This is a genomic window from Streptomyces sp. 1331.2 (assembly GCF_900199205.1).
GTDB lineage: Bacteria > Actinomycetota > Actinomycetes > Streptomycetales > Streptomycetaceae > Kitasatospora.
This window is the reverse complement of record NZ_OBMJ01000001.1, coordinates 7,115,888-7,173,558: the sequence shown is the minus strand read 5'-3', so window position 1 is coordinate 7,173,558 and position 57,671 is coordinate 7,115,888. Positions and strand designations below refer to the sequence as shown.

Here is a 57,671-nt window from a genome sequence, read left to right as displayed (position 1 = left end):
GACGCACTCGAACCGTTCGGAAGCCGCAGGGCTCCGCCTCGGACCGCCTCGATTTACCTTGTGTTCACGTGTACATGCAAATAGCGTTCACCTCGCTTGTCTAGCTTCATGCCGCCCCGCCGCCGGAGATCCACCAGGTGGGGCACCTGATTCCGACACACCTGACCCGATGTTCGAGGTACACCCCATGCACGCAGTACCCGCCCGCACCCGGTGGCTGCGCCACGGCGCCGCCCTGGCCGGCGCGGTCTCGCTGACCGCCTTCGCCGGCGCGCCCGCGGCCCTCGCCGCCGACGGCCCGCAGACCGCCACCCCGATCAAGCACCTGGTGGTGATATTCCAGGAGAACGTCTCCTTCGACCACTACTTCGGCACCTACCCGAACGCGGCCAACACCGCCGACGACAAGGTGAAGTTCACCGCCAAGCCGGGCACTCCGAAGGTCGACGGCCTCTCCGACGACCTGCTCCACCACAACCCGAACGGGACCAACCCGAAGCGGCTGAGCCCCGCCCAGGCCGTCACCTGCGACCAGGACCACACCTACAAGGACGAACAACTCGCCTTCGACGGCGGCAAGATGGACAAGTTCGTCGAGCACACGGACGTCGAGAACTGCAAGGCGCCGATGTTCACCCAGCCCGGGCTGGTGATGGACTACTACGACGGCAACACCGTCACCGCCTACTGGAACTACGCCCAGCGCTTCGCGATGAGCGACAACTTCTTCGGCACCAACTACGGCCCCTCCACCCCGGGCGCGCTCAACCTGGTCACCGGCCAGACCCACGGCGGCTACCCGGTCGACCCGAAGACCGGCCAGAAGACCACCGACGCCTACGTGGTGTCCTCCCCGGACGCCAACGGCGTCGGCACCGTCATCAACGACCCCGACCCGGGCTACGACGACTGCTCCAACCCCCAGCACAACCAGCTGGTGATGACCGGTCGCAACGTCGGCGACCTGCTCAACGACAAGGGCGTCAGCTGGGGCTGGTTCCAGGGCGGCTTCAAGCCGACCGGCGACAAGGACGGCAAGGCCGTCTGCGGGGCCGCCCACGCCAACATCGTCGGCGCCCAGCAGACCGACTACAACCCGCACCACGAGCCCTTCCAGTACTACAAGTCCACGGCCAACCCGAAGCACCTGGCTCCCAAGGACGCGGACGAGATCGGCCACGCCGGCCAGGCCAACCACCAGTACGACCTGACCGACTTCGACACCGCCCTGCAGCACGGCAACCTCCCCGCCGTCAGCTACCTCAAGGCCGCCAACTACCAGGACGGCCACGCGGGGTACTCCGACCCGCTGGACGAGCAGCACTTCGTCGTGGACACCGTGAACAAGCTGCAGAAGTCCAAGGACTGGGCCTCCACCGCCGTCGTCATCGCCTACGACGACTCCGACGGCTGGTACGACCACAAGTTCGCCGAGCCCGTCAACGGCTCCCGCGACGCCGCCAACGACAGCCTCGACGGCGCCGGCCAGTGCGGCAAGGACGCCGGCTGGGGCGGCTACGCCGACCGCTGCGGCTACGGCCCGCGACTGCCGCTGATGGTCCTCTCGCCGTACGCGAAGGCCAACTTCGTGGACCACGCCCAGACCGACCAGACCTCGCTGCTGCGCTTCGTCGAGGACAACTGGAAGACCGGCCGGATCGGCGACGCCTCCTTCGACGAGCACGCCGGCTCCATCGAGGGCATGTTCGACTTCAAGAACCCGCAGCCGGCGACCCTCGTACTCGACCCGACCACCGGCCAGCCGGCCGGCGCGGCCACCCCGACCGGTCCCGCCACCTCCTCCGGCGGCTCCTCCGCCGGTCCGGCCGGCCCGGCCGACGGCTCCGGCAGCGCCGTCGCGGCGCCCAGCAGCAGCGCGACCGGCCCGGCCCTGGCCGTGACCGGCGCGGACTCCGGCACCCTGCCGATCGCGGCCGCGGCCGTGGGGCTGCTGGCGGTCGGCGGGGGCGCGGTGTTCCTCGCCCGCCGCAGGCGCGGCCGCCGCGCCTGACAGCCCGCCCGGCGCGCACCCGACGCACCGACACACCTGACGCCACCGGCACCGCCGGGCCCTCCCCCGGGCCCGGCGGTGCTCGCCTGTCGGGGGTCGTTCGCCGGGGTCCAGCGGTGAGGGCAGCCGGCCACAACCATCCCACCGGGCCCGGCCCGGTGGCCGACCGGGAGCCGCCGCGGTTGCATGGACTGACCGAGCCCCAGCGATCCGGAGGTAGCGCCGTGTACGAGATGTGGGCCGAGCACGACCCGGCGGTGTCCCCGCCCGCCGTCGTGTGGCACGTGGTGGCGAAGGACGACTCGACGTCATCGCTGTGCGGACGGTTCCTCGAACCGTCCCAGCGGGTCATCCCGGCGGGGGACGGCGCCGACCCCGCAGGGCCGGACCGGTACTGCGACCCCTGCCTGGTCACCGTGCGCGAGGCCCTGGCGGCCAGTGCCGGCTAGCGGCGGTCCGGAACGACCTCCGGCCCGACCTCCGACGCGGTCTCCGGCACGACCTCCCCGGCGGGCCGTACCGCTCGGCAGCCGCCGTCCCCGGGCGGCACCGGGGCGAACCGGCCCCGGGCCGGCCCGGGGGCGGCGGGCGCCGTCCGCCGAACGGGTGCCCTCCGGGCTGCGGACGGCGGCCGGCTACACCTGGCGGCTGGGGCTGCTCGGCCTCGGCGCCTACCTGGTCGTCGACGTGCTCGCCCGGCTCGAAGTGCCGGTCGTCGCGCTGTTCGTGGCGCTGGTGATCACCTCGGTGCTGCGCCCGCTGGTCGACCTCTGCGCCCGGCTCACGCCCCGCTCGCTCGCCGTCGCGCTGGCCCTGCTCTGCTCCGTCGCGGTCGTCGCCGGGGTGCTGACGCTGGTCGGCACGACCGTCGCCGCGGAGTGGGGCCGGCTGAGCGACGAGCTGCGCGGCGGCCTCGGCCGGATCGACCACTGGCTCACCGGCGCCCCCTTCCACCTGCGCCCGGGCACCGTCACCGACCTGCGGGCCAAGATCGGCGCCTTCATCTCCTCCCACCGCTCGACCCTGGTCAGCACCGCGCTCAGCGGCGCCGGCCGGGTCGTCGAACTGGTCACCGGGCTGGCGCTCGCCGTGTTCTGCTCGGTGTTCTTCCTGCACTCCGGCGACCGGATGTGGACCTGGGCCCAACGGCAGCTCCCGGGCGACAGCCGTACCGTCTGGGACCGCACCGGCCGCGCGGCCTGGCGGACCTTCGCCGGCTACACCCGCGGCGTGCTGATCGTGGCGGCCAGCAACGCCGCGCTGGTCGGCATCGCGCTGGCCGTCCTGCGGGTGCCGCTGGTCCTGCCGCTGATGGTGCTGGAGTTCGTGGCGGCGCTCATCCCGCTGATCGGCTCGCCGATCGCCCTGGCCGTCGCGTCCGTGGTCGCCCTGGCCGCCCGCGGGCCGGTGACCGCGCTGCTGGTGCTCGCCCTGATCGTGATCATCGGCCAGATCGAGGGCCACCTGCTGCACCCACTGGTGCTCGGCTGGTCCGTGCGGATCCACCCGGTGGTCATCGCCCTGTCGGTGGCCGGCGGTGCCGTGCTGGCGGGCATCCTGGGCGCGGTGGTGGCCGTGCCGGTGGTCTCCGTCGCCTGGGCGGTGCTCGGCGAGCTCCGCGACCAGGACGACGGCGGTGACCAGGACCGGGGGCGGGGTGACCAGCGCCAGGGGGGTGACCAGGACCGGGGGTGACCAGGGCCGGAGCGGCCTGGCAGGATGCCGATGACCGACGTCGGAGACACGACACCCCGGACGACCGAAGGGCCCCCCACCGTGACCACTTCCGCCAGCACCGTCGTCGAGCGCGCCGACGACCGGAACCGGTACGAGATCCTCGTGGACGGCGAGCTCGCCGGCTTCACCGAGTACCGGGACCACGAGGAGCAGCGCGTCTTCTACCACACCGAGATCGACGAGGCCTTCGCCGGCCGGGGCCTCGCCTCCGTCCTCGTCCAGGAGGCGCTCACCGACGTGCGCGCCGCCGGGAAGCGGATCGTGCCGGTCTGCCCGTACGTCGCCAAGTTCCTCCTCAAGCACGAGGAGTTCGGCGACCTCACCGACCCGGTGACCTCCGAGGTCGAGGCCTGGCTGCGCACCCAGCTGTCCTGACCCAGGGCCTGTCCGGCCGTGCCCCGCCGAGCGACTGCTCGACGGGGCACGGCCCGGCCCGTCCGGGCGCCGGGTGCGGTAACGGTACCGGTGTCAGGCCCGGTTCCGGTTCCGGTGCGTCACATGTTGATCATGTGCCCGGCGAGGCCGTGGATGGCCTCCTTGACGGCCTCGCCCAGGGTCGGGTGGGCGTGCACGTTGCGGGCGACCTCGTGGACGGTCAGGTCCCACTGCTGGGCCAGCGTCAGCTCCGGCAGCAGCTCGGTGACCTCGGGGCCGATCAGGTGGGCGCCGAGCAGCTCGCCGTACTTGTTGTCGCTGATGACCTTGACGAAGCCGATCGGGTGGCCGAGGCCGTGCGCCTTGCCGTTGGCGGTGAACGGGAACTTGGCGACCTTGACGTCGTAGCCCAGCTCGCGGGCCTGCGCCTCGGTGTAGCCGAAGGAGGCGATCTGCGGCTGGCAGTAGGTGGCGCGCGGGATCATGGCGAAGTCGACCTCCATGGTCTCCGCCCCACCGATGGTCTCGGCGGCGATCACGGCCATCGTCTCGGCGGCGTGCGCGAGCATCAGCTTGGCCGTCACGTCGCCGATCGCGAAGATGTGGTCGACGCTGGTGCGGCCGCGGCCGTCCACCGCGATGGCGTTGCGGTCGGTCAGCTTGACCCCGGTGTTCTCCAGGCCGTAGCCGTTGACGCGCGGCGCGAAGCCGATCGCCTGGAGCACCTTGTCGGCCTCCAGCACCTTCTGCTCGCCGTCCTTGGTGACGGTGACGCGGACCTTGGCGTTCGGGTCGCTGTCGTCGATCGACTCGACCCGGGTGGAGGTCAGCACCTCGATGCCCAGCTTGCGGTACTGCTTGGCGAGTTCGGTGGAGACCTCGACGTCCTCCAGCGGCACCACGCGGTCCAGGAACTCGACGATGGTGACCTTCACGCCGTAGTTGTGCAGCACGTACGCGAACTCGACGCCGATCGCACCGGCGCCCGCGATGATGATGCTCTCCGGCAGCTGCTCCGTGAGGATCTGCTCCTCGTAGGTGACCACGCGGTCGCTCAGGCTGGTGCCGGGCAGCAGGCGGGTGGTGGCGCCGGCCGCGATGATGCAGTGGTCGAAGGTGACCACGTCGAAGCCGCCACCGCTGAGCGCGACCTGGAGGGTGTGGTCGTCGACGAAGGTGCCCCAGCCGTCGTACTCGGTGATGCCGTTCTTCTTCATCAGGTAGTGGACGCCCTTGACCCGGCCGTCGGCCACCGAGCGGCTACGGCGGAACGCCTCGCCGAAGTCGAAGGTCACCTGGCCCTCGACCTTGATGCCGAAGGTCTTGGCCTCCTTGGTGAAGATGTGGGCCAGCTCGGCGTTGCGCAGCAGGGCCTTGGAGGGGATGCAGCCGACGTTGAGGCAGACGCCACCCCAGTACTTGGCCTCGATGACGGCGACCTTCAGGCCCAGCTGTGCCGAGCGGACGGCGGCGGTGTAGCCGCCGGGGCCCGCGCCGAGGACGACGACGTCGTAGTGCGTGCTCATGTTGCTGACTCCTCCGAGGGTGTCACGGTCTCGTGATCTCGGTCCCATGGTGGCAGGACCGCGCTCGGCGCACCCACCGGGTCTCGGCGGAAGCGCTCCGCGCGACCGTACAGGCCCCGGGGCCGGATTGTCAGTGGTCTCCGCTACGGTGACCGCACCGGCGCCCACCAGGGGCGATGACGGAGGGGAGGGAGGAGCGGATGGCTGCACCACGTACGGCGGCAGGCAGTGCGTGTACGGCGGGCGGGTGGGCCCGCCGCCCGAGGACGGCAGCGGGCCCACCCGGGCGTCAGGCCGTCACCCCGTGGGCGTGGCCGCTCACCCCGGTCCCGGTCGGTGCCTGAGCGGCCGGTGCCGGAGCGGCCGGGCGCTGGGCCGGTACGGGCTGCTGCAGCGAGGAGAGGTCCCAGGCGTACGTGCCGACGGCGTGGGCGATCACGTCGATGTTGACGTCGAAGGCATCCATGTCGATGTTGGCCAGGTCGTCGCAGGCCTTGTGGTAGCAGGAGTCATAGGCGCTGCCCGGCGTGCCGCCGTAACGGTCCGCCTGCTCGGGGGACTTGATCTTCTCGGCGCCGGTGTCGGTGCCGCCCGCCGGGATGCCCGCGTCGATGAACGGACCGTAGTCGGAGCGGCCGTCGAAGGCGGTCGGGTCGTGCGGCAGGCCGAGGCCGTCCAGGTAGCCGGTGATGTCCCGCTCGATCTGTGCCGAGCCCGCGGGGCCGGCACCGCCGCCGGCGCTGCCGGAGCCGTTGTAGACGAACTGCGCGTAGTTGGGGGATGCGATCATGTCGAAGTTGAGGTAGAGCCGGATCTTCTTCCGATCCGCTTCGGAGAGTGAGTTCACGTACGCCTCGGAGCCCTTGAGGCCGAACTCCTCGGCGGACCACCAGGCGAATCTGACCTTGTTCTTCACCGGGTGGACGCCGAGGTTCTGCGCGACCTCAAGGATGCCGGCCGAGCCGGAGCCGTTGTCGTTGATGCCGGGGCCGGCCGGGACGGAGTCCAGGTGCGCGCCGACCATCACGGTGTTGTCCGGGTCGCCGCCGCGGGTCTCCGCGATGACGTTCCAGGTCTTGCGCGGCTCCATGAAGGTGCGGATGTCGAGGGTCACCCGGACGGGCCCGGTGGCGGCCTCGGCGGCCAGTGCCTCGCCCGCGGCCTTGGTGATCCCGCCGGTCGGGACCTTCCCGGCCGTCGGGTCCCCGAGGGTGCCGTTGAGGTCGCCGTCGGCGTTGTTGTAGATGAGCGCGCCGGTCGCGCCCGCCGCCGCGGCGGCGGCCTGCTTCTGGGCGAAGCTGCACCCGCCGCGCCGGATCAGCGCGATCCTGCCGGCGAACGCGCCCGCCGGGTAGTCGGTGGCTGCGCAGCCGGTGGTGGCGCCGACCGGGACGACGGCCAACTCGGCGGTGAGGCCCGCGTCCGGGCCGCCCACCGAGTAGGTCATGGCGATCACCGGCACCGACTCGGCCTTCGGGGACAGCACGTCGAGGCGCTGCGCACGGGCTTCGAAGAAGGTGTACTCGAACTCCTGCTTGGAGACCTTGAGTCCGGCCCGCCGGGCCTGCTCGTAGACGTACTGCGCGGACTGGTCGTGCCCCTTCGAACCGGCCACCCGGGTACCGCCGTTGCGGTCGGCGATCCGCTGCAGCGCGGCCAGGGTGTCGTGGGCGGTCTCGGCGTCGCTGGCCTCGACCAACCGGGCGGCCAACCGGGCCGCCTTGCGTGCCGGATCCGGGTCGGCGGCGGCGCTCCCCGCACCGGCCAGCAGTAACGGTGCGACCAGCGCGGCCACGGTCAGTGCGGCGCCCGCGGTGCGCCGGGTGACGGCGGTGCGCGGGCGCGGTCCGGGGGTGGGGCGGTCGAGCGGGGTGGGGCGGTCGAGCGGGGAGGTCGAGCGACGGCTGCGCAACTTCAAGGCGACTCCTTCCGACGGGCCGTGAACTCCCGATTTGACAGGACCGGAATCGCGTTGCCAAGCCCGCCGCACGCCCTGCGGGATGCGCGTCGGGGGATGCGCGGTGATATTGGAGGGGTGGGGCCGTCTCATCCGGGAGTGTGACCACATGTCCATGATGGATAAGCTCAAGAGCCTGCTGAAGGGCCATGAGGAGCAGGCCGACAAGGCCGTCGACAAGGCGGGAGACGCCGTCGACGAACGCACCCAGAGCAAGTACAGCGGCCAGGTGGACGCGACTCAGGAACAGCTGAAGAACCAGTTCCGCGACGAGCCGCCGCAGTAGCCGACCGCCGTCGGGCCGCGACCCGACCCGCTCCCCTGCCCGCTGCCCCGGTCCGGCCGTTCGGCCGGGCCGGGGTTCAGCTTTCCGGCACCGTGCGCTCGGGGGCCGTGTCCTCGCCGGCGCCGCAGTTCTCGCATTCCCCCGGCCCGGGCCACTCGCGCAGCCGCCCGCACTCCGGGCACACCCGGTCCAGCCAACAGGCCGACTCGCCGCCTTCGTCCATGCCCCGATTCTGCCCGGGCGCCCGCGGAGGAAGCGAGTAGACACTGTCTACGACCGACTGGTAGACAGTGTCCATGACCGATGACGACAGGGACCTCCGGGCCCGACTGGTGGCCGCCGGCGTCGAACTGGTGGCCACCGGCGGCGTCCAGGCGCTCGGGCTGCGCGAGATCGCCCGCCACGCCGGGGTCTCGCACGGCGCCCCCCGCCGCTACTTCCCGACCCACCGCGAACTGCTCGCCGCCATCGCCCGGCACGGCTTCGGCCGGCTCACCGACACCCTGGCCGGCGCCGACGCACTCGCCGCCGCCACCGGCGCCGACGCCCGCACCCGCATCGACGCACTCGCCCGCGCCTACCTCGGCTTCGCCGCCGCCAACCCCGGCATGTTCGAGCTGATGTTCCGCCACGACCTGCTGGAGGGCAGCGGAACGGACCTGCGCCGGACCTCGATGCCGCTGTTCCTGACCTTCGCCGGCCTCGTCTCCGAGGTCCACCCGCAGCACGACGACCCGACCGCCGCCACCGCCGCCCTCTGGTCCAACCTCCACGGCCTCGCCCAACTCCGCGCCTGGGGCAGCCTGCAGCTCATCACCGGCAGCGAGGACATCGAACCGCTGCTGCGCGCCGTCCTGGACACCCACCTCGGCATCCTGGACACCGACCTCGGCCGGGCCGCCCGGTGACGGCGCGCCGCCACCAACGGCTCACCCTGACCGCGAGCATCACCGGCGCCGTCCTGGTCGCCCTCGACGGCACGGTGCTGACCGTCGCCCGCCCCGTCCTCCAGCACGACCTGCACGCCTCCGTCGCGGCCGTCCAGTGGGCCGGCTCCGGGTACCTCGTCACCGTCGCCGCCCTGCTGGTCTTTGCCGGCCGGCTGGGCGACCGGTACGGGCACCGGCGGGTCTTCGCCCTCGGGGTGGCGGGATTCGCGGCGAGCTCCGCCGGGATCGCGTTCGCGCCCGGCATCGGCTGGGTGATCGCCCTGCGCGTGGTCCAGGGCGTGGCGGGCGCCCTGCTGCAGCCGGCCACCCTCGGCATGCTGCGCGCCGTCTGGCCCGCGGACCGCCTGTCCGGCGCGATCGCCGTGCGCACCGCCGCGATCGCGCTCGCGAGTGCGGCCGGGCCGCTGGTCGGCGGCGCGCTCACCGCGCACTTCGGCTGGCGGTCGGTCTTCGTGCTCGGCGTCCTGCCCGCCGCGGCCGCCCTCCTGTCGGCCCTCGCCGTGCCCTCCGCAGTCGCGCACCCCGGGAGCTCCGCGCGCGACGGCGGTTCGGCTCGCGACGGCGGTCTGGACCTGCCGGGCGCGGCCCTGCTCGCACTCGCCCTGGCCGGCCTCGTGCACACGCTGATCGGTCTGCCGGACACGGGCTGGTCGGCGACGACGTTCCTCGGCCTGGTGGCGGCCGGGTTCCTCGCCCTGGCGCTGGCCCGGCACGAGCGGCGCACCGCTCACCCGCTGCTGCCGCCCTCTCTGCTGCGCTCACCGACGGTCGCGGCGCCGCTCGGCGTCCTGCTGGCCGCCTCGGCGGCGCTCCAAGGCGTGCTGTTCCCGGCCACCTACTACCTGCAGGACGTCCTGGGGCTCGACGCCTTCCGGAGCGGTTTGCGGGCGGCCCCGCTCGCGGTGGCGATGATTCTCTCCGCGGTCGGGGCGGCCCGGCTGGCGAAACGTCACGGCGAGCGCGCCGTCGTGCTGTCGGGGATGGGCCTGCTCACCACGGGCGTCCTGCTCACCGCCCGGCTCGGGCCCGGTACCGGGACGTTCGCGATCGCCGTCTGCTTCCTGCTGCTCGGTACCGGCTTCGGCGCGGTGATGGCCACGGCCACCGCAGCGGTGGTGCGGGGCGCGTCCACCGCCGAGGCGGGCGTCGCGGGCGGGCTGCAGCAGACCGTGATGAACATCGGCCCGGCCGTGGGCATCGCCCTCGCCACCACCACGGCCGGACGGGCGGATCCCGGCGCGGCACTGGCGCCCGCCGCCCTGGCGATGGCCGCGGTGGCCGCAGCGGGGACGCTGCTCGCGGCACGGCTGCCGGGCCGGGACGGTGCGGGGCTGCCGGGCCGCGCCGGTGTGCCGGCGCCGGAGTCCGCCCCGCGCCGGTGATGCCGCGCCGGCCGGGACGTCCGCGCCGTACGCCGGTGGGACATCCCGGCCGGCGGACAGCCTCTGGGGCCCCGGGCGTTCGGCCTCGGCCACCTGCCGCACCGGGCCGAGCGGGGTCGCCTCGGCGTCTCCACCTGCGTCACGAAGGCGAGTTGGGGAGGGTTGCGACGCGGTACGTCATTCGACCGGCCGAAGTGCCCGTGCCGCGTCACCCTGTGCCTGTTCCTGCGCCTGTTCCTGCGCCTGTTCCTGCGCCTCTGCCTGCGAGTGCGCCGGTGGCTGCGCCTGTGCCGACGGCCGCGGGCGGCGGGTGAGGAGCGCGAGCAGCGCGAGCTGCACGGCAGCACCGGCGGCCGGTCCGAGCCAGACGCCCGAGATCCCGAGTGGCCCCGACAGGGCTGCGGAGGCGGCGAGTTGGACGCCGAGCCCGAGCAGGACGGAGAGCACCAGCGGACGGCCGGCCCCCGCCCCCTGGTGGACCCCGCCGAGGGCCACCACCAGGGCGTACGGGAGCAGGTAGAGCGCCGCCATCCGCAGGAAGCCGACGGACTGCGCGGCCACCGCCCGGTCGTCGGTGAACAGCGCGGTCAGCGGGGCGGCGAGCGCCGCGGACAGCAGTGCCGCCACCGCACCGAGGCCTGCGGCGAGGCGTCCGGTGTCGCGGCGCAGGGTCCGCAGCGCGGCGCCGTCTCCGGCGCCGGTGAGGCGGGCCGCCTCGATCGCGCCGGCCTGGCGCAGCGCGTAGAAGGCCATGGTGACGACGAGCAAGATGCGGTAGCCGACCCCGTACCCGGCGACCGCCGCGACGCCGAAGCCCGCGACGAGCCCGAGTTGGGCGGTGCCGACGGCCATCCGGGCGGTGAAGTCCAGGCCGAACGGTGCTCCCGCGCGCAGGATCCGGGCCGCGGCGCCGCCCACTCCCCCGGTTCCGAACACTCCTCTGGCGCTGCCGTCGGCCGGCTGCCACGGGCGGCGGCGCCGCAGCAGCCGCAGGGTGACGGCGAGGGCGATCGCGCGCGACAGGGCCAGGGCCAGTGCGGCGCCCGGGACGCCGAGGGCCGGCAGCGGGCCGGGGCCGAGGATGAGCAGGGGGTCGAGGGCGAGCAGCAGAGCGTTGGAGAGCAGGGCGATCCGCATCGGGGTGCGGGTGTCGCCCGTGCCCTTGAACAATTCGTCGGCGACGCGCTGTGCGAAGAACAGGGCGAAGGCCGGGAAGGCCACGGTGAAGTACTCGGCGGCGCGGGTGGCGGCCTCGCCCTCCAGGAAGGCGCCCGCCAGCCGGTCCCGCAGCAGGAAGCCGGGCACGGCGAGCGCGAGGCTGCCCGCGGCGCAGAGCCGCCAGGCTGCCCGGGTGGTGCGGGCGGCCTCGGCGGGGTCGTCTGCGCCGAGGCCGCGGGCGAGCCGGACGCTGGTCCCGGAGGCGACCACCAGGACGAGCCCGAGGAGCAGGTTCTCGACGGTGCCGGCCAGTGTGACGGCGGCGACCGCGGCCCCTCCGAGGCCGGCCACCCAGAGCGTGCCGATGACCGAGGCGACCACCCCTGAGAGCAGTTCCGCGTAGACGGGTACGGCCAGCGCCGTGAGCCGGGGCAGATGCCCGCGCATGTTTCCTCCCCTGATCCGGCTGTTCCCCCGCCTTGGGCGCGACCGTGCCCGGTCCCGAACGGCAGCCTCGAATAGAGATACCTCGCTTCGAGGCACCTCGACAAGAGGTAACATGACCCCGGCACCAGGCGCACACGACCCGGCACACGTCACCGGGCGCAGTAACGGGGCGCACGTCACCGCGCTCACCACACGGGGCGCACTCCGACGGAAGGGCTTCGACCGTGCTGACCCTCGCGATCCTCGGCTTCCTGTACGACCAGCCGCTGCACGGCTACGAGCTGAAGTCCCGGATCACCGGCCTGACCGGCCACGTCCGCCCGGTCAGCGACGGCGCGCTCTACCCCGCCATCGCCCGGCTGGAGAAGTCCGGCCTGCTGTCCCGCCGCACCGAGCCCGGCACCGGTGCCGCACCGCGCCAGACCCTGGAGCTGACCGGGGAGGGCCGGGCCGAGCTGCTGCGACGGCTGGCCGACCCGGAACAGGCCGAGATCACCGACCAGATCCGCTTCTTCACCCTCGCCGCATTCCTCCACCACCTCGCCGACCCGCCCCGGCAGGCCGCCGTCCTGCGCCGCCGACTGGCCTTCCTGACCGCGCCCAGTAGCTTCTTCTACGACGGCGACGGCCATCCGGTCACCGCGGAGCGCGAGCCGAACCCCTTCCGGCGCGGCATGCTGCTGGTCGCCCGCGCCTCCTCGACGGCCGAGCGGAGCTGGCTGACCGGAACCATCGCGGACCTGGAACGGCTCACCCTTCCCGGCGCAGCGGACTGACCCGTCCGACCCGAACGGCACGGGGGCGGGCCGTCGGAATCCGGCCCTTCCGGTCCTGGTTCCACCGGGCCCCGGCGTGGCTATGATGATCCGCCTCACGTCCTCGGCGTCCCCTCCGCGGCGTGACCCGCCACCGCGCCCCGCCGTCCCCCTGGAGGCCGCCGTGCCCGATGCCGAGACCTCAGCCGCCCGCCCCGCACCGGTGAAGCGGGACGACATCCCCGGTTGGTTCTTCAGTCTGGACCGGGCCGCGTTCGGGCACCTGCTGTCCGCCCAGAGCGCGGCCGGCGTCACCGGCGACATCCTGGAGCTCGGCAGCTACCTGGGCCGCAGCGCCGTCCTGCTCGGCGACCACCTGCAGCCGGGCGAGCGGCTGACGGTCTGCGACCTGTTCGACTCCGAGGCGGGCGACGCGGACAACGCCGCCGAGATGGCCATGTCCTACCGGAAGACCCTCACCCGCAGCGCCTTCGAGGCCAACTACCTCGCCTTCCACCGCGAGTTGCCCGAGATCGTGCAGGCGCCCACCTCGGTGCTGGCCGACGGCCGGATCCCGGCGGGCAGCTGCCGGTTCGTCCACGTCGACGCCTCCCACCTGTACGAGCACGTCGCCGGGGACATCGCCGTCGCCCGGTCCGCGCTCGCCGAGGACGGCCTGGTCGCCCTGGACGACTACCGCTCCGAACACACCCCCGGCGTCTCGGCCGCGGTCTGGGAGGCGGTCTTCATCGGCGGGCTGCGGCCGGTCCTGCTCACCCCGATGAAGTTCTACGGCACCTGGGGCGACGCCGCGGCCGTCCGGGAGGTCCTGCTGCGGCGGGACTGGCGGGCCGGGGGCTACACCGTGGACGAGGACACCATCGCCGGATCGGCCGTGGTGCGCCTCAACTACCAGGTCAAGCCGCCGGTCGAGCGCTCGACCTCGCGCCGGCTGGCGCTGGACCTGCTGCCGCCGGTCGCCACCAGGGCGACCCGCCGGATGCTCCGGACCCTGCGCGAGCGGCGCGCCGCACCGCCGGTGCCGAACGCCTGAGCCGAGCCGAGCCGAGCCGAGCCGAGCCACGGCATGCCATCGGCCCGGCCCTCAGCCCAGTGCGCGCACCGCGTCCAGTACGTCCGGGCCCAGCTCCGGGTCGGCGTCCTCGGGCAGGCTGACGGACAGCCGGGTGACCAGGCCCGCGTACCGGCGGTGGATCTCCCGGGCGGCCTCCTCGACCGGCCCGGACACCGCGAAGGTGTCGAAGACCTCGTCGTCGATCAGCGCGGCCATCTCCGCCCAGCGCCCGCGCACCGAGTGGGCGTGCAGCTCCTCCTGCAGCCCCTCCCAGCCGTGCTGCGCCAGCACCGGGCGGTAGGCCGGCGTCGAGGCGTAGAACGCGAGCCGCTCACGGGTCGCGGCCCGGTTGGCCGCCAGCTCCTCCTCGGTGCGCCCGGTCGCGGTGAGCACGTTGCCGACCACCTCGAACGGCCGCTCCGTCCACCCGGCCCCCTCCGCCTCGGCCCGCGCCCGCTCCTCGGTCAGGCCGGGCAGCACCTGCTCGGCCAGGTACGCGGTGGAGGTGAACGGGTGGCTCAGGAAGCCGTCGGCCACCGCACCGGCGGTGCGGGTCATCAGCGGTCCGACGCCCGCCAGCAGGATCCTCGGCACCCCGGACGGCACGGGGTCGGGCGAGAAGACCGGCGTCATCACCGTGTGGGTGTAGAACTCGCCCCGGAAGCGCAGCCGTTCACCGGTCTGCCAGCTGTGCCAGATCGCCCGCACCGCGTGCACGTACTCGCGCATCCGGGCGGCCGGACGGTCCCAGGGCATCCCGAAGCGCTTCTCGATGTGCGGCTTGACCTGCGAGCCCAGCCCGATGACGGCCCGTCCGCCGGAGGCCGCGTGCAGCCCCCAGGCCTGGTAGGCCAGGGTCATCGGGGTACGGGCGAAGGCCACGGCGATGCCGGTGGCCAGTTCGATCCGCGAGGTCCGGTCGGCGGCGCGGGCGAGCTGGAGGAACGGGTCGTAGGCGGTCTCGGCGACCACCAGCCGGTCCATGCCCCGGCGTTCGGCCTGCTCGGCCGCGTCCAGGATCCCCGCCGGGTGCCCGGAGGCGGTGGCGTCGAGGCGGAAGGCGGCGGGACGCGGGTCGGCGGGGCGCGGGTCGGCGGGTCGGTCCATGGCGGTGCTCCTGGTCACGGGCTGCGGTGCTACCCCGGTAGCCTGCCACGCCGCCCGCCCCGCCCTGTGCCTACCGCTACCGACCCGTGCGGCCCGCCCCCGTCAGCCGCTCCCCCCGGCCGCGAACAGCCGGTCCAGGTACCGGTCGACGGCGGTGAGCGCGGCGGCCGGCTCGACCACGTCCAGCTCCAGCAGCGTGGTGAACCCGCTGAGCGCGAGCAGCAGGTCCGTCTCCACGGCCGGGTCGCGGTCGGCCGCGATCAGCCCGTCGGCGATCGCCTGCCGGACCACCTGCTCCACCGTCGCCCGCCCCTGCAGCAGCCCGTCCCGCGCCCGCGCGTGGACCTGCTCGTCGTGCAGCGCCTCCAGGACGTAGGCGGCGCTCATCCGGCTGGTCGCGCGCGCGTCGGCGTGCAGGGGCAGCAGCTCGACCAGCATCACCCGCAGCACCTCGCGCGGGTGCGGCGGGTCCCCCAGCTCCCCCAGCGCCCGGCCGACCCGCAGCGCGGTCTGCTCGCCGGCGAAGTCCATCGCGAAGGTGAGCATCGCCGCGCGGGAGGTGAAGTAGTGCTGGAGCTGTCCGAGCGAGATGCCCGCCTCCTGGGCGACCTCGCGCATGGTCAGGTGCGTGGCGCCGCGCCGCTCCACCACCCGCCACAGCGCCCGCGCGATCGTCTCGCGGCGCTCCCGGTGGTCCACCTGCCTGGGCATCGCCTGCCACTCCTCCGAGCCTGTTCCACATCCGTCCCGGAGCAGTTTCCCATACGCTTGACATAATACAACTGACCTATAACGCTGGTGGCATTCCGAGGGAGGAGACTCCACATGCTCGTCCATCCCGTCGCCCACACCACCGAGGGAACCGTCCGCGGCCTCCTGGACCGGGGGCTCGCGGTCTTCCGCGGCATCCGCTACGCCCAGCCGCCGGTCGGACCGCTCCGCTTCGCCGCCCCCGTCCCTCCCGAGCCCTGGGACGGCGTCCGCGAGGCCTTCGAGTTCGGCCCGACCGTCCCGCAGTCCGGCCCGTTGCCCGCCGAAGCGGCCGAGGGCAGCCGGGGCACCGACTGGCTCACGCTCAACGTCTGCACCCCCCACCCCGACCGGACCGGGCTGCCGGTGCTGGTCTGGATCCACGGCGGCGGCTACATGTCCGGCACCGCCGCAGACCCGCTGTACGACCCGGTCGAGCTGGCCCGGCACGGGCTGGTCGTGGTGAGCATCAACTACCGCGTGGGCGCGGAGGGTTTCGCCCTGCTGGAGGGCGCCCCGGCCAACCGGGCGTTCCTCGACCAGATCGCCGCCCTGGAGTGGGTGCAGCGCAACATCGCCCGGTTCGGCGGCGATCCCGACCGGGTGACCATCGCCGGGCAGTCCGCCGGCGCCGGGTCGGTCGCCGCGCTGCTGACCATGGACAAGGCACGCGGGCTGTTCCGGCGGGCCATCGCCCACAGCGTCCCGGGCAACCTCTGCACCCCGGCCCTGGCCGCCGAGGTCACCGCCGAGCTCGCGAAGCTGGTCGGCACCGCCCCCACGGCCGCCGCCCTGGCCGAGGTCGCCCCCTGGACCCTGGCCGCGGCGGTCACCGACCTCGGCGCCGAACTCCCCCGGCACCTCGCGCGCTGGGGACGGCTGGCACAGGCCGGCATCGCCACTGTCCCGGTGGTCGACGGCGAGGTCCTGCCCGGCGCGCCCTGGTCCGTCCTGGCCTCCGGCCGGGTGGCGGGCGTCGACCTGCTGGTCGGTCACACCCGCGACGAGTTCCGCCTGTTCGGCGTCCTCAGCGGCCGGCACGGCACCTTCACCGACGAGGAGGCCGGCCTCGCGCTGGACCTGCTCGCCCCGGCGCCGTCCGGGCCGGACCGGTACCGCGCCGCGCACCCGGGGGCCACCGCCTCGGACCTGCTGGAGACGGTCAGCTCCGACGCCCTCTTCCGGATGCCCTCGCTCCGACTGGCCGAGGCCAACTCCGCCGCCGGCGGCACCTCGTACCTGGTCGAACTCGCCTACCCGGCCCCCGCGATGGGCGGCCTGTTCGGCGCCTGCCACGGCCTCGACGTCCCGCTGGCGTTCGGCAGCCTGGACAGCCCGATCGGCCGGCACTTCCTGGGCGAGCCGCCCGCCCCGGAGGCCGTCCGGCTCTCCCGGGAGCTGCAGCAGGGCTGGGTCCGGTTCGTCACCACCGGCGACCCGGGCTGGGCCGCCTTCGACCCGGAGCAGCAGCTCACCCGGGTCCTGGACGCCCGCTCGGAGACCGTCCGCTACCCCGAGCAGGCCTCCCGCGAGATCTGGGCCGGGCACCCGCTGACCGCCTACGACCTCGGCTGACGGCGGCACGGCGGCAGGCCCCGTCCGCGCCCGCGCGGGCTGCGCGACCGGGGACGGGGCCTGCTCCTGACCGGTCCCGGGCGGCCCCTGCCACGGCCGCCGGCGGGTGTCTCGGGTCTTTGCCGGGTCCGCGACGCGGGCACGGTGCCGTACGGCTAGATCGCCAGGTCGCGGCGGTCCAGGAACCGGAACGCCGCCAGCAGGCCGAGCAGCCCGACGCCGGTCAGGACGCCCAGCGCCGCCCACGGCACACCGCCGTGGCCGAGCACGTCGCCCGGGGCGTAGTAGTGGAACGGGCTGAGGTAGCGCAGCGGCCGGGCCGGGGACCAGGCCAGGGCCACGAAGTTGAGCGCGAAGCCGACCGCGCCGAAGACGACGGCCGCGCCGACCACGTACGCCCGCCGCCGGCTGACGGCGGACACCGCCAGCACCGGCCCGGTCAGGCAGAACGCGAGGGCGCAGCCGAGCAGTCCGGCAGTGAACACCGCGCTCTCCGGGACTGCCTCGCGCAGCTTCGGCGAGAAGGCGACGCCGAGCGCGACGGTGAGGGTGGCGGCGGCGTTGAGCGCCACCGAGGCCGCGATCAGGGCACCGGCCCGTTCGGCGAGCAGTCGGCGCCGGGAGACCGGGCGGGTCATCAGCAGCTCGATGGTGCCGGACTCGACGTCGGAGGCGACGGCGGCGGCACCGAGCGAGCCGATGACGGTGAGCTGGAGGGCGATCCAGAACGGGTGGGTGAGCCCGGCGCCGAGCAGGCCGGGGTAGCTGGCGATGGAGACGTCGCCGTTGGAGCCGCTGAACGCCCGGAACGCGCCGGGCGGGTTGCGGCGGGCGGCGCCGAACAGGTCGCCGGGCGGGACGGTTCCGGCGATCACCACGATCAGGGTCTCGAAGACGACCACGCCCAGCAGCAGGGAGAGCAGCATCCGGCGGCGCCGGTGCAGGGCGAGCCAGACCAGTGGGAGGCGGCGGCTGACGGTGCTCGGGGTCACGGGCGCTCCTCGGTGGCGGTATCCGGTCGGCGATCCTCCGTCGGGAGGGGGAGCTCCGTCGGCAGCCGGTCGTCGTTCGAGCGGTAGAGGTCGAGGAAGGCCTCGTCCAGTCCGGCCTCCTCCACGGTCAGGTCGGCCACCGGCAGTTGGGCCAGCAGGGTGCGGACGGCCGGGACCACCTCGTCCGGCGGCACCAGCAGCTCGACCCGGGGGCCGTCCCAGCGCGGGGACCACCGTTCGGCGGCGCCGAGCGGGCGGGCGCCCAGCCCGTCGGCGAAGAGCAGCCGGACCCGGCGGGCCCGAGCCTGGCGCAGTTCGGCCACCGAGCGGACGGTCACCAGCCGGCCGTGGCGCACGATGGCGACCCGGCCGCAGGTCCGCTGCACCTCGGGCAGCACGTGGCTGGAGAGCAGGACGGTCCGCCCGGCCGCGGTCTCCTCGGCGAGCAGTTCGTAGAAGGTCTCCTGGACCAGCGGGTCCAGCCCCTCGCTCGGCTCGTCCAGCACCACCACGGGCGGCCGGTGCTGGAGCGACTGGACGAGCCCGAGCTTCTGCTTCATGCCGCGCGAGTACTCCCCCACCGGGCGGGCCAGGTCGGCCCGGGAGAGGGTCAGCCGCTCGCACAGTTCGCGTTGGCGCGGGACTGGGGCGCCCTGGAGGGCGGCGAGCAGGTCGAGGGTCTGCTGACCGGTGAGTTCGGGGTAGAGGCGCAGTTCCCCCGGCAGGTAGCCGATCGAGGGGGCGAGCCGGCGGTGGTCGGCCACCGGGTCCAGGCCGAGCACCCGGACCTGTCCGTCGCTGGGGCTGAGCAGGCCGACCAGGCAGCGCAGGGTGGTGGTCTTTCCGGCGCCGTTGGGGCCGAGCAGGCCGAACACCTCCCCGGCCGCGACGGACACGTCCAGCTGCTCGATGCCGACCGTGTCGCCGTAGCGCTTGGTGAGCGAGCGCAGCTCGATCACCGGGCCGGTGCCGTCCTCCGGCCCGTGGGCGTCGCCGTTCCCGGGCATGACCACCTCCTGCTCCTGGTGCCTGGTACGGGCGTACGTGCGCATGGGCGTACGTGCGAATGCGTGAATGGGCGTGCTGCGGCGGATGCGTACGGCGCGTCCGACATCAAAGCGCGGCCGGCCGGGCGAGTCGAGGGACGCGGCCGGGTCGGTTTCCGGCGGGAGGAACAGGTCCGGGCCGGGCGGCCGCTCAGCCCTTGCAGACGCCCAGCGGCACCAGGCGGGCGACCTGCCGGGCCAGCCCGGCGGCCTCGGTGACGGCGGCCACCGCGTCGACGTCCTTGTACGCCTCGGGCGTCTCCTCGGCCAGGGCCCGCCACGAGGCGGGGCGGACAGCTATGCCGCGCGCCTCCAGGTCGCTCTTGAGCCGTTCGCCGCGCACCGTGCGCAGCGCCTGGTGCCGGCTCAGCACCCGCCCGGCGCCGTGGCAGGCGGAGCGGAAGGCCTCGTTGCCGGGCAGGCCGACCATGACGTACGAGGCGGTGCCCATCGTGCCCGGGACCAGCACCGGCTGCCCGGCCGCGGCCAGGTCGTCGGGCAGGTCGGGGTCGCCGGGCGGCAGGGCGCGGGTGGCGCCCTTGCGGTGGACGCAGAGCGTCCGGGGCACACCGTCCACCTCGTGCGTCTCCAGCTTGGCAAGGTTGTGCGAGACGTCGTAGACCAGTTCCAGGCCGATGCCGAGCGCGGTCGCGAAGGCGCGGCGGGCGGCCTCGGAGAGCAGTTGGCGGTTGGCCCGGCCGTAGTTGGCGGCGGCGGTCATCGCGCCGAGGTAGGCGCGGCCGCGCGCGGAGTCGACCGGGGTGCAGGCGAGTTGGCGGTCCGGGAGGTCGATCCGGTAGCGGTGCAGTTCGCGGTCCATGGCGCGGACGTGGTCGGTGCAGATCTGGTGGCCGAGGCCGCGCGAACCGCAGTGGATCATGACGCAGACCTGGCCGGGCCGCAGGCCGAACGCGGCCGCGGTCCGTTCGTCGTGGACCCGGTCGACGGCCTGCACCTCCAGGAAGTGGTTGGCCGAGCCGAGGCTGCCGACCTGCTGCAGTCCCCGTTCGACGGCCCGGGTGCTCACCTCGCCGGGGGCCGCGCCCTCCAGCACCCCGCGGTCCTCGCAGCGCTCCAGGTCGCGCGGGACGCCGTGGCCGTGCTCGACGGCGTAGCGCGCGCCGCCGAGCAGGAGGTCGTCCAGCTCCTCCGGTCCGGACAGCTGCCACAGGCCGCCGCGGCCCAGGCCGCGCGGGACGGTCCTGTCCAGCAGGTCCATCAGGCGGCGGATCCGCTCGGGGTCGAGTTCGTCGCGCTGGACGCCGGCGGCGAGCAGGCGGACTCCGCAGGAGATGTCGAAGCCGACGCCGCCGGGCGAGACCACCCCGCCCCGGTCGACGTCGGTGGCGGCGACCCCGCCGATCGGGAAGCCGTATCCCCAGTGCACGTCGGGCATCGCGTAGGAGGCGCGGACGATCCCGGGCAGTGTCGCCACGTTCGCCACCTGCTCCAGCGCCTTGTCCCCGACGGCCTGGGGCAGCAGCGCACTGCTGGCGAACACCACGCCGGGCACCCGCATCGGCGGGCGCGGCTCGATCCGCCAGCGGTGGCGGCCGGCCTCGGTCAGTGCGATCTCCACCTCGCTCACCTCGCCCGCCCCGTTCGTGTGCTCGTGGTATTCGTGGCTGTTCGTTCGTCTGCTCAGACGTCCACGGTGACCCGGCACGTCCAGCCGTCCGGCCCGGCCCGCAGGTCCAGGTCGTGCAGCGAGACGGCCTTCGGGACGGCGCCGACCAGGGCGGCGGTGGCGGCGTCGGCCATCCGGAAGCGGACCGCCACCGTCCGGGCGCCGTCCAGCCCCTCGATCCGGCCGATCGCCATCGCGACCGGCAGTTGGCCGTCGGCGTCCATCCGGTAGATGACCTCCTCCAGGACGCCCACCAGCAGGTCCGTGTCGCTCACCGCGACGACGGTGCAGCCGCGCTCGCCGACGATCCGCGCGCCGCTCAGGTCGGCGAAGCTGTCGACCACGGCACGCACCAGCTCGCCGATGCAGCCCTCGGCCGTCGGCGCCCAGGCTTCCACCCGCAGGTCCGCCGTGTGCGGCACGCTCCGGTAACCGCTGCCGGACCGGTCCGCGGGCTCGCGTCCGTCCACGGGCGACGCCTCCCGCACCCGTTGTCGTCTTCCTTCCAGCCTCGTCCCGCGGACGGGCCGGGGGCAAGTGCGGCCGGCCTCGGCCCTCCGGAGGGCGCTCCCGGGGGCCCGGTCGGGCCCCGGCAAGAAACCCCTTACCGCGGGGCGGCCACCGAGGCGAGGTAGGCGGCGGTCAGCTCGGGGGTGGCCAGCCAGGCGGCGTGGTCGCTCGGTTCGGCGTAGGTGTTGGCGAGGCGGCGGGCGACCTCCTCGTGCTCGGCGGCGGCCGCGAAGACGCCCTGCAGGTGGTCCGGCATGGTCAGCATCGAGGTGGTGAACTCGACGGTGTGGCGGGCGTGTTGCTGCCAGAACCGTTCCGCGGTGCGGCACATCCAGTCGGCCGTGAACGGGGCGTCGCCGTGCTCGACGACGGCCCGCCGGTAGGCGTCGGCCGCGCGGGCGGCGCTGTTGGCGCCCTGCCCGGTGATCGGATCGTTCACCACCACCGTGTCGCCGAGGCCCAGGACGTGGACGGTGTCCACGCCGGAGCCCAGCTCGGCCACCGTGCGCCGGACGGTCGGGGTGACCGCGCCGAAGAGCCCGGCCCCGGCGTCGGTCGGCTCGGCCTGCGCCCAGAACTCCGCCTCCCAGGGCAGGTACTCGCCCAACAGTGCGCGGATCCGGGCCAGTTGGACGTCCGGCGGCGGGGCATCGCCGAACACGTCCAGCGGGCTGCCGGGCAGCGCCTCCCAGAGCAGGATCGCGCAGGGGCCGGAGAGGGTGAGGGCCGGCTGCAGGTACAGCTCGCCGAGGCCGGGCAGGGCGTGCATCCGCGCCCGGGGCTCGGCGGCCGGGTCGGGCGAGCCGACACCGTGCGCGTACAGGCAGGACAGCGCCCGCTGCGGCCGGTCGAACGGCGAGCGGCCGGGGTCGCGGGCGAAGACCCCGTCCGGTCCGCCGCGCCCGGCGGCGACCACGGTCAGCTCGTGCCGGCGGGCCAGCTCGTACAGGCCGTCCCGGTCCAGCGAGCGGTACTCGACCCGAGCGCCGCGCTCGGCCAGCAGTTCCAGCCAGCCGGCCAGCTTGAGCCGCTGGTCGACCGACTGGGCGGGCTCGTCGAGCGTCATGGTGAATTCCAGCGCCCGCACGGCCGGCGGCGCCGCCAGTACGGCCTCGACCGAGGAGACCGCCGGGGCCCGGTCCGCCCAGAGGTCCAGCCCGGCCGCCGCCTCGATCCGCAGCGCCGGGCCGAACATCGCCTGGGTGGACAGCACCCGCCCGCCGCGCACCTGCTCCGGGGTGCGCTCGGCGACCAGCGTCACCTCGTACCCGTCCGCCTGCAGCCCGAGCGCGAGCTGCAGACCGGCCTGGCCCGCTCCGACGACGGCGATCCGGCGCAATGCTGCCTCCCGATGCTCTGTTGACGGCCCGTCATGCACGGCCCCGGTCATGCAGGACAGTAGCCCAGCGGGCGGGGCGCGGTCACCGGTACGGACACCGAACGGGCCGTCGGACAGGCCGTCGGAGGGGGTAGGCCGGGGCGGGCCGGGCGGGGCTCAGCCGGGCAGGTGGGCGGTGAGCGCCCGGACGACCTCCTCGGTGCGGTCCGCCAGGTAGAAGTGCCCGCCGGGGAAGACCTGCAGGTCGAAGTCGCCGGTGGTGTGCCGCTCCCACTGGGCGACCTGCTCGACGGTGGCGTTCGGGTCGGCGTCCCCGACCAGGCCGGTGATCGGCACCGACACGGTCGCGTCCGGTGTGCAGCCGTACGTCTCGATGGCCGTGTAGTCGGCCCGCAGGGCGGGCAGCACCAGCTCGCGCAGCCCGTCGACGGTGAGGATCCGCTCGTCCGTGCCGCCCAGGCTGACGACCTCCGCCAGCAGCTCGTCGTCCGGCAGCTTGTGCACCGAGCTGTCCCGGGTCAGCGATGGCGCGCGGCCGGCCGAGACGAAGAGCCGCTCGGGCCCCTTCACGTCGTCGCGTTCGAAGCGCCGGACCGTCTCGAAGGCGACGGCCGAACCCATGCTGTGGCCGAAGAAGGTCAGCGGACGGTCCGTCCAGTCCTGCAGCTCCCGGTAGAGCTCGTCGGCGAGGCCCGCCACCGAGCTGATCGGCTGCTCCAGGAACCGGTTCTGCCGGCCCGGGTACTGGACGGTGAGCACATCGGCATACGGGGCCAACGCGTTGGCGTACTCCAGGTAGTAGCTGGCCGAGCCGCCGGCGTGCGGGAAGATCACGACCCGGGCGGGCGCGGAGTCGGACGGGTTGAACCGGCGGAACCACGGGTTGTCGACGGCAGCGCTGCTGGGCATGCGGGGTGTGACCTCTCTCCGTGACGGACTCTGCTGCCTCCAGTCTGTCAGCGCGGGCGCGGCCGCGGGGTGTTGTGGTGATCACGCGGACCCCTCCGGAGTGTGCCGGCCCCTGCCGGTCGGTCAGCGCGTCGCGTTTTCGGTGCCGAACTCCACCGACCGGGCGCGGGAGCGGGAGACGGCGTCCAGCAGCAGCACGGACGAGGCCTCGGGCGTCGGCAGCGGCCCGCCGGACCGCACGTGCCGGGTGAAGGCGGCCAACAGCCGCTCCAGGCCCCGGCGGTGGCGGGCGAACACCCGGGCCTTGGCGTGCCGCCCGCGGGCCCGCTGGCCGTCGAGCGCGGTGGCGGCGCCGACGTCCAGCAGCACCAGGTGCAGTTCGCGGCCCCGGCGGGCCGCCTCGCGGGCCAGCCAGCGCCGCATCCAGGCGCGGCTGCCGCAGTCGTGCACCAGCAGCGGCCCGCCGCGCCGCACCGAGGAGCGCAGCAGCCGGAAGTGCTCCAGCCGCGCCCACGGCCGGTAGACCGCGTACGGCAGGGCGGCCGGCATCACCGCCTCGCAGGCCTCGTGCACCGTGCGCGGGTCGACGGTGCGCACCCGCGCCGCCCCGGACCAGCGGCGCAACAGGGTGCTCTTCCCGGCGCCGGGCAGCCCGGACACCACCACCACGGCGTCCGCCGGGTACGCCGCCACGAACTCCGCCCCGGCCTCGCCCCGCAGGTCGACCACCCCGCGCGGCGCCACCACCGCGTCCACGCTGCTGCCCACCGGCCCCCGTTCACGTCCGAGCGGGAACCCTAACAACAACGCCCGGCCGCGCGCTCGCCGACGGCCGGCGGCCGCCGATGACTGCTGCCGACCGCTGCTGACCACCGGCTGCCGCCTCGTGACCGCCGGTGCGCGTGGGGCGGCGGCGCACCGCCGTGCATCCCAGGGGAACCCGTCCACTAGGCTGACGCACCGTCAAACAGGAGGCAGGCCATGGCTGGAGCGGGTCCGACGTACACCGGGCTGGTGCTGGAGGGGTTGGCCCGGGATCCGGGGCGGGTGGCGATCCGCTCCGGGAGCGACGCGCTGACCGGGCAGGACTGCCTGGACGCGGTGCACCGGCTGGCCCGGGCGCTGGAGCGGGCCGGGCTGGGGCGCGGGGACGGGGTGACGGTGCTGGCCGGGAACCGGCCGGAGGCGCTGCTGGTGCGCCTGGCCGCGAACCTGCTGGGCTGCCGGGTGGCGATGCCGTACCCGGACGCACCGCCGGCGGAGCAGGTGGCGCTGACGGAGTTCGCCGGGACGGATGCGCTGGTCTTCGACCCCCGGCGCTGCTCGGCCGCGGCGGCCGGGATCGCGCACGCCCTGCCCGGGGCCGTCCTGTTCGCCCTCGGCCCGGCGCCGTTCGGGCTCGGCACGGACCTCCTGGAGACCGCCGCCGACTGCTCCCCCGCCGCCTTCGAACCGCAGTACCGGCCCGAGGACGTGATGGCGGTGCGGTTCACCGGCGGCACCACCGGACGGCCGAAGGGCGTGCTGCGCCGGTTCGCCCGGCCGCCGCGCCCGGCGCTGCTGTCCGCCTCGACGTTCCTGCTGTGCACCCCGCTCTGCCACGGCGGCGGGAGCTCGGCGGACCTTGCGCTGGCGGCGGGCGGCACGGTGGTGCTGCAGGACGGGTTCGACGCGGGGGCCGTGCTGGCGGCGGTCGAGCGGTACCGGGTGACCCGGACGTACCTGCCGCCGCACCTGCTCTACCGGCTGCTGGACCATCCGCTGCTGTCGGCGACGGACACCGGCAGCCTGCGCCGCGTCGGCTACACCGGCTGCCCTCCCTCGCCCCGCCGGCTGGCCGAGGCGACCCGCCGGCTGGGCCGGGTGCTGCACCAGACGTACAGCCTGACGGAGTGCGGGCCGGTCGCCCGGCTGAGCCCGGACGAGCACCTGGACCCGCGGCTGCTGACCACCGCGGGCCGCCCGTACCCGGACACCGGGGTGCGCGTCCTGGACGGGGACGGCACGGAGCTGCCGCCGGGCCGGACCGGGGAGCTCTGGGTCCGCACGCCGACGGCGATGGCCGGGTACTGGCGCGATCCGGAGCTGACCGCGCGGGTGCTGCGGGACGGCTGGCTGGACACCGGCGACCTGGGCAGCCTGGACGCGGCCGGCTACCTCACGGTGGCGGGCCGGCGGGATCCGATGGCGATCGTCGAGGGGCACAATGTGTTCCCCCGCGAGATCGAGGAGCCACTGCGCACCCACCCGGACGTCCGCGAGGCGGTGATGTTCACGACCGCCGACCCGGACCGGCTGGAGCGGGTGCACGCCGCGGTGGCCCTGGCCCCCGGCTCCCGGACGACCGCGGAGCAGCTACGGCGCTGGAGCCGGGAACACGGGCACGCCCGGTGCACCCCGGACACGGTCCTCCTGCTGCCCGCGATCCCGCTGACCGGCCTCGGGAAGCCGGACGTCGCCGTACTGCGCGCCCTGGTGGCCGCCGCCGAGGCCGGGCGAGCCGACGGCGGGACCGGGCGGGCCCCCGCCATCGCAGGGGCGCGCGACGGGGTGTGACGCGCCCTGCCAGTGCTTCGAGCGCCCATGCGGGCGACCTCTCGCGCGGCCCCCGGCGGGAAGAACCGTCCGTGGGCACTCGACCGTGCGGGCCGACCTGCCGATACATCCCGCGGCGAGGTACCCCGCACCGTCCCCAGGAGGCACTACCTTGACCTGGCTACGCGTCCTGACCGCACTGGGCATCCTCGCCGTGGCGGCCAGTGCCCTGCTCGTCTTCGCCCTCTGCACGGCCACCGCCCGCGGCGAGCGCGCCGCGCGGGAGGAGCCGCCGCCCGACCAGCGGACGAACGCCGAGGGCAGCGGCCTCTTCCAGCGGATGGGCGGCGGCGGCGACAGCTGACGCTGCACCAGCCGCTCCGCCCGCACCACTCGCGCCGCCCAGGCCTCCCGAGCCGGCTCAGTGCCCGGCGATGTCGTCCGGCCGGACCTCGATGTGGTCGGCCGCGAGGTCGACCGCCACCCGGTGCTCCATGCCGAGCGCCTCCAGGAACTTCACCGGCAACTGCACCCGCCCGGTGCGGTCCAGCATCACGTACTCGCGCTCGTTGACCGACTCCTCGCCGTGCTCGTCCGTGACGGTACGGCGCAACACCTCGCTGCTGGTCCGCCCGTCCCGGATGGCGACCGTGCGGCGCACCTCTCCGGCGACCATCGGGTCGTGGGTGACGATGACGACCGTCGCGCCGAGTTCCCGGTTGACGGTGCGGAAGGACTCGAAGATCACTCCCGCGGTCTCGGAGTCCAGCTCGCCGGTGGGCTCGTCCGCGAGCAGCACCGGCGGGTTGTTGGCCATCGCCACCGCGATCGCCACCCGCTGCTGCTGACCGCCGGAGAGCTCGTCCGGGCGCCGGTGGGCGAGCGCGCCGATCTCCAGCGCCTCCATCAACTCGGCCACCCGGGCCGCCTGCCGCTTCGCCCCGCCGGTGCTCGACCGGCGGCCGCGCAACTGCATCGGCAGGGCGATGTTCTCGGCGGCGGTGAGGAAGGGCAGCAGGTTGCGGGCCGTCTGCTGCCAGATGAAGCCGACCACCTCACGGCGGTAGCGCAGCCGCTCCCTGGCGGACATCTCCAGCAGGTCGCAGCCGGCCACGGTGGCCGTGCCGGCGGTCGGCACGTCCAGCCCTGCGAGGATGGTGAGCAGGGTGGACTTGCCGCTGCCGGAGGCTCCGACCAGGGCGACCAGGTCGCCCTGCTGGATGGTCAGTTCCAGCCCCTGGAGGGCCTGGACCTCGACGCCCTCGGCGCTGAAGATCCGGACCAGCCGGTCACAGACGATGGCCGCGCCCTCGCCGTACGCCTTGGGCGCGGCGGCCGCGAGCGCCCGCTGCCGGAGTTCCTGCAGGCTGGGGGCCTCGACGACCGTCTGCCCCTGGGGGGTGCTGTTCACCGCTCGTCTCCTGTCTCGACTGTCTGCTTCGTCCCGCACTGCCTCGTCCGGCGCTGCCTCATCCCGCTGCTCCCACCGCTCCCCGCCGCCACGGCACCGCCACGGCCCGCCCGGCTCCTGCACCCGGCTTCCGCGTCATTGCCGCTCCCCCGCGCGCAGTTCGGTGGCGATCTGGCGCCGGCCGGCGATGAGTGTCTCCAGCACCACGACGAGGCCGACCAGCAGGGCCAGGCCCGCCGTGGGCAGCAGCACCGGCAGCAGCGCCGGGGCGAGCACGTCGCCGACCCTGGCGCCGACCAGGGTGGAGATGTCGAAGGCCGAACCGAGCAGTCCGACGGCCGCCGTGGCGACCAGGCCGCCTCCGACGGCTGCCGCCAGGGCCTGCGGCATCGCCTCGGCGACGATCAGCGCCAGCCCCTGCCGGGGGCGCAGGCCCATGGTCCGCAGCCGGGCGAGCACGGCCGTGCGCTCGGGCGCGGCCCGGAACAGCGTCAGCAGGACGGCCAGCACGGCGAATCCGGCGCCGGCCGCGGCCGCGTACCAGAACAGCCGTCCGGCGGCGTGCTGCAGCGGGTCGTCGGCGAGCGCGGCCGAGGTTTCCCGGCTGCTGCGCACGTTGTACCCGGCGGGCAGCCCGTGGGTGCCCCGGCCGCCGGCCGCGGCCTCGTCCGCGAGCCGCTTGGCGAGGCCGGTCGGCTGGGTCAGGCCCTTCTCCCGCAGGGTCGTCCTGACCTGCTCGGGGTCGAGGTCGCCGACCGCGAACCAGCTGTTCACCTGCACCTTCTCCGGCAGGCGTTCGGCCGCGGGCCCGGCAGCCACCACGACGAACGGCAGGCCCGGGTCCGGCAGCGCCGGGGTGGCGTCGACGATCCCGGCGACGCTGGTGCGCAGCTCGTTGCCGTTGGGCGTGCGCACCTTGGCGGCGCCGGTGCTCAGCCGCTTGACCAGGTCGCTGCTGAACAGTGCGGGCAGCGGGGTGTCCGGGCCGCCGGGAGTGCCCGCGAGCTTCGCCGGGTCGAACTCGCCGATCCCGAGCGTGCGGGCGATCTCGGCGTACGCCTTCGGCTCGACGACCACCAGGGAGGCCCGGGTGTAGTCCTGGTCGCCGCCGATGAAGGTGGCCTTCGGCTCCACCCACGCCGCGGTCGCGGCGCGGGTGCCCGGCAACTCGCCGGCCGCCTTGGTGAACTCCTCCGAGAGCTTCCCGTACGCGGGGATGGTGACGGAGACGTCGCCGCCGGCCATGACCTGCGCGGCGCGCGTCCGGCTCTGCTCCACCGTGTCGAGCACGGTGGCGCCGAATCCCGTCGTGGTGACGGCGATCAGCAGCGCGAGCAGCGGCAGCACGGACGGGCTCCGGCGGCCCGAGGAGTCCCGGGCGGCCCGGGCCAGACCCAGGAAGGCGACCAGACCACGGCCGCGGCCGGCCAGCGCCGCCAGCCGGCCGACCACCAGCGGCTCGATCCGGGCGAGCAGCAGTCCACCGGTCACCGCGAGCAGCAGCGGGGCGGCGACCAGCAGCGGGTCCGGAGCGGCGCCGGCCTGTCCGACGCCGCGGCGCCGCACCTCGACCACGGCCGCGACGGTGACCGCCAGGACGACGAGCTCGCCGACCAGCCGGCGCCGGCCGCCGCCGGCCCGCTCTCGCGACCACAGCAGCGCGGCCCGGGCGGGGAAGGCCAGCAGCGCGAGCAGCGTCGCGGCGAGGGCCGCGAGCACCGCGTCGCCCCACCGCGGGGTCGGCAGCAGGACCAGGGCGAGCGCGGTCGCGAGCACGGCGGCGGGCATGACCGTCACCAGGCCCTCGCCGAGCAGGCGCCGCAGCACGCCGAGGAGCGAGCCGCCGCGGGCCCGCAGCAGCCGGATCTCGGCGGTGCGCCGGTCGGTGGTGAGCGCGGCGGCCAGGAACAGCACCACCGCGGCGACGCCGGCGACCCCGGCGGGGCCGATCCCGCTGAGCGGCCGCGCGGCCTGCAGGCGGGTGTCCGCGCTGGTCAGGATGGAGCTCAGAAGCGCGGAGGTGTGCAGGTCGGCGCGGCCGGTCACCCGACCGAGGAGCGCGGCGTCGGGCCCGGAGACGAAGGAGTTGAGGGTGCTGCGGGTCCGGTCGAGCTGGTCCGCGCGCAGCGCGGCGACGTCGACGGGCAGCCGCCAGAAGTCGTCGACCGTCCAGCCCCAGGTGGCCAGCGTGCGCAGGCTCCCGCCGTCGAGGAAGCCGGTGGTCTTCAGAAAGTCGTTGCCGTTGTTCCCGGCCTGGAAGCAGGCGCGGTCCGGGCAGCCGATGTCCTCCCAGTACGGGTCGCGCGGGTCGTTGACCCGGTAGAAGCCGGTCACCACGCTGACCAGCGGCTTGCCGGTCACGTCGGCACCGTTGTCGACGTGGTCGCCGAGCTTGATGCCGATGGCGTCGGCGGCCTGTCGGCTCACCACGATCGGCAGCGGGGCACCGGGGTCCGCGGCGCCCGGCCAGGCCCCCTCGACCAGCGTCACCCGGTCGGCGAGGCCCTGCAGGTAGACCAGGGAGAGGCCCGGCGGGTTGCGGTCGCCGACCCGGGTGTAGTTCGGGTTGTTCATCGGCCCGTAGCCCGTGCTGCGGGCACCGTGGGCCTGTCCGGCACCGGCCAGCGGCAGCTTCGCACCGACCCGCTCCAGGAGCACCTTCTGGACGGTGTCGAGGACGGGGCCGGCGTCCTCCGGCCTGAGCCTGGACGTGGTCTGCAGGCTGGTCGCGGTGAGGCCGCGCTGGCTCACGAAATCCCGCAGCGCCGCGTCCGCGCCCCGGTCGGCCAGCCGGGGGAAGGCCGCCGCCAGGAAGATCGTGACGAACGCGAGGGCCGCCATGAGCAGGGCTGCGAGCGGGTTCGCGCCCAAGCGGGTGCGGACCCAGCGTGCGGGACGGTGGTCGTCCCGGTGGTTGCGACGGTCGTTGCGGTGGTGATTGCGGTGGTGGTTGCGCTGGTTCCGGTGCGCGGACACGGGGGTGTCGGCCTTGGTGGTCACATCTCCTCCACGAGGCGCAGCCGGGAGGCCACGTTTCGACCGCGGCGTCCGATCAGGAAGGCCGACAGCAGCGGGACAACGGCGATCGCGAGCGTGAGCAGCAGGACCTGACCCACCGGCAACCGGATCACTGCCTCGGGCAGGGGCCGCCTGGCGGCGGAGGTCAGCACCATGAACGGCACGATCAGGTGGACGAGCAGGGCTCCGAGGACGACGCCGACGACGCTGGCGAGCCCGATCAGCAGGCCGTACTCGGCCGTGGTCGCGCGTCGCACCACCCGGCGGGGTGCGCCCAGGGCGAGCAGCAGGGCGGAGTCCTGGGTGCGTTGCCGGGCGGAACCGGCCACGGCGGCGCCGAAGCCGATCGCCGCGAGCACGGCGGTGGCGACCGCGATCGCCATCAGCGCGCTCTGCGGGGCGGCCCCGACCGGGTCGCCGAGGAGGCGTTCGGAGGCCTCGTCGTAGACCTGGACGTCCTGGCCCCCGGGGGCGGAACGCAGGGCGGCGGCGGCCTCGGCCGGAGTGCGGTCGCCGGGGCCGGAGGCGGGCAGCCACCATTCGGCGCGGCCGGACAGCGAGCGGCCGTCCTCGGCCAGCAGCCGGGCGGTGGTGGCCAGGTCGACGACCAGCGCGTCGCGGCCGGCCACCGGTACGGCCTCGACCACACCGGTGATCTTGACCGAGAGGGTGGTGCCGGAGACCGGCACCCGGATGGTGTCGCCGACCGAGGCGCCGACCATTGCGAGGTAGCCGCGGGTGGCGACGCCGGACAGGATCGACGGCGCCGCCGCTACGGACGGGCCGGCCGGGCCGACGACGGTCCGCAGGGACTCTCCGGTGCCGTCCGCGAAGACGTAGCTGACGCTCAGCAGCCGGTCGTCCTGCGCCGGGCCGGGAGCGACGACGGCCGTGGGCTTCCCGTTCGTGGGCCGGGGCAGCGCGGTGGCCTTCCAGGACAGGCCGGCCGGCACCGCGACGGGGGTGGCCGCCCCGTCGGCGGTGTCGGAGACGGCCAGCCGGTGGATGGTGAGCTCGCCGGCGGCCCGGTCGCTGAAGGTCACCGTCGCCCCGACCACGCTGAGCGGGGTGGCGGCCGAGCCCGCCGGGGCGCCGGTGAGGTCGCTCAGCGAGGCCGAGGCGAGCAGGTCACCGCTGATCGGGAGGCCGGCGAAGGGGGCCTTGTGGATGTAGCCGAAGCGGTCCCGCAGCAGGAGCGTCACCTCGGGAGGGGACTGCCTCAGGGACCGGCCACCGATCACGACCTGCTGTGCGTCGAACTCCTGGCGGATGGAGAGGTCGGCGTCGATCCGCAGCGGGTGGCCGGGCAGCGGGACCTCGGTCTGCGCCCCCTCGGCGGCGGGGGCGACCTGGGCGGCGGGCGCAGCGGGGGCAGCCGGGCTGGGCGGGGCGGCCAGGGGGGCGAAGAGCTCCTGGCGCGTCTTCCCTGCCAGCAGGTCCTCGCGGACCGGGACGCGGTCGGCGAGCGCGGTGGTGTCCGTGGCGAGCATCTGCCCGGTGCCACCCGGCAGCGCCTGCTCCCAGCGCACCACCTGGAGCAGCCGGTCGCCGCCCGGCAGGGCGCCGTAGCGGCCGCCCTGGCCCATCAGCGGGCTGTTCGCGGCGGAGATGCGCAGGCCACCCGCCGTGTCGAAGGAGGCCCGGTCGCGCTGGGAGGCGGTCCAGGTGGCGTGCTGGCCGAGGGCGAGCACGCCGGTGGCCACCGCCAGGACGAGCAGCAGCACCGGGCCGTTGGCGCGGGCCGGCTGACGGGCCAGCTGCCAGCCGACCATGGCCGGGCCGAGGCCGCGACCCCTCGCGGCCACCCGTGAGCCCAGGACCGCGGCGAGCGGCAGCAGGCGCAGCACGATCAAGGTGCCCGCGCAGAGCGCCAGGGTGGGGGTGGCGACCAGCAGCGGGTCGATGCCGAGTTCCCCGGAGGAGTCGGCGGACAGCCCGCCCCCGTACTGGTCGAGCTGCTGGTAGGCGAGGACGGCCAGCACCAGCACGGCGAGGTCGCCGCCGTTGCGCGCCACGCCGGAGACCAGGGCCTGACGGCGACCGGTCCTGCGGCGCAGGGCGGCTCCGGCTCCGCGCAGCAGGCTCGGCACGGCGGCCAGCACCACGGAGGCGAGGGCGCAGACCAGTGCGACGGGCCACAGCGTCCAGCCGATGCCGGTATCCAGGGTCACCCGGTGGGCCCGGCCGAGGCCGCCCAGGACGTGGACCAGGGTCGGGGTGAGCAGGGGCGCGAAGACCGCCGCGGGGGCGGCGAGCAGCAGCAGCTCCAGGGCGGTGAAGCCGCCGAGGCGGGTCCCGGAGGCGCCGCGGGCGGCGAGCAGTTCGTTCTCCCGCTCCTGGCGGGCCGCGATCAGGCGGACGACGAGCAGCAGGGCGGCCGCGGCGAGCACGGCCAGCTGCAGGGCGCCGATCAGCAGGGTGGACCGGGCGACCACCATTCCGGCCGTCAATTCTTTGATGACGTCGGAGAGTTCGGTGTTCACGCCGAGGGAAGCGGTCTTCCGTGCGTCGTCCGTCAGGGCCTGGACGCGGTTGCCGAGCGCCTGGGCGGTGGCCTGGTCGACGGTCGCGAAGTCGGCGTCGAGCAGCCAGCCGCGGCTGCTCTGGGTCAGGCCGCCCGTGCTGAAGGCGCTCTGGTCGACCATCATCGGGCCGTAGGTGGTGAAGCCGCCGGTCTCGACCTCGTGGCCGCCGACCGGGTCGATCCGCCAGTACGGGTCGAACGGGTCGAGCGCCTGGTAGACGCCGGTGACACGGACGGTCAGCGGCTTGCCGTCGAGCCGGTCGACGAGCGGTACGTCGGCGGGCAGGGCCTGCCCGGTCAGACCGAGGCGCGGCAGCACGGCCTGGGGGACGGCGACTTGGGGAGCGGTGGACCGGACGGGACCGGCGACGGCAGCGGGCCAGACGCCGGCGACCAGTCGGGTCCGGCCGCGGTCGACGTCGGCGAGGACCGTCAGGTCCGCCTTGTCCCCGGTGGCCCGAGCCGCCGTACCCTCGGTGCCGGCCGTGCCCGTTGTGCCTGCAGTGCCCGCTGTGCCGGCCGTGCCCGCTGTGCCGGCGGTTCCGGCGACCGGCAGGCCGTAGGAGCGGCTGCGCAGCAGGCTGTCGGTGTGCACGGGCAGCTCACCGAAGAGCTTCTGACGGTAGGCGGCGAGCGCCGCCTCGTCCTTCTCCCGCTGGTCCGCTCCGTGTTCGGCGGTCACCACCACCGTGGTCCGGAGATGACCGGGTCCTTGGAGCGCCTGCCGCAGGCCTGCCTGACCGACGCCGCTGTTGAAGGTCACCAGGGCGGTCAGCACCGCCGTGGCGATCAGCACCGTCAGCAGGACGGCAGCAGCCAGCGGCAGTCGCCCGCGCAGTCTGCGCACGACGAAGCCGAGCATCGAGTTCCTCCCCCGTGACTACGTCCCCGGTAGCGTCAACCGGCCCCGCTCACCGATCCGACCCGGGCACAAATCGGCCACAGATGGACACTTCGAGAGCACACCGGCGCATGGACCACCGGCATTCGATCACCGGATAGCGGACGATGCTGTCAGAAAGCATCCAGGAACGGAAGGGACTTGCGCGAATCAAGTAACCAGTGAGCAAATTCCTTTCATTGGATAACATCCCGCCGGGGATGCCCCATTGAAATGCCATGCACACTTCACAAATCCGGCTCCGCCGCTCTCCCCTGGCCGACGAACTCCGCCCTCTCGTTTTCTCCCCGGGAACGTGAACCAGCGGAGCTCTCGTATCCGTAGAGACCGAATGGGACCGGCTCACCACGCCCACAGGGGGACGCCGCATGACACAGGATCAGGCCGCAACCGCCGCCGGCTCAGCCACCAGCCCGGCCGAGGCCGGGACCACGGCCACCGAGCCGATGGTCACCGTGACCGACCTCCGACGCAGCTTCGGCACCGGCGAGCGGACCGTGCACGCCCTGCGCGGCATCTCCTTCACCGTCGGCCGCGGCGAACTCACCGCCCTCAAGGGCCGGTCCGGCTCCGGAAAGACGACCCTGCTCAATCTGGTCGGCGGCCTGGACTCCCCGACCGGCGGCAGCATCGCCATCGACGGCACCGAACTCGGCGGACTGAACGAGGACGGCCGACTCGCCCTGCGTCGGGAGCGGATCGGTTTCGTCTTCCAGTCCTTCGGGCTGATCCCGATGCTCACCGCCGCGGAGAACGTCGGCGTGCCGATGCGACTGCGCAAGGTCGATTCCGCCGAGCGCGAGGAACGCACCCACGCCCTGCTGGCGTTGGTCGGCCTGGCCGACCACGCCAACCAGCGCCCCGGCGAGCTCTCCGGCGGCCAGCAGCAGCGCGTCGCCATCGCCCGCGCCCTGGCGAACGAACCCGGCCTGATCATCGCCGACGAGCCCACCGGTCAGCTGGACTCCGAGACCGGCCGCTCGATCATGGAGCTGCTGCGCGCGGTGGTGCGCAGCGAGGGCGTCACGGTGCTGGTCGCCACCCACGACCCGACGCTGATGGGGCTCGCCGACCGCGTGATCGAGCTCCGGGACGGGCGGGTCATCGAGGAGCAGGCCGAACAGGCCGCATAGCGGGAGCGGGCGCGGGGGTCGGAAATGGCGGGGATGCGGGGATGCGGGGATGCCATCCCGCATCCCCGCATCCCCGCCATTTCCGCTGAGAAGTACCGGCCGTGATCTCCGTCGAACTTCCCGACTCCATTGTCAGTGGCATCGGCTATGGTCGCCGACGACTGGGGGGAATCCACTGCACAGGAGGTTCGATGACGATCTTCTGCCGCATTGTCCGGGCGATCCGCACATTCGGCCGGAAAGCACGATCGTGGTGGCCGGCGAGGCCGCCGACCACCACGACTGTTGGCTCGTCCGTCAGGCGCCCGGAGGCCGGCCCGTCAGACCGCCGGGAAGATCTCCGCGTCCGGCTTCAGCAGCTGGCCGGGCTTCGGCGCGGTGCCGTCCACCAGGTAGCGGGTGACCAGCTCGTTCAGCGCCTTGCTGCGGCCGACGGCGCAGTGCTCGATCGAGTCGACGCTGACCAGCACCGCGTTGCCCAGCTCCTGCTGCATCCGCTGGGCGAACTTGTACTGGGTGGCCGGGTCGTAGAGGTTGCCGATCACCATCACGGTGTTGGAGGTCTTCTTGTTCCACGGGCCGGAGAAGCGCTCGGCGTCCCGGGCCGGGGCCGGCCAGCTCGCGCACGCGGGCGCGTCGAAGGCCTGGTAGCGGCCGAAGGTCGGCGACTCCTGCTCCCAGCTCTTGGCCACGTTCGCGAACACCCGGTCGTTCGACGGGTACGGCTTGTCCTGGCAGTTGACGCCCAGGTAGGAGTCGTCGGCGGTGTACTCGGAGTCGGCCGGGGCCTCCCGCAGCGCCCGCGGGACGTCCACCGAGAGGACGTTGGCGTCCTCGTCCGCGACGTTCGCCTTCGGGGCCAGCAGGGTGGCGGCGTTCGGCTTCTGCAGCGCCTGGTAGGTCGCCTGCAGCGACTTGGCCAGCGGGGCCAGCTTGGCCTGCGAGTACAGGGCGCTGGCGACCTCGCTGGTGAAGCTGCTCAGCGTCACCTTGGAGCCGTTCGCCAGCGTGATCGGGCTGGTCCGCAGGTGGTCGCGGAGCTGGTCGAACTTGGCCCGGGTGTCGCCCTCGCCGAAGGCGCAGCGCGGGGCGCCGGCGGCCTGGCAGCGCTTCAGGAACTCGTCCAGGGCCAGCTCGAAGCCGCCCGCGCGCTGGCGGTCGTACTCCAGGCCGTTGTGCAGGCGCAGGTTGGGGTCGACGTTGCCGTCGATGATGATCGCCCGGACCTTGTTCGGGTACATGTTGGCGTACGTCGAACCGATCAGGGTGCCGTAGGAGAACCCGGCGAAGCTGAGCTGGGAGTCACCGACGGCGCGGCGCATCCGGTCCAGGTCGCGCACCACGTTGATGGTCGACATGTGCTCGATCAGCGGGCCGGCGTTCTTGCTGCAGGCGTCGGTGTAGTCCTGGTCCGCGTCCAGCGTCTCGCTGACCTCGGCCTTGGTGACCGGCACGCCGACCATGCGGTTGTTGACCGCGTCGGCGTCCTCCTGGGTCTTGAAGCACTTGAGCGGGTTGCTCCGGGCCACGCCGCGCGGGTCGAAGCCGATCAGGTCGAACTTGGACTGCACCTCGGGGCCGAAACGGCTGGTCGTCGCCCACAGGTAGCCACTGCCGCCCGGGCCGCCAGGGTTGAGGAAGAGCGAACCGATCCGCTTCGACGGATCGCTCGCCCGCCGCCGCATCATGGCGATGCCGATCTTCTCACCCGACGGATTGTCGTAGTCCAGCGGCACGGGGTAGACGGCGCAGTCGTAAATGCCCGGGTCCGGCTTGCTCGGATCGGGGTTGCACGGGGTCCAGGCGACAGGGTCGACCTTCGCCTCGGCCAGGCTCGGGGCCTGGTCCACCGGGGCCGCCGAGGCAGCGACGGCGGAACCGGTGACAAGGGCGAGGGCGCAGGTGACTGCTCCGGCCAACGTGGATATGCGGGACAAGGAACCTCCTCCGTACTGAAAAGGGCGGCCCCAGCCTGTCAGCCGGAGAACTCCGTGTGAAGACCTCGGTGCAGCGGAAATTCTCCGCGGACGATTCTGTGCACGGCGGAATATTCTGTTAATGAACCGACTTGACGGTTCATTGCCCTGAGGTTTCGCCAGATTTCGCCCCTTCGCAGGCCATTCCCCCGAAGCCCGGCCGGCGCCGGCTCGACGCCCGACCGACGGCGGGCCGACGGCCGGAGCGCGTCTTCACTCCGCGATCGGCTGCGAGAGATTGTCCTCGGCGACCACCTGGTAGACCGTGTTCAGGGTCGGCGGGCCGACGAGGTGCTTGATCCGCTCGAAGCGACGCTCCTCGACCGGGGCGAGCCGCTCCATCCAGGCCTGCATGGACTCCGGACCGTGATCGCCCTCGATCAGCGCGATGGTGATGATCTCCCGCGAGTCCTCCAGGGCGGTGGCACTGATCACCCGGGTGCGGGGGTCGTCCGGAAACACCTCGTCCGGGATCCAGGCCTTGCGGAACTCCCCGTACTCCACACCCTCGTTGAGCTTGCGCACCATGACGGCGACGAGCTGCATGACGTCCTCCCCAGCATGTTTCTTGCAGTGCAAGAAGTTGACGTCGAGTATTGTTTTCTTGCACTGCAAGAGTTGTCAAGACCGCGGTGGAACCGCCCCGGTGACACCCGGGGCTCAGGAGGAGCAGATGCCGAGCCGACGCACACGCCCGAGGTCGGGCCTGACCCGCGAGAAGATCATCGACGCCGCTCTCGCCTACGTGGACGAGCACGGCCTCGCCGCGCTCTCCAACCGCAAGCTCGGCGCGGCCCTCGGCGTCGAGGGCATGACTCTCTACTACTACGTCCCCAGCAAGGCCGCCCTGCTCGACGGCATGGTCGAGCGCCTGCTGGAGCTGTCGGCCGGGGCCCTCTTCGCCGAGCCCGAGGGGCCGTGGACCGAGGTCGTCCGGGAGTTCGCGGTCGAGCTGCGCCGCCTCCTGCTCGCCCACCCCGCCATGCTCACCGTCCTGGCCACCCGCCCGGCCGCCACCCCGGCCGCCCTCGCCCTACTGGAACGCGGCATCGCCGTGCTCCACGACGGCGGTGTCCCGCTCGGTGACGCGCTCGACGTGCTCAACTCCGTGGTCCGGTGGACCATCGGGCACACCCTCGGCGAGGTCGGGGAGACGCCCCACCACGAGGGCACCGAGCCCCGACCCGAACAGTTCGCCGCCCTGGACCAGGCCGCCTACCCCCACCTCGCCCGCGCCTTCGCCACCGACGAGGGCCTCGACTCCGAGCAGTGCTTCCACCGCACGCTCCGCATCCTGCTCGCCGGCTACGCCGCCGAGTTGGCTCATGCCGAGCACGGAGGCCCATGACGGGTACGCGGCCGGCCGCCCGGCCTGGACACCAGAGGCCGGGAGGCACCCGCCCGCCGATCCGGGAGAAGGGGACCGAGCCGGCAGCCAGGAGGCCTTCGGCGGCCGGACCACCGCCGAGCCGCGCGCCAGGTCCACCGAACAGGGCACCGGCCTTCCCCCGACCGGCCATGCCCTAACCGGCACTCGCCCCGCGCAGGGCGGCCGCCACCAGCCCCTCGATCTCGTCCGCCTCCGGCTCCCCTTCGCCCACCAGCCGGTCGAAGACCAGACCGTCCACGCAGGCGAGTAGCGTGCCGGTCCGGCCGTCCGGGTCCGGCACGCCCCGTTCGGCCAGGAAGGCACGGACGGCGGCGCGTCCCGCGTTCTCACGCGGGACGAGGATCTCCCGCAGCTCGGGATCGCGCACGCTCTCCACCGCACACGCGTACCGGGCGAGCGAGCGCCGCCGCCCCTCGCCGGTCAGCCGGTGCCGCATCAGCGCGCGGATTCCGTCGGCCAGTTCCTCCGCCGAGCGGACGGGCACCTGCTCCCCCATCGTCTGCAGCTCGCCCTGGTCCAGCTCCACGAGCCGCCGCACCAGCGCGGTGAGCAGCGCCTGCCGGGTCCGCAGGTAGGCCGAGGTGGTCCCCACCGGCAGCCCCGCCGCCGCGTCCACCGCCCGGTGGGTCAGCCCGCGCACCCCCAGGTCCGCCAGCACCCCGATCGCCGCGTCCGCCAGCACCGTCCGCCGGTCCGGCCGCCCCTGCTCCTCATCTCGCCGCATCCCCCCTTTCTACCGGCACCATCCCCGCCATCGGGAAACCGGCCCGGGAGCGGCAGGCCGGTGGACGCCCGGGCCGAAGACCCGCCTGCCCGACGCCGACCGCCACCGCTGCCACCACCACCCGCCCTCCCGGACGGACGGCCGCCGATAAGCCCGTAGTACGCTCCCCCCACAGCATCTTCTACAGCTGTAGAAAAACAGCGCGGCAACACGGGAGGACCGGGCATGAGCAGCAACAGCGCGGTGGTGGTCGGCGGCGGGATCGGCGGGCTGGCGACCGCGATCGGACTCCGGCTGGCGGGCTGGGAGGTGACGGTGGTCGAGCGGGCAGCCGTCCTGGACGATGCGGGCGCCGGCATCTCGCTGGCCGCCAACGGGATGCGCGCGCTCGCCGCGCTGGGGGTCGGCGAGGCGATCGAGGTGGCCGCGCGCCGCCAGTACACCGGGGGCACCCGGACCCCCGACGGCCGTCGGCTCGCGGTGATGGACGGGGCGGCGCTGGAGCGGGAGCTGGGCGCGCCGATCGTCGGCATCCCGCGCGCCGCCCTGCACCGGATCCTGCGCGAGGCCCTGCCCGCCGAGTCCCTGGTGATCGGCGCCGAGGTGACCGAGGTGGACACCACCGACCCGTCCCGGGTCCGGGTCCGCCACGGCGACACCGTCCTGGACGCCGACCTCGTCGTGGCGGCCGACGGCATCAACAGCCGCCTCCGACGCCTCCTCTTCCCCGCTCACCCCGGCCCGGCGTACAGCGGCTCGACGGTCCTGCGGGCGATCACCGAGCGCCCGGTCGACGGCCTGACAGCGGACTTCGAGCTCACCTGGGGCCACGGCGCCGAGTTCGGCCACATCGCCTTCCCGGACGGCACGGCCGAGTGGCACGCCGTCCTCAACGCCCCGGCCGGGGTCCGCTACCGCGATCCGCTGACCGAGGTCCGCCGCCGCTTCGCGCGCTGGCACGACCCGATCCCCGCACTGCTGGCCGCCACCCGCCCGGAGGCGGTGCTGCACCACGACGTCAACGTGCTGGCCACCCCGCTGGCCTCCTTCGTCGCGGGGCGGATCGCCCTGCTCGGGGACGCGGCGCACGCCATGACGCCGCACCTCGGCCAGGGCGCCTGCCAGGCCCTGGAGGACGCGGTGACCCTGGCGGCGGCGCTCGCCGGGGCGCGGACGGTCGAGGCCGCGCTCGCCGAGTACGACGCGACCCGACGGCCGCGCAGCCAGACCGTCGCCCGGGACGCCCGCCGGGCCGGCCGGATGGGCCAGCAGCTGGCCAACCCCCTGGCGGTCGGGCTGCGCAACGCCGCGATCCGGCTCACCCCGCCCGGCGTGATGGTCCGGACCGTCCTGAAGCACGCCGACTGGGCGCCGCCCCGGATCGCTCCCCGGGCCGCCTAGGAACTGTCCGGCCGATCATGTGACTGTCGCCTGATCTGCTTGGCCGGTGCCCGCACCGACCCACCCCCGGCACCAGCCGCGCCAAAGGGGGAAAAGACAACGCGCCCTGGTGGGACCAGCCGACCTCCAGGAGTCGGCTGCGTTCGTCGCCGGTCATCAGTCGCATGGTGATCCGGGTGGCCGGGCATTCCACGGGGCGTTTCCCCTTTCCCGGGTTCGTTCGGGCCGGGACGGCCGCAGGCTGTCCCGGCCCGTGCGTGTGTGGTGTCCGGCGCGTCCGGCGGTACCGAGTGGGGCGGAGCACCGAGTCAGAAGATCCGGCCGCCGTAGAACGCGTCGTAGTACGGCCCGAACCGTCGGCGGGCGTCGTAGTCGCCGTCCGGCGCGCCGTCCGGGCCGGCGTCGTCGAGGTCGGGGCTGTTCTTGATCTCGTCCCTGGACCGGTCGACGTAGACCTTCTGCTCGGCGATCTCGATCCGCGTCACGGTGCCGGCCGGGAGCAGCACGCGCCGGCCGAAGATCCACGGGCCGGTGTCGACGACGAGGTACTGCTCGCCGACCGCCTCGGACAGCTTGTCGACCTTGCCGATCGGACCGTCGACGGCCTCCACGTGGAAGCCGATGAGGTCGGTGCCGGCCGAGTGCCCGGCGACGGTGCGGAACTCCCAGATGTCACGGCGCTCGTTCATGACTGCCTCCGTTCGTCTCATCACGGGCCGGGCCCAGGTCGTACGGGCCCGGCCGGTCGTGACGGGTCGGTTGCCCCGGATGCCGCGCTTCATGCCGACGGATCCGGGAACCGCCCGCGGCGCCCGGCGTCCGGGCGTCCGGCGTCCGGGCCTTCAGGCGGACGACGCCGGTCCCGCGGCGGCGCGCTCGACGTGGTGCTTGAAGTCGTTCAGGTCGTCGATGACGCGGCGGTCGACGAAGCCGAGCGCCTCGACGAGGTGCTCCCAGAGCCCGTGCGGCTCGATCTCCAGCTGGAGCATGACGCGGGTGGTCCGGTCGTCTACCCGGTGGAAGGTGACGACGCCGCTGTGGCGCACCGGGCCGGTCCCGCCGTCCCAGGCGACCCGCTCGCCCTCCACGACCTCGGTGGTCACGGCCTCGAACTCCCGGCGGCCGCCGGCCGTCACGACCACCCAACTGCTGTTCCCGGGCCCGGACACGTCGACGCTCACCACGCCGCGCATGAACTGCGGGAACTCCTCGCACCGCACCCAGCGCTCGTAGACCTCGTCGCGCGGCGCCGCTATCTCGACCGACTCCTCGATCCGTCCCATGCCGTCCTCCTCCTCGGCCTCCGGCCCTCACTCCCCCGACGCCGCCGGGATGGCGGCCCACGGATGCCCGGGTTCCCCGTTCCCCGCCCGGCATGCACCGTGCGCGGCGCGCCCGCTACGGTCCGTCCGCGATTCGCCCGCCCGGGCGCCCGGCGAGCCTCGTTCGGGCACCCGGAGGGCCAACTTGAGCCGGACGGATCGGCGAGTCTGGACAACGAGCCGGACGAGGCCGGGTGCACATCGACTGGGACATCTCGGTGGACTCCACGATGGCCTGACCTTCGGCCGGGCCCTGGACCTAGCACTACTAGGAGAGAGCCAGGGGCCCGTCCCGGCGGGGCGCCCGCCGCCCTGGACCGAGCCCAGGGCGGCGGGCGCCCGGCTCGGCGTCGAGGAGCACGCGAATCCGTCGCCCGAGCCGCGAAATGGCCGAAACACCGGGCCTGCCACCCGAAGGGAGCAGTATTCGCTGTGGCATGGATCACGATCCGGGATTCGACCTGACGATCCGTCAATTCGACTGATGTTCCGTCACATCAATTCCACAAGACCGTAGTTGTCACCTGACAATGTGTCAGATTCGGTCACTCTTCGCCGAGTTGGGTCGAAATTCGCCCCGTACGCCGTCCGTCACCCGGGGCTACCATCGGTCAGGTTGTCCGCTCCGGCCCCGGAGTGGGGTCACCCGGTTACGGCGAGTGCTCCCACCGCCCCCAAGGGCCGGGCATCGATCGGGACCGGGGCGAGGACGAGGAGCGCAGGCGCTGCCATGACAGCTGAACCGAGTCAGCGGACCGAACCGGACCAGCCGACGGAACCGCTCCAGCCGACCGAACCGAGCCGATCGGCGGAGCCCAGCCGTCCGACCGCAGCGGCCCTGTTCCCGGGCCGTCCGGCCGCCGCACCGCGCACCCTGGTCGACGTGCTGGACGCCACCGTGCGCGCCCACCCCGACGAGCCCGCCCTGGACGACGGCCGCACCGTGCTCAGCTACCGCGCGCTGGCCGCCGAGGTCGCCCGGCTGCGCCGCCGACTGGCCTGCGCCGGGATCGGCCCGGGCGACCGGGTGGGCGTGCGCGTGCCCTCCGGCACCAACGACCTGTACGTCTCGATCCTGGCCGTGCTCGCCGCCGGGGCCGCCTACGTCCCGGTGGACGCGGAGGACCCGGACGAGCGCGCCGAGCTGGTCTTCGGCGAGGCCGGCGTCGCCGCCGTGCTCGGCGCCGGGTGCACCCTCGGCACGACCACCGAACGCCAGACCCTCACCGGACGCCAGGCCGCCGCCGAGCACCGCCCCACCCTCGCCGACGACGCCTGGATCATCTTCACCTCCGGATCCACCGGCAAGCCCAAGGGCGTCGCCGTCACCCACCGCAACGCCGCCGCCTTCGTGGACGCCGAGGCCGCGCTCTTCCTCCAGGAGGAGCCGATCGGCCCGGGCGACCGGGTGATGGCCGGACTGTCGGTGGCCTTCGACGCCTCCTGCGAGGAGATGTGGCTGGCCTGGCGGCACGGCGCCTGCCTGGTGCCCGTCCCCCGTTCCCAGGTGCGCAGCGGCGCCGACCTCGGCCCGTGGCTGGCCGAGCAGGAGATCACCGTGGTCTCCACCGTGCCGACCCTGGCCGCGCTGTGGCCGGCCGAGGCGCTCAACGAGGTGCGGCTGCTGATCTTCGGCGGCGAGGCCTGCCCGCCCGAGCTGGTGCAGCGCCTGGTCACCGAGGGCCGCGAGGTGTGGAACACCTACGGCCCGACCGAGGCCACCGTGGTCGCCTGCGCCGCCCTGCTGACCGGCGAGGGCCCGGTGCGGATCGGCCTGCCGCTGGACGGCTGGGACCTCGCCGTGGTGGACGAGGCCGGCGAGCCGGTCGCCCCCGGCGGCACCGGCCAGCTGGTGATCGGCGGGGTGGGCCTGGCCCGCTACCTCGACCCGGAGAAGGACGCCGAGAAGTACGCCCCGCTGCCCTCGCTGGGCTGGGAGCGCGCCTACCGCAGCGGTGACCTGGTCCAGGCCGACCCGGCGGGCCTGCTGTTCCTCGGCCGAACCGACGAGCAGATCAAGCTGGGCGGCCGCCGGATCGAACTCGGCGAGGTCGACGCGGCGCTGCAGGCCCTGCCCGGTGTGGCGGGCGCGGCCGCGGCCGTCCGCACCGCCCGCGGCGGCAACCAGCTGCTGGTCGGCTACCTGGTGGCCCAGGAGGACTTCGACCGCGAGCAGGCCGTCGAGCGGCTGCGCGCCGAACTGCCCGCCGCCCTCGTCCCGCTGCTCGCCACCGTCGACACGCTGCCCACCCGCACCTCCGGCAAGGTCGACCGGGCGGCCCTGCCCTGGCCGCTGCCCGAGCTGGAGGCCGCGGGCCCGAGCGAGCAGCTGTACGGCACCGAGGCCTGGCTGGCCGAACAGTGGGCCGAGATCCTCGGCGTCAAGGTCGGCGGCCCGCGCGACGACTTCTTCGCGGTCGGCGGCGGCAGCCTGGCCGCCGCCCGACTCACCACCCTGCTGCGCACCCGCTACCCGAACGCGGCCGTGCTGGACATCTACCAGCACCCGACGCTGCGCAAGCTGGCCCGGCACCTGGAGAGCACCGCCGCCGACGGCGTCGAGGCCCGGACCGTCTCCCTGGTGCCGACCAGGGCCAAGCTGCTGCAGCTGCTCCTGCTGGTCCCGCTGTTCACCGTGGTCGGCCTGCGCTGGACGGTCGCCCTGCTGGCGGCCGGCAACCTGCTCGCCCACCTCGGGAACCACCCGTGGGCGCCCGCCGCCTCCTGGTGGTGGGTGGGCGCGGGGGCGCTCGCGCTGTACACCCCGGCGGGCCGGCTGGCGGTCTCGGCGGGCGGCGCCCGGCTGCTGCTGCGCGGTCTTCGCCCGGGCAGCCACCCACGCGGCGGCGCCGTCCACCTGCGGCTCTGGGCGGCCGAGCGGCTCGCCGAGCTCAGCGGCGCGACCTCGCTGTCCGGCGCCTGGCTGGTGCGCTACGCCCGCGCGCTGGGCTGCAAGGTGGCACCCGAGGTGGACCTGCACTCGCTCCCGCCGGTCACCGGGCTGCTGAAGCTGGGCCGCGGCTGCGCGGTCGAGGCCGAGGTGGACCTGTGCGGCTACTGGCTGGACGGCGACCGGCTCCTGATCGGCCAGGTCAAGGTCGGTTCCGGCGCCGTGGTCGGCACCCGCTCGACGCTGCTGCCCGGCGCCCGGGTCGGCAAGCGCGCCCAGGTGGTGGCCGGTTCCACCGTCACCGGCCAGGTCCCGACCGGCCAGCGCTGGGGCGGCGCGCCCGCCGCCAAACTGGGCCGCGCCGAGCGCGCCTGGCCCAAGGAGCGCCCCCGGCGCCGGGCCCGCTGGGCGGCGATGTACGGCGCCGGCGGTGCCGTGCTCGGCCTGCTCCCGGCGCTGCCCGCCCTCGCCGCCCTCGCCGTACTTTCCCGCTTCGTCCACCAGGGCGACCAGCTCGGCCCGGCGCTCGGCGGGGCCCTGCTCGGCCTGCTGCCCGCGACCCTGGCGTACGGCGCGGTGTACGCAGCTCAGCTGCTCGCCCTGGTCCGGCTGCTGAGTGTCGGCCTGGTGCCCGGGGTGCATCCGCTGCACGGCCGGGTCGGCTGGCAGGCGTGGATGGTCACCCAGCTGATGGACCGGGCCCGGGAGGTGCTGTTCCCGCTGTACGCCGGGCTGGTCACCCCGCTGTGGCTGCGGGCGCTCGGGATGCGGGTCGGCCGGGGCTCCGAGGTGTCGACGGTGCTGGCGCTGCCCAGTCTGACCACGGTCGGTGACGGCGCGTTCCTGGCCGACGACACCCTGATGGCGCCGTACGAGCTGGGCGGCGGCTGGGTGCGGCTCGGCGAGGCGAAGGTCGGCGACCGGGCGTTCCTGGGCAACTCGGGGATGACCGCGCCGGGCCGCTCGGTGCCCAAGCGCGGCCTGGTGGGCGTGCTGTCGGCGACGCCGGCGAAGGCGAAGAAGGGCGGCTCGTACCTGGGCATGCCGCCGATGCGGCTGCCGCGCTCGGCGGACCAGGCCGACCAGAGCCTGACGTACGAGCCGCCGGCCCGGCTGCTGTGGGCGCGCGGGCTGGTCGAGCTGGGCCGGGTGGTGCCGGTGCTGGCCTCGGGCGCGCTGGGCCTGTTGACGGTGGCGGCGCTGTCCTGGCTGGCCGCGGGCTCGCCGCTGGGCGCCGCGCTGCTGTCGGGTGCGGTGCTGCTGGCGGCCGGCGCGGTGGCCTGCCTGGTGGCGGTGGCGGCGAAGTGGCTGCTGGTCGGACGCTTCCGGGCGGTGGAGCACCCGCTGTGGAGCGGCTTCGTGTGGCGCAACGAGCTGGCGGACACCTTCGTGGAGATGCTGGCGGTGCCGTGGCTGGTCGGCGCGGTGCCGGGCACGCCGGTGCTGAACCTGTGGCTGCGGGCGCTCGGCGCCGAGGTCGGGCACGGGGTCTGGTGCGAGAGCTACTGGCTGCCGGAGGCGGACCTGGTCACCCTGGGTGACGGGGTGAGCATCAACCGGGGCTGCGTCGTGCAGACCCACCTCTTCCACGACCGGATCATGCGGATGGATACTGTGGTCCTCCGCGAGGGCGCCACCCTGGGCCCGGGCGGGATCGTGCTGCCCGGCAGCACGGTGGGCGCGCGCAGCACGCTGGGCCCGGCCTCGCTGGTGATGCGTGCCGAGTCCGTCCCCGCCGACACCCGGTGGCTGGGCAACCCCATCGAGGCGTGGCAGGTCACGTCATGACCACGCCGAGCAGCACCACCCCGACCAGCAGCACCATCCCGACGAGCAGCACCACCCCGACCAGCAGTCGTCCCGGCCCGCAGGAAGCGCACGTCCCCGTGAAGCCCAAGCACGCCCCGGCCGCCGCCGGCGCCCCGGACCCGTACTTCCCGAACAGCGGCGACCACCGCTACCGGGTGCACCGCTACGAGCTGGCGCTGGACTACCGGCCCGGGCCCAACCGGCTGGCCGGCTCGGCCCGGCTGAGCGCGGTGGCGGACGCGGCCCTGGCCGAGTTCGCGCTCGACCTCGCCGAGTTCCGGATCGGCCGGGTGCTGGTCGACGGCCGGGCCGCCCGCTACACCCACCGCGGCGGCAAGCTGCGGATCCGTCCGGCGAAGGCGCTCTCGGCGGGCGCGGCCTTCACCGTCGAAGTGCACTACACCGGCAACCCGCGCCCGGTGCGCAGCCCGTGGGGCGGCCTGGGCTGGGAGGAGCTGACCGAGGGTGCGCTGGTGGCCAGCCAGCCGGTCGGCGCGCCGTCCTGGTTCCCCTGCAACGACCGGCCCGCCGACAAGGCGACCTACCAGCTGGCGGTCACCACGCCTTCCCCGTTCACGGTCGTGGCGAGCGGCCGGCTGCTGACCCGCACCACCCGCGCGTCCAGCACCACCTGGGTGTACGAGCAGAGCGCGCCGACCCCGACGTACCTGGTGACGGTGTCGATCGGGCACTACCGGGCGGTGCCGCTGGCCGCGCGCCCGGCCGTGCCGCAGACCGGGTACGTGCCGGAGCGCCTGGCCACCGGCTTCGCCCGGGACTTCGCCCGGCAGCCGGAGATGGCGGCGTACTTCGGCGAGGTGTTCGGGCCGTACCCGTTCGGCGAGTACGCGGTGGTCGTGGCGGACGAGGAGCTGGACGTCCCGGTGGAGGCGCAGGGCGTCGCCACCTTCGGCACCAACCACCTCGGCGGCGGCTGGGAGCGCGAGCGGCTGATCGCCCACGAGCTGGCCCACCAGTGGTTCGGCAACAGCGTCACGATCGCGAACTGGCGGCACATCTGGCTCAACGAGGGCTTCGCCAAGTACGCGGAGTGGCTCTGGTCGGAGCACACCGGCGGCCCCGGGGCGGCGGTGCATGCCGCCGCCGCGCACCACCTCCTGGCCGGGCTGCCGCAGGACCTGAACCTCGGCGACCCGGGCCGGAAGCTGATGTTCGACGACCGGCTGTACCAGCGCGGTGGCCTGCTCGTGCACGCGCTGCGGCGGGCGCTCGGCGACGAGGCCTTCTTCGCGATGCTGCGGGACTGGACGAGCATCCACCGGCACGGCGTCGTCGACACCGCCGACCTGCGGGCGCACGCCGCCCGTTACACCCCGGCGCCGCTCGGCCCGCTCTTCGAGGCCTGGCTGGAACGGCCGGAGCTGCCGCCGCTGCCGTAACTGCCGTAGCTGCCACCGCCGGGGCTGCCGGGGCCACCGGGCCGAGGGGTCGTCACCCCGCGAGAAAATCGGCCCGGGCCCGGCGCCGGGCTGGACTACTGTCCGTCCACATGTCGATGAGTTTCGAAGACCACATGACCGACCTGCCCGCGGACCTGCTCCCCACCACCCGCCGCGCCCTGTTGCACCGGATCGCCGTCGCCCAGTCCGAGGCCCGTACGCCCTCGCTCGTCGCCGGCCTGGTGCGGGACGGGCGACCGGTGTGGAGCGGCGCCCGCAGCATGGTCGACGGCCACGCGCCCACCCCGGACGTCCAGTACCGGATCGGCTCGATCACCAAGACCTTCGTCGCGGTGCTGGTGCTGCGGCTGCGCGACGAGGGCCTGCTCGACCTCGCCGACCCGCTCTCCCGCCACCTGCCCGGCACCCCGGCCGACGGCGCGACCATCGCCCAGCTGCTCTCGCACTCCGCCGGGCTCGCCGCCGAGACCCCCGGCCCGTGGTGGGAGCGGACGGAGGGGTCGCTGCGGCCCCGCCTCGACGACCTCCTGGAGGCCGAACGCCCGCTCAAGCACCCGGTCGGACGGCGCCACCACTACTCCAACCCCGGCTACGCGCTGCTCGGTGCCCTGGTGGAGAAGCTGCGCGGGGAGCCCTGGGGCGAGGTGCTGCGCCGGGAGGTGCTGGCCCCGCTCGGCATGGACCGCACCACGCTGCTGCCCGCGCTCCCGCACGCCGGGGGCTTCGCCGTCCACCCGTGGGCGGACGTCATGCAGCCGGAACCGCTCACCGACACCGGTCTGATGGGCCCGGCCGGCCAACTCTGGTCCACCGGCGCCGACCTGGCCCGCTGGGCCGTCTTCCTCGCCGCCGGAGACGACAAGGTGCTGTCCGCCGACACCCTCGCCGAGATGCGCCGCCCCGCCGTCGCCCCGGACGACGCCGAGTGGACCAACACCTTCGGCCTCGGCCTGCAACTGCGCCGCCACGAGGGCCGGTTGCTGTACGGACACACCGGCTCGATGCCGGGGTTCACGGCCGCCCTGTGGATCAGCGAGGCCGACGGCCTGGCCGCGTTCACCCTGGCCAACGCCACCAGCGGCGTCAACGCCGCCCTGGCGGCCGAGTTGATCGCGCTCACCGCCGCGCACGAGCCCCGGCTGCCCGAGCCCTGGCGGCCGCTGCCCGAGGTGGACCCGGAGCTGACGGCGCTGACCGGCCCCTGGTACTGGGGCGCCGCGCCGAACGTCCTGCGGCTGCGGGCCGACCGCGTCCTGGAGCTCGCCCCGCTCTCCGGCGCCGGCCGGGGCTCGCGCTTCCGCCCCGAGGCGGACGGCACCTGGATCGGCCTGGACAACTACTACGCCGGGGAGACCCTGCGGGTGGTCCGCACCGCCGACGGCACGGTCGGCCACCTCGACATCGGCTCCTTCGTCTACACCCGCGAACCGTACGGCCCGGAGGCCGCCGTCCCGGGCGGCCTCGACCCGGAGGGCTGGCGGGCGTACTAGCTTCCCGAACCGGGACGGGGCCTGACCCGGACCGGACGGGACCGGGACGGGACAACGGGGCGGGGGCGTGCGGTGCATCCGCACGCCCCCATTGTCCACCCCCTGCGAACGAGCGCCCGGTGCCGGGCAGATGACCGGCAGGCCACGGGTGGTCCCATTCAACAGGTGCACATCTGCGCTCCGCCGTGCCGCAACGTGGATGCCAACCGACTCGGAGAGACATACCTCGACCGGTTCGCGTCCACGCCCAACCGCCTGCGGACCGGGACGGTGCCCTGGCGATCCACGGCACCGCCGACCGTGCTGCCCTGGAGGGTCCGCCATGACCACCGTCCCCACGTACGCTCCGTCCGCAGTCGCCCCCACCCACGACGCCCCGGCGGTCCCCGCCCCCCGCCCCGCCGCCCCGACCCCGGCCGCGACCCCGACCGCGGCGCCCGCCGCCTACACCGTCTCCCTCGCCCGCGACGAGGACGAGGTCCGGGCCGCCCAGCGGCTGCGCCACCAGGTGTTCGCCGCCGAGCTGGGCGCCGTCCTGCACAGCCCCGTCGCCGGCCTGGACATCGACGCCCTCGACGAGTACTGCGACCACCTGTTGGTCCGCGAGGGCGAGCACGGCACCGTCGTCGGCACCTACCGGCTGCTGCGCCCCGCGGCCGCCCGGCGGGCCGGACGGCTTTACTCGGAGGGCGAGTTCGACCTCTCCGCCCTGGCGCCCGTCCGCCCCGGCCTGGTCGAGCTCGGGCGCTCCTGCATCCACCCGGACCACCGGGGCAACGGCGCCGTCATCAACCTGATGTGGGGCGGCATCGCCCGCTACCTCGCCGACACCGGCAACACCTGGGTCGGCGGCTGCTGCTCGATCGGCCTGGAGGACACCGGCGCCACCGCCGCCCGGGTCTGGGACACCGTCAGCGCCAAGCACCTCGCCCCCGAGGAGTACCGGGTCACCCCGCACCGCCGCTGGGACGCCACCGGCGTGCCGCGCGCCGAGCGCGGCGCCCTGCCGCCCCTGCTCCGCGGCTACCTGCGGCTCGGCGCCTGGGTCTGCGGCGAGCCCGCATACGACCCGGACTTCGACTGCGCCGACCTGTACGTGCTGCTGTCGCTGGAGCGCACCGACCCGCGCTACCTGCGGCACTTCCTCTCCGGGCTGCCGGGCCTGGGCGCCGCCTCGTGAGCGTCTGGCTGCCGACGGCGCCCTGCCGGCCCGAGACCTGCCTGGCCGAACCGTCGCCCGAGGTCTCCCACCCCCGGCGGGTGCTGCGGCTGACGGCCTGTCTGGCGGCCGTCCTGGCCGGCGTCGTGCTCAGCCTCCCCGCCCGGCTGCTCCCGCAGGGCGGCCGGGACCGGCTGGTCCGGCTCTGGGCGCGCCTCGTGCTGCGCACCCTCGGGGTGACCGTCCAGCTCACCGGGGCGGGCGGCGGCCCGGGCGGCAGCGGGGTGCTCGTGGTGGCCAACCACGTGTCCTGGCTGGACATCCCGCTGCTCGCGGCCGGTCGGCCGGGCCGGTCGCTGGCCAAGACGGAGGTCCGGCAGTGGCCGGTGCTCGGGCGGCTGGTCGCCTGGGGCGGCACCGTCTTCCTGGACCGCGACCGACTGCGGACGCTGCCGGACACGGTGGCGGCGGTGGCCGAGGTGCTGCGCTCCGGGCACCCGGTGATCGTCTTCCCGGAGGGCTCGACCTGGTGCGGGCGGGAGAGCGGCCGGTTCCGGCCCGCACTGTTCCAGGCCGCGGTGGCGGCGGGCGCCTTCGTCCAGCCGGTGACGATCCGCTACCGACTGGCCGACGGGCGCCCGACCAGCGTCCCCGCCTTCATCGGGGACGACGGGCTGCTCACCTCGCTCGCCCGGGTGGTCGCGGCGCGCGGGCTGGTCGCCGAGGTGACCTTCCTGCCGCCGATCCCACCGCCCACCCCACAGCCCACCCGGGCCGGCGCCCGGCGTGAGCTCGCCCGCGCGGCGCAGGCGGCGGTCGAGGGGATCCACTGACCGGCCGCCACCACGGCGGCCACCGCGGCGGCCGGTCAGGCTCGGCGGGCCGTACGGGCGGGCGCGCCTCGGCCCGCTCCGTCGGCTCCACCGACCCCGCCGACCTTCTCGATTCCGCCGGCTGCGGCGGCCGCGGGCCGGCGGCGCCGGACTGCGGGGCGACCGGCCTGGTCCCGCCGAGCAGGACGGCGACCAGGACGGCGGAGACCCCGACCAGGTGCCGATCGCCTCGGCGCGCTCGCGTTCGCCGGTGACGACGTGACGCAGCAGGGCGAGGCCGACCGGGGTGAGCAGCGCGGCGCCGACGCCCTGGAGCATCCGGGCGCCGGCCGGCATGCCGATCGTCCCGGCGAGCGCGGCGACGGCGAAGCCGAGCGTGGACAGGGCGAGGCCGAGGCGGAACACCCGGGTGCGGCGCTGACCACCTACCTGCTGAGCTCCTTCGTCCAGGGCTTCGTCCTGCAGGAACAGCCGCCGATCTCGGCCACCGAGGCCGGGGCGCCAGCCGCCTGGAGGGGCCGGCACCGGATCGTTCGTACCAGTGAGCCGTTCGCGTGAACCGCCTACGATACGAAGCATGATCGCCTATGCCCCAGCCGCCCTGTTCTTCCTGTTGTTCGGAGTCGGGGTACTGCGCGACCGTCGCCAGTTCAGCAACGCCGTCCTCCTCGGCATCGCCGTCTCGCTGCTCTCCCTCGCCCTGCTCGCCGAACTCCGCAAGGCGCCCACCCTGGTGGTGGAGATCGTGGCGGCGGCCATCTTCCTGCTGCCGGCCGTCGGCACGCTGGCCCTGATCTGGTTCCTGCTCTCCAACGGCATGACCATGATCCGCAAGGAGGGCAGGCGGCCGGCCAACCTGCTGTCGCTGCTCGCCGGGCTCGGCATCATCGCCGTCAACGTGCTGCTGCTCGCCGCCCTCGTGACCGGCTCCCGGCGACTGGCCGTCCTGGCGGGCACCGCCCTTCTGGTGGTCCTCTACGTCTCCTTCCTCTTCGTCTGCTTCGTCGGCTACGCCTTCCTCTACGGCCGCCACCGGCCGCGCCGGGACGTGGACTTCGTGGTCGTGCTCGGCTCCGGACTGATCGGCGGCGAGCGCGTCCCGCCGCTGCTGGCCAGCCGGCTCAACCGGGGCCGCGAGGTGTACGAGCAGCAGGCCGCGCGCGGCAACCCGCCGGTGCTGATCACCTCGGGCGGCCAGGGCCCGGACGAGAAGCTGCCGGAGTCCCACGCGATGGCCGACTACCTGGTCGAACGCGGCTTCCCGGCCGAGCACATCGAGCGGGAGGACCGCTCGCGCACCACCGAGGAGAACCTGCTCCTCAGCAAGGCGATCATGGAGCGGGCCAAGCCCGGCTACCGCTGCGTCGTGGTCACCAACAACTTCCACGCCTTCCGGGCCGCACTGATGGCCCGCAAGACCGGCGTCAACGGACACGTCTTCGGCTCGCCCACCGCCAGGTACTACTGGCCGAGCGCGACCATCCGCGAGTTCGCGGCGGTGTTCCTCTCCCACAAGCTCGTCAACTTCGGGATCTGCGGCCTGCTCGCGTTCTTCGGGCTGCTCGCGGCCCTCTGAACCGCCCTGCCCGCGCCTCCGGGTTCACCGCGTTCAGCAGTTCATCGCGTTCACCGCGTTCACCGCGTTCACCGCGTTCGACCGGCCTCGCGCCCCGGTCGCCGAGGCGGCCGGGGCCGCCCCGTCAGACCGCCGGGCGGGGCGTCAGGATCGCGCAGGTGGTCGTGGCGTGCGCGTAGAGCTTGCCGTCCGCCACCCCGACCACCCGCGCCTCGGCGGTCGCCATCGTCCGGCCCAGGTGCAGCACCTCTCCCTCGCAGCGCACCGGCTCCGAGTCCGCGAACAGCGGGCGCAGCATGTGGACGTTCAACTGCGTGGTCGTGTAGCCCACCCCGGCCGGCAGCCTGCTCAGCACGGCGCAGCCGAGCGCCGAGTCGAGCAGGGTGGCCAGGTACCCGCCGTGCACGGTGTTCATCGGGTTCTGCAGGTGGTCGCCGAGGTGGCCCTCGAACACCGCCGTTCCCGGCTTCACCTCGATCAGGTGGAAGCCCATGGTGCTGCAGATCGAGGGCTCGGGGATGCGCCCGGCGATCCACTCCAGCAGGATCTCCTCCCCGGTCAGGTGGGTGTACTCGGCGATCGGCGGACCGGCCGTCCAGGTGTGGGTCCGGGTGCGCTGCTCCAGGCCGGCCGAAGGTTGCTGCTCGCCGGAGTCGATCTCAGAAGTCGTCATGGGATCAACCTGCCCGGTCCGCTGACAGGTCTCAAGTGACCTACGGGGCACGGCCGTATGGTGCTCCGCGCCATGCCCGGGCGGTGGGCCTCGGATGCCCACCACATGGCTCAGCGGTGCGCGGCGCGCCACGCTGCACGGCATCCGCCCCCACTCCTCCCCCACCCAGGAGTCTCGATGCCTCTGCGCCCCGTCGCCGCCGCGCTGTTGACGGCCGCGGCCCTGGCGGTCGCCACCGCCGCGCCCGTACCCGCCACCGCTGCCACCACAGCCGCCGCTCCCGGCGCCCCTGCTGCGGGTACCGCCGCCGTCACCGACACCCCGAGCGGTACCTTCCAGCAGGTCACCGGCTTCGGCGCCAACCCGGGCAACCTCGCGATGTACACCTACACCCCCGCCGGACTGCCGGGCGGCGCTCCCCTGGTGGTGGCACTGCACGGCTGCGTGCAGAGCGCCACCGACTACTACCGCAACTCCGGCTGGACCAAGTTCGCCGACCAGTACGGCTTCGCGGTGGTGTTCCCGCAGACCGGCAGCGCCAACAACAGCCTCTCCTGCTTCAGCTGGTTCGACGCGGGCAAGGACGCCCGGGGCGTCGGCGAGGCGGAGTCGGTCGCCGAGATGGTGACCAAGGCGAAGGCTCTGTACGGTTCGGACGCCCAGCGGGTGTTCGTCACCGGGCTCTCGGCCGGCGGCGGGATGGCCGCCGACCTGCTGGCCGACTACCCCGATGTGTTCGCCGGCGGGGCGATCGACTCCGGCCTGCCCGCCCACTGCGCCACCACCCAGAGCGCCGCCTCCGGCTGCCAGAACACCGACCAGGGGCTCACCCCGGCGCAGTGGGGCGACAAGGTCCGGGCCGCGTACCCGGGCTACACCGGGTCGTGGCCCCGGGTGGCGATCTGGCAGGGCAGCGCCGACACCACCGTCCGGCCGGTGAACGCGACCGAACTGCGCGACCAGTGGACGAACGTCCAGGGCGTCGACCGCCGGCCGACCGGCACCCGGAGCCTTCCTGGCAGTACCACCCAGGAGCTCTACGCCGACGCGTCCGGGCGGCCCGCCGTGGCGCTGTTCACGGTCAGCGGGATGGGCCACGGACTGGCCGTCCACCCGGGCTCCGGCACCGACCAGTGCGGGGCGACCGGCGCCTACTTCCTCGACACGATCTGCTCCAGCTACTACACCGCGCAGTTCTGGGGCCTCGACGGCGGCACCGGGCCCACCTCCCCCGGCCTGCCCGCCCCGAGCGGGCTGACCGCGACGCCGACCGCTGCCACCTCCGTCTCCCTCGGCTGGCAGTCCGTCAGCGGCGCGGCCTCGTACCGGGTCTACCGCGACGGCACCCAGGTCGGCAGTGCCACCGGCACGGCCTTCACCGACACCGGACTCACCGCCGGCACCACGTACGGCTACACCGTGGCGGCCGTCGACGCCTCCGGCACGGTGGGCGCCCGGTCCGCGACGGTCACGGCGACCACCCCGGGCGGCGCTCCCCAGTGCTTCACCGCCAGCAACTACGACCAGGTCCTGGCCGGCCGCGCCACCCAGAGCGGTGGACTGGCCTACGCCCTCGGCTCGGGCCAGAACATGGGGCTCTGGAACACCTTCGTCACCCACACCCTGAAGCAGACCGGCCCCGGCTACTACGTGCTCGCCGACAGCCAGTGCTGACCGGCGGCCGGCCGGGCAAGGACCTGCCGGGCCGGAACCGACCGAGCGACGGCCCAACGGCGTAGCGACGCCCCGCCGACGGCTCACCCCACCCCCTCCCCCGACCTGATCCCGGCGAACAGGTCGGTCTCGACGGCTCCCGCACCGGCCGCCCCACCGACCGCAGGCGCAGGCACCAGGCTCCGGGCCAGGTGGTAGTCCTCGGTCGGCCAGACCTCGCGCTCGATGTCCCGCGGGTGGGCCATGAACGCGTCGCCCGGCTGGACCTGGGTGGCGTGCGCCAGCATCGCCGCGTCCCGTACGACGAACTGCTCGGCGCACGGTATCCGGGTGGTGGTGGCCAGAGCGGGCGGGGTGTCGGGCCATCCGGCGAGCAACTCGCCCATGCCGGAGGGCACCCCGCGCTGCGTCATGGCGTCGTGGAGGGTCTGGAACCAGGCCCGGGAGAGCGCCAGGTGGTAGTAGAGCTTGGACGCCTGCCAGGGCTCGCCCGCCTCGGGGTAGCGCGCCGGGTCGGCGGCGGCCTCGAAGGCCTCGACGGTGACCTGGTGGGTCATCACGTGGTCGGGGTGCGGGTACCCGCCGGTCTCGTCGTAGGTGACCACCACCTGGGGGCGGAACTCCCGGATCAGTGCGACCAGCGGCGCCGCCGCGACCTCGACCGGCTGGGCGGCGAAGCAGCCCTCCGGCAGCGGTTCGTCCGGACCGGGAATCCCGGAGTCGACGAAGCCGAGGAAGTGCTGGCGCACTCCGAGGATCTCGCGGGCGGCCGCCATCTCCTCTCGCCGGATCCGGGCGATGTCGGCCCGGACCTCGGGCCGGTCCAGGGCCGGGTTGAGCACCGAGCCGCGCTCGCCGCCGGTGCAGGTGGCGACCAGGACCTCCACGCCCTCGGCGGCGTACCGGGCGAGGGTGGCCCCGCCCTTGCTGGACTCGTCGTCGGGGTGCGCGTGCACGGTGAGCAGGCGCAGGCCGCCGGGGTGCTTGGTGAACATGGATACCTCCGTGGTTGTCATCGGATGATTCGGTCGTTCGATGGGTCCGTTTCGAGGCTTCGCCGGCTGGACGCCTGCGGGCCGACGGCCGGTCAGGCCGCGTTCTTACGGGTGTTCGGGTAGAGCCAGGCGGGCGCGATCGCCAGCGCGGACAGCGCCAGCACCCACCAGAACGTCTCGCCGAACGCCGCGCCCGGCTGCTCCGGCCGGCCGTACTGCGCCTGCTGGAGGACCAGCGTCAGCACCGCCGTGCCGAGCGCCCCGCCGACCCGGTTCAGCACGTTCACCGCACCGGCCGCCGCCGGCACCTGGGCCTTTTCGACGCTCCCGTACACCGCCGCCAGGCCGGGGATCGCGATGATCCCCATGCCCGCGCCGCGCAGCGCCAGCGAGCCGGCGATCAGCCAGTCGGCCGGGTCGGAACCGCTGCCCAGCTGGGTGAAGGCGAGCGTGCCGACCAGGGAGCAGGCGATGCCGATCATGATCAGCGGCCGCGGCGCGAAGCGGTCGGTTATTCGGGCCGCCAGCATCGCGGTCACCGCCGTGCCGAGGGCCTGCGGCGCCAGCAGCAGCCCGGCCTCCACCGCCCCGGCGTGCCTCTGCTGCTGGTAGTAGAGCGGCACCAGGAACATCGAGCTGTAGAGCGCGGCACCCTGGAGGAAGCTGTTCGCCGTCGCCACGGCGAAGCCGCGCCGGGCGAACAGCCGCAGGTCGATCAGCGGTGTCCGGGCACCGCCGCGGGCCACCCGCAGGGCATGCCCACCGTAGAGCGCCACCAGCACCGCACCGGCCACGAGGGCGACCCAGCCGGCCGTTCCACCGTCAGCGACCGTCGAGAGCCCGTAGAGCAGCGCGGTCAGGCCGGGCGAGAGCAGCGCCAGGCCGGTCGCGTCCAGCCGGGGCCCCGGCCCGTCCGAGGCTTCGTCGGCCGGCAGCCAGCGGGCCGCCAGCAGCAGGGTCAGCAGCCCGACCGGCACGTTCAGCAGGAACATCCAGCGCCAGTCGAGGTGCTCCAGCACCAGCCCGCCGAGGATCGGCCCCAGGACGGGGGCCAGGCTGATCGGGAGCATGAGGGTGCCCATCACCCGCCCGACCCTGGACGGCCCGGCCGCCTGTACCATGATCGCCTGGCCGAGCGGCTGGACCATGCCGCCGCCGATCCCCTGCAGCACCCGGAAGGCGATCAGACTGCCCGTCGACCAGGCCAGGCCGCACAGCGCCGATCCGAGCACGAACAGGACGACCGAGGCGAGCCACGCCCGCCGGGCCCCGAAGCGGCCGGCCGCCCAGCCCGAGAGCGGC

General features: G+C 74.2%; 47 protein-coding genes (1 of these 47 cut by a window edge). 23 read left to right on the top strand and 24 right to left on the bottom strand.

Going from position 1 to position 57,671, the window contains the following annotated elements:
- Positions 1–187: 187 nt before the first annotated feature.
- From CRP52_RS31135 to CRP52_RS31120, 4 genes are all read left to right on the top strand, one after another.
- Positions 188–2,011: a phospholipase C gene (locus tag CRP52_RS31135; protein ID WP_179852977.1), complete on the top strand. Its 1,824-nt coding sequence runs from the start codon at positions 188–190 to the stop codon at positions 2,009–2,011.
- Between the two features lie 224 nt (positions 2,012–2,235).
- Positions 2,236–2,460: a hypothetical protein gene (locus CRP52_RS31130; protein ID WP_097239435.1), complete on the top strand. Its 225-nt coding sequence runs from the start codon at positions 2,236–2,238 to the stop codon at positions 2,458–2,460.
- A gap of 157 nt (positions 2,461–2,617) precedes the next feature.
- The gene (locus CRP52_RS31125) at positions 2,618–3,706 is read left to right on the top strand and encodes an AI-2E family transporter (protein ID WP_257032943.1); all 1,089 of its coding nucleotides are present in this window, start codon (positions 2,618–2,620) and stop codon (positions 3,704–3,706) included.
- Positions 3,707–3,787: 81 nt separating this feature from the next.
- Entirely contained in the window at positions 3,788–4,123 is a 336-nt protein-coding gene (locus CRP52_RS31120) for a GNAT family N-acetyltransferase (RefSeq protein WP_257032942.1), read from the top strand.
- A gap of 119 nt (positions 4,124–4,242) precedes the next feature.
- Here CRP52_RS31120 and lpdA read toward each other — a convergent pair whose 3' ends face one another.
- Entirely contained in the window at positions 4,243–5,649 is a 1,407-nt protein-coding gene (lpdA, locus tag CRP52_RS31115; protein WP_097239432.1) for a dihydrolipoyl dehydrogenase, read from the bottom strand.
- Positions 5,650–5,938: 289 nt separating this feature from the next.
- Positions 5,939–7,450: a M28 family metallopeptidase gene (locus CRP52_RS31110; protein ID WP_373560578.1), complete on the bottom strand. Its 1,512-nt coding sequence runs from the start codon at positions 7,448–7,450 to the stop codon at positions 5,939–5,941.
- A gap of 265 nt (positions 7,451–7,715) precedes the next feature.
- On the opposite strand from CRP52_RS31110, the gene CRP52_RS31105 reads away from it, so the two are divergent.
- The gene (locus CRP52_RS31105) at positions 7,716–7,892 is read left to right on the top strand and encodes an antitoxin (protein WP_097239430.1); all 177 of its coding nucleotides are present in this window, start codon (positions 7,716–7,718) and stop codon (positions 7,890–7,892) included.
- Between the two features lie 76 nt (positions 7,893–7,968).
- On the opposite strand, the gene CRP52_RS38600 is transcribed toward CRP52_RS31105, so the two are convergent.
- Entirely contained in the window at positions 7,969–8,115 is a 147-nt protein-coding gene (locus CRP52_RS38600) for a hypothetical protein (RefSeq protein ID WP_179852975.1), read from the bottom strand.
- 73 nt (positions 8,116–8,188) lie between these two features.
- Here CRP52_RS38600 and CRP52_RS31095 point away from each other — a divergent pair, with 73 nt between their 5' ends.
- A complete protein-coding gene (locus CRP52_RS31095; RefSeq protein ID WP_097239428.1) occupies positions 8,189–8,800 on the top strand; it encodes a TetR/AcrR family transcriptional regulator in 612 nt (203 codons plus the stop codon).
- Positions 8,797–10,224 (top strand): MFS transporter, encoded by a 1,428-nt coding sequence (locus CRP52_RS31090; protein ID WP_097239427.1) that lies wholly within the window; start codon positions 8,797–8,799, stop codon positions 10,222–10,224. The genes CRP52_RS31095 and CRP52_RS31090 overlap by 4 nt, the downstream gene beginning before the upstream one ends.
- A gap of 177 nt (positions 10,225–10,401) precedes the next feature.
- Here CRP52_RS31090 and CRP52_RS31085 read toward each other — a convergent pair whose 3' ends face one another.
- On the bottom strand, positions 10,402–11,829 hold the full coding sequence (locus CRP52_RS31085) for an MATE family efflux transporter (RefSeq protein WP_179852974.1): 1,428 nt from the start codon (positions 11,827–11,829) through the stop codon (positions 10,402–10,404).
- Positions 11,830–12,053: 224 nt separating this feature from the next.
- Between CRP52_RS31085 and CRP52_RS31080 the strand changes: the two genes are divergently transcribed.
- Positions 12,054–12,605 carry a PadR family transcriptional regulator gene (locus CRP52_RS31080; RefSeq protein WP_097239425.1) on the top strand — a complete coding sequence of 184 codons (552 nt, stop codon included), beginning with the start codon at positions 12,054–12,056 and terminating at the stop codon, positions 12,603–12,605.
- Positions 12,606–12,768: 163 nt separating this feature from the next.
- The gene (locus tag CRP52_RS31075) at positions 12,769–13,638 is read left to right on the top strand and encodes a class I SAM-dependent methyltransferase (RefSeq protein ID WP_257032941.1); all 870 of its coding nucleotides are present in this window, start codon (positions 12,769–12,771) and stop codon (positions 13,636–13,638) included.
- A gap of 51 nt (positions 13,639–13,689) precedes the next feature.
- Here the strand turns inward: CRP52_RS31075 and CRP52_RS31070 are convergent, their stop codons facing one another.
- Both CRP52_RS31070 and CRP52_RS31065 read right to left on the bottom strand, forming a co-directional pair.
- Entirely contained in the window at positions 13,690–14,766 is a 1,077-nt protein-coding gene (locus tag CRP52_RS31070) for a TIGR03617 family F420-dependent LLM class oxidoreductase (RefSeq protein WP_097239424.1), read from the bottom strand.
- A gap of 102 nt (positions 14,767–14,868) precedes the next feature.
- Positions 14,869–15,477 (bottom strand): TetR/AcrR family transcriptional regulator, encoded by a 609-nt coding sequence (locus tag CRP52_RS31065; RefSeq protein WP_097239423.1) that lies wholly within the window; start codon positions 15,475–15,477, stop codon positions 14,869–14,871.
- Positions 15,478–15,591: 114 nt separating this feature from the next.
- Between CRP52_RS31065 and CRP52_RS31060 the strand changes: the two genes are divergently transcribed.
- A complete protein-coding gene (locus tag CRP52_RS31060; protein ID WP_097239422.1) occupies positions 15,592–17,091 on the top strand; it encodes a carboxylesterase/lipase family protein in 1,500 nt (499 codons plus the stop codon).
- Positions 17,092–17,246: 155 nt separating this feature from the next.
- Here CRP52_RS31060 and CRP52_RS31055 read toward each other — a convergent pair whose 3' ends face one another.
- The 7 genes from CRP52_RS31055 to CRP52_RS31025 all read right to left on the bottom strand — a co-directional run bounded on the left by CRP52_RS31055 (position 17,247) and on the right by CRP52_RS31025 (position 24,282).
- Entirely contained in the window at positions 17,247–18,083 is an 837-nt protein-coding gene (locus CRP52_RS31055) for an ABC transporter permease (protein WP_097239421.1), read from the bottom strand.
- Positions 18,080–19,135 (bottom strand): ABC transporter ATP-binding protein, encoded by a 1,056-nt coding sequence (locus CRP52_RS31050; RefSeq protein ID WP_097239420.1) that lies wholly within the window; start codon positions 19,133–19,135, stop codon positions 18,080–18,082. The genes CRP52_RS31055 and CRP52_RS31050 overlap by 4 nt, the downstream gene beginning before the upstream one ends.
- 145 nt (positions 19,136–19,280) lie before the next feature.
- Positions 19,281–20,708 carry an RtcB family protein gene (locus tag CRP52_RS31045; protein ID WP_306458901.1) on the bottom strand — a complete coding sequence of 476 codons (1,428 nt, stop codon included), beginning with the start codon at positions 20,706–20,708 and terminating at the stop codon, positions 19,281–19,283.
- A 62-nt stretch (positions 20,709–20,770) separates the two neighbouring features.
- Complete coding sequence (locus tag CRP52_RS31040) at positions 20,771–21,226, bottom strand: archease (RefSeq protein ID WP_097240478.1); 456 nt, start codon at positions 21,224–21,226, stop codon at positions 20,771–20,773.
- A 134-nt stretch (positions 21,227–21,360) separates the two neighbouring features.
- On the bottom strand, positions 21,361–22,605 hold the full coding sequence (locus CRP52_RS31035) for a styrene monooxygenase/indole monooxygenase family protein (protein WP_097239419.1): 1,245 nt from the start codon (positions 22,603–22,605) through the stop codon (positions 21,361–21,363).
- Positions 22,606–22,761: 156 nt separating this feature from the next.
- Positions 22,762–23,514 (bottom strand): thioesterase II family protein, encoded by a 753-nt coding sequence (locus CRP52_RS31030; protein WP_097239418.1) that lies wholly within the window; start codon positions 23,512–23,514, stop codon positions 22,762–22,764.
- Positions 23,515–23,637: 123 nt separating this feature from the next.
- Complete coding sequence (locus tag CRP52_RS31025; protein ID WP_257032940.1) at positions 23,638–24,282, bottom strand: ATP-binding protein; 645 nt, start codon at positions 24,280–24,282, stop codon at positions 23,638–23,640.
- Between the two features lie 213 nt (positions 24,283–24,495).
- Between CRP52_RS31025 and CRP52_RS31020 the strand changes: the two genes are divergently transcribed.
- Positions 24,496–26,070 carry an AMP-binding protein gene (locus CRP52_RS31020; RefSeq protein ID WP_097239417.1) on the top strand — a complete coding sequence of 525 codons (1,575 nt, stop codon included), beginning with the start codon at positions 24,496–24,498 and terminating at the stop codon, positions 26,068–26,070.
- Positions 26,071–26,221: 151 nt separating this feature from the next.
- Positions 26,222–26,413: a hypothetical protein gene (locus CRP52_RS31015; protein WP_097239416.1), complete on the top strand. Its 192-nt coding sequence runs from the start codon at positions 26,222–26,224 to the stop codon at positions 26,411–26,413.
- 57 nt (positions 26,414–26,470) lie between these two features.
- Here the strand turns inward: CRP52_RS31015 and CRP52_RS31010 are convergent, their stop codons facing one another.
- The 3 genes from CRP52_RS31010 to CRP52_RS31000 all read right to left on the bottom strand — a co-directional run bounded on the left by CRP52_RS31010 (position 26,471) and on the right by CRP52_RS31000 (position 33,864).
- A complete protein-coding gene (locus CRP52_RS31010) occupies positions 26,471–27,460 on the bottom strand; it encodes an ABC transporter ATP-binding protein (protein ID WP_097239415.1) in 990 nt (329 codons plus the stop codon).
- Between the two features lie 135 nt (positions 27,461–27,595).
- Positions 27,596–30,460 (bottom strand): hypothetical protein, encoded by a 2,865-nt coding sequence (locus tag CRP52_RS31005; RefSeq protein ID WP_097239414.1) that lies wholly within the window; start codon positions 30,458–30,460, stop codon positions 27,596–27,598.
- The gene (locus tag CRP52_RS31000) at positions 30,457–33,864 is read right to left on the bottom strand and encodes an ABC transporter permease (RefSeq protein WP_179852973.1); all 3,408 of its coding nucleotides are present in this window, start codon (positions 33,862–33,864) and stop codon (positions 30,457–30,459) included. The genes CRP52_RS31005 and CRP52_RS31000 overlap by 4 nt, the downstream gene beginning before the upstream one ends.
- A gap of 407 nt (positions 33,865–34,271) precedes the next feature.
- Here CRP52_RS31000 and CRP52_RS30985 point away from each other — a divergent pair, with 407 nt between their 5' ends.
- A complete protein-coding gene (locus CRP52_RS30985) occupies positions 34,272–35,036 on the top strand; it encodes an ABC transporter ATP-binding protein (protein ID WP_097239410.1) in 765 nt (254 codons plus the stop codon).
- A 320-nt stretch (positions 35,037–35,356) separates the two neighbouring features.
- Here CRP52_RS30985 and CRP52_RS30980 read toward each other — a convergent pair whose 3' ends face one another.
- Together CRP52_RS30980 and CRP52_RS30975 are read right to left on the bottom strand one after the other, a co-directional pair.
- Positions 35,357–36,973: an alpha/beta hydrolase gene (locus CRP52_RS30980; protein WP_218893138.1), complete on the bottom strand. Its 1,617-nt coding sequence runs from the start codon at positions 36,971–36,973 to the stop codon at positions 35,357–35,359.
- A gap of 252 nt (positions 36,974–37,225) precedes the next feature.
- Complete coding sequence (locus tag CRP52_RS30975) at positions 37,226–37,558, bottom strand: hypothetical protein (protein WP_179852972.1); 333 nt, start codon at positions 37,556–37,558, stop codon at positions 37,226–37,228.
- Positions 37,559–37,685: 127 nt separating this feature from the next.
- Here CRP52_RS30975 and CRP52_RS30970 point away from each other — a divergent pair, with 127 nt between their 5' ends.
- Positions 37,686–38,360: a TetR/AcrR family transcriptional regulator C-terminal domain-containing protein gene (locus CRP52_RS30970; protein ID WP_179852971.1), complete on the top strand. Its 675-nt coding sequence runs from the start codon at positions 37,686–37,688 to the stop codon at positions 38,358–38,360.
- A 175-nt stretch (positions 38,361–38,535) separates the two neighbouring features.
- Here CRP52_RS30970 and CRP52_RS30965 read toward each other — a convergent pair whose 3' ends face one another.
- A complete protein-coding gene (locus CRP52_RS30965; RefSeq protein WP_097239407.1) occupies positions 38,536–39,126 on the bottom strand; it encodes a TetR/AcrR family transcriptional regulator in 591 nt (196 codons plus the stop codon).
- Between the two features lie 225 nt (positions 39,127–39,351).
- Here CRP52_RS30965 and CRP52_RS30960 point away from each other — a divergent pair, with 225 nt between their 5' ends.
- Positions 39,352–40,527, top strand: a complete 1,176-nt coding sequence (locus tag CRP52_RS30960; protein ID WP_097239406.1) for an FAD-dependent monooxygenase — start codon at positions 39,352–39,354, stop codon at positions 40,525–40,527.
- Positions 40,528–40,835: 308 nt separating this feature from the next.
- On the opposite strand, the gene CRP52_RS30955 is transcribed toward CRP52_RS30960, so the two are convergent.
- Both CRP52_RS30955 and CRP52_RS30950 read right to left on the bottom strand, forming a co-directional pair.
- Positions 40,836–41,216, bottom strand: coding sequence for a PRC domain containing protein (locus tag CRP52_RS30955; RefSeq protein WP_097239405.1), 381 nt, complete (start codon positions 41,214–41,216; stop codon positions 40,836–40,838).
- A gap of 153 nt (positions 41,217–41,369) precedes the next feature.
- A complete protein-coding gene (locus CRP52_RS30950; protein ID WP_097239404.1) occupies positions 41,370–41,810 on the bottom strand; it encodes an SRPBCC family protein in 441 nt (146 codons plus the stop codon).
- Between the two features lie 769 nt (positions 41,811–42,579).
- Between CRP52_RS30950 and CRP52_RS30945 the strand changes: the two genes are divergently transcribed.
- The 7 genes from CRP52_RS30945 to CRP52_RS30915 all read left to right on the top strand — a co-directional run bounded on the left by CRP52_RS30945 (position 42,580) and on the right by CRP52_RS30915 (position 53,027).
- Positions 42,580–46,527 (top strand): Pls/PosA family non-ribosomal peptide synthetase, encoded by a 3,948-nt coding sequence (locus CRP52_RS30945; RefSeq protein WP_097239403.1) that lies wholly within the window; start codon positions 42,580–42,582, stop codon positions 46,525–46,527.
- Entirely contained in the window at positions 46,524–47,948 is a 1,425-nt protein-coding gene (locus CRP52_RS30940) for a M1 family metallopeptidase (RefSeq protein ID WP_097239402.1), read from the top strand. Before CRP52_RS30945 ends, CRP52_RS30940 begins: the two co-directional genes overlap by 4 nt.
- A gap of 116 nt (positions 47,949–48,064) precedes the next feature.
- Entirely contained in the window at positions 48,065–49,459 is a 1,395-nt protein-coding gene (locus tag CRP52_RS30935; protein WP_257032939.1) for a serine hydrolase domain-containing protein, read from the top strand.
- 322 nt (positions 49,460–49,781) lie between these two features.
- Positions 49,782–50,639 (top strand): GNAT family N-acetyltransferase, encoded by an 858-nt coding sequence (locus CRP52_RS30930; RefSeq protein ID WP_097239400.1) that lies wholly within the window; start codon positions 49,782–49,784, stop codon positions 50,637–50,639.
- The gene (locus CRP52_RS30925) at positions 50,636–51,451 is read left to right on the top strand and encodes a lysophospholipid acyltransferase family protein (protein ID WP_097239399.1); all 816 of its coding nucleotides are present in this window, start codon (positions 50,636–50,638) and stop codon (positions 51,449–51,451) included. The genes CRP52_RS30930 and CRP52_RS30925 overlap by 4 nt, the downstream gene beginning before the upstream one ends.
- Positions 51,452–51,709: 258 nt before the next feature.
- A complete protein-coding gene (locus tag CRP52_RS38595; RefSeq protein ID WP_179852970.1) occupies positions 51,710–52,009 on the top strand; it encodes a hypothetical protein in 300 nt (99 codons plus the stop codon).
- Positions 52,010–52,028: 19 nt separating this feature from the next.
- Positions 52,029–53,027, top strand: a complete 999-nt coding sequence (locus CRP52_RS30915; protein WP_097239398.1) for a YdcF family protein — start codon at positions 52,029–52,031, stop codon at positions 53,025–53,027.
- A gap of 124 nt (positions 53,028–53,151) precedes the next feature.
- On the opposite strand, the gene CRP52_RS30910 is transcribed toward CRP52_RS30915, so the two are convergent.
- Positions 53,152–53,700 carry a PaaI family thioesterase gene (locus tag CRP52_RS30910; protein ID WP_097239397.1) on the bottom strand — a complete coding sequence of 183 codons (549 nt, stop codon included), beginning with the start codon at positions 53,698–53,700 and terminating at the stop codon, positions 53,152–53,154.
- A gap of 177 nt (positions 53,701–53,877) precedes the next feature.
- Here CRP52_RS30910 and CRP52_RS30905 point away from each other — a divergent pair, with 177 nt between their 5' ends.
- On the top strand, positions 53,878–55,374 hold the full coding sequence (locus CRP52_RS30905) for an extracellular catalytic domain type 1 short-chain-length polyhydroxyalkanoate depolymerase (protein WP_097239396.1): 1,497 nt from the start codon (positions 53,878–53,880) through the stop codon (positions 55,372–55,374).
- An 83-nt stretch (positions 55,375–55,457) separates the two neighbouring features.
- On the opposite strand, the gene mca is transcribed toward CRP52_RS30905, so the two are convergent.
- Positions 55,458–56,369 (bottom strand): mycothiol conjugate amidase Mca, encoded by a 912-nt coding sequence (mca, locus tag CRP52_RS30900; RefSeq protein ID WP_097239395.1) that lies wholly within the window; start codon positions 56,367–56,369, stop codon positions 55,458–55,460.
- 92 nt (positions 56,370–56,461) lie between these two features.
- On the bottom strand, positions 56,462–57,671 hold the 3' portion of the coding sequence (locus CRP52_RS30895) for an MDR family MFS transporter (RefSeq protein WP_097239394.1). 239 nt of this gene lie beyond the right edge of the window; 1,210 of the gene's 1,449 nt are visible here — the last part of the coding sequence; its start codon lies beyond the right edge, outside the window — the gene reads right to left on this strand; its stop codon occupies positions 56,462–56,464.

Coding starts and splice junctions, on each gene's coding strand:
- CRP52_RS31135 (WP_179852977.1), top strand. CDS start 188: ATGCACGCAGTACCCGCCCGCACCCGGTGGCTGCGCCACGGCGCCGCC.
- lpdA (WP_097239432.1), bottom strand. CDS start 5,649: ATGAGCACGCACTACGACGTCGTCGTCCTCGGCGCGGGCCCCGGCGGC.
- CRP52_RS31105 (WP_097239430.1), top strand. CDS start 7,716: ATGTCCATGATGGATAAGCTCAAGAGCCTGCTGAAGGGCCATGAGGAG.
- CRP52_RS38600 (WP_179852975.1), bottom strand. CDS start 8,115: ATGGACGAAGGCGGCGAGTCGGCCTGTTGGCTGGACCGGGTGTGCCCG.
- CRP52_RS31095 (WP_097239428.1), top strand. CDS start 8,189: ATGACCGATGACGACAGGGACCTCCGGGCCCGACTGGTGGCCGCCGGC.
- CRP52_RS31085 (WP_179852974.1), bottom strand. CDS start 11,829: ATGCGCGGGCATCTGCCCCGGCTCACGGCGCTGGCCGTACCCGTCTAC.
- CRP52_RS31070 (WP_097239424.1), bottom strand. CDS start 14,766: ATGGACCGACCCGCCGACCCGCGCCCCGCCGACCCGCGTCCCGCCGCC.
- CRP52_RS31065 (WP_097239423.1), bottom strand. CDS start 15,477: ATGCCCAGGCAGGTGGACCACCGGGAGCGCCGCGAGACGATCGCGCGG.
- CRP52_RS31060 (WP_097239422.1), top strand. CDS start 15,592: ATGCTCGTCCATCCCGTCGCCCACACCACCGAGGGAACCGTCCGCGGC.
- CRP52_RS31050 (WP_097239420.1), bottom strand. CDS start 19,135: ATGCGCACGTACGCCCGTACCAGGCACCAGGAGCAGGAGGTGGTCATG.
- CRP52_RS31030 (WP_097239418.1), bottom strand. CDS start 23,514: ATGCCCAGCAGCGCTGCCGTCGACAACCCGTGGTTCCGCCGGTTCAAC.
- CRP52_RS31020 (WP_097239417.1), top strand. CDS start 24,496: ATGGCTGGAGCGGGTCCGACGTACACCGGGCTGGTGCTGGAGGGGTTG.
- CRP52_RS31000 (WP_179852973.1), bottom strand. CDS start 33,864: ATGCTCGGCTTCGTCGTGCGCAGACTGCGCGGGCGACTGCCGCTGGCT.
- CRP52_RS30985 (WP_097239410.1), top strand. CDS start 34,272: ATGACACAGGATCAGGCCGCAACCGCCGCCGGCTCAGCCACCAGCCCG.
- CRP52_RS30975 (WP_179852972.1), bottom strand. CDS start 37,558: ATGCAGCTCGTCGCCGTCATGGTGCGCAAGCTCAACGAGGGTGTGGAG.
- CRP52_RS30970 (WP_179852971.1), top strand. CDS start 37,686: ATGCCGAGCCGACGCACACGCCCGAGGTCGGGCCTGACCCGCGAGAAG.
- CRP52_RS30965 (WP_097239407.1), bottom strand. CDS start 39,126: ATGCGGCGAGATGAGGAGCAGGGGCGGCCGGACCGGCGGACGGTGCTG.
- CRP52_RS30960 (WP_097239406.1), top strand. CDS start 39,352: ATGAGCAGCAACAGCGCGGTGGTGGTCGGCGGCGGGATCGGCGGGCTG.
- CRP52_RS30955 (WP_097239405.1), bottom strand. CDS start 41,216: ATGAACGAGCGCCGTGACATCTGGGAGTTCCGCACCGTCGCCGGGCAC.
- CRP52_RS30950 (WP_097239404.1), bottom strand. CDS start 41,810: ATGGGACGGATCGAGGAGTCGGTCGAGATAGCGGCGCCGCGCGACGAG.
- CRP52_RS30945 (WP_097239403.1), top strand. CDS start 42,580: ATGACAGCTGAACCGAGTCAGCGGACCGAACCGGACCAGCCGACGGAA.
- CRP52_RS30940 (WP_097239402.1), top strand. CDS start 46,524: ATGACCACGCCGAGCAGCACCACCCCGACCAGCAGCACCATCCCGACG.
- CRP52_RS30935 (WP_257032939.1), top strand. CDS start 48,065: ATGAGTTTCGAAGACCACATGACCGACCTGCCCGCGGACCTGCTCCCC.
- CRP52_RS30930 (WP_097239400.1), top strand. CDS start 49,782: ATGACCACCGTCCCCACGTACGCTCCGTCCGCAGTCGCCCCCACCCAC.
- CRP52_RS30915 (WP_097239398.1), top strand. CDS start 52,029: ATGATCGCCTATGCCCCAGCCGCCCTGTTCTTCCTGTTGTTCGGAGTC.
- CRP52_RS30910 (WP_097239397.1), bottom strand. CDS start 53,700: ATGACGACTTCTGAGATCGACTCCGGCGAGCAGCAACCTTCGGCCGGC.
- CRP52_RS30905 (WP_097239396.1), top strand. CDS start 53,878: ATGCCTCTGCGCCCCGTCGCCGCCGCGCTGTTGACGGCCGCGGCCCTG.
- mca (WP_097239395.1), bottom strand. CDS start 56,369: ATGTTCACCAAGCACCCCGGCGGCCTGCGCCTGCTCACCGTGCACGCG.